The 57,671-nt window shown below is 66.8% G+C and carries 44 protein-coding genes and 2 riboswitches (2 of these 46 cut by a window edge); of the genes, 27 read left to right on the top strand and 17 right to left on the bottom strand.

What is annotated here, in order from left to right; translation table 11 throughout:
* A protein-coding gene (locus EQZ23_RS01225; protein ID WP_128452665.1) for a hybrid sensor histidine kinase/response regulator crosses the window boundary here: on the top strand, positions 1-659 show its end. Its footprint begins 1,318 nt before the window's first position; only the last 659 of its 1,977 coding nucleotides appear in the window; the start codon falls outside the window, past its left edge; the stop codon is at positions 657-659.
* A gap of 14 nt (positions 660-673) precedes the next feature.
* Here the strand turns inward: EQZ23_RS01225 and EQZ23_RS01230 are convergent, their stop codons facing one another.
* The 6 genes from EQZ23_RS01230 to EQZ23_RS01255 form a co-directional block, all read right to left on the bottom strand.
* Complete coding sequence (locus EQZ23_RS01230) at positions 674-3,073, bottom strand: TonB-dependent receptor (protein WP_128452666.1); 2,400 nt, start codon at positions 3,071-3,073, stop codon at positions 674-676.
* 194 nt (positions 3,074-3,267) lie between these two features.
* Positions 3,268-4,686, bottom strand: coding sequence for a coniferyl aldehyde dehydrogenase (locus tag EQZ23_RS01235; protein ID WP_128452667.1), 1,419 nt, complete (start codon positions 4,684-4,686; stop codon positions 3,268-3,270).
* Between the two features lie 646 nt (positions 4,687-5,332).
* Positions 5,333-6,538, bottom strand: a complete 1,206-nt coding sequence (locus EQZ23_RS01240; RefSeq protein WP_128452668.1) for an acyl-CoA dehydrogenase family protein — start codon at positions 6,536-6,538, stop codon at positions 5,333-5,335.
* Between the two features lie 10 nt (positions 6,539-6,548).
* Positions 6,549-7,646 (bottom strand): acyl-CoA dehydrogenase family protein, encoded by a 1,098-nt coding sequence (locus EQZ23_RS01245; RefSeq protein ID WP_128452669.1) that lies wholly within the window; start codon positions 7,644-7,646, stop codon positions 6,549-6,551.
* Complete coding sequence (locus EQZ23_RS01250; protein ID WP_128452670.1) at positions 7,643-9,181, bottom strand: acyl-CoA synthetase; 1,539 nt, start codon at positions 9,179-9,181, stop codon at positions 7,643-7,645. Before EQZ23_RS01250 ends, EQZ23_RS01245 begins: the two co-directional genes overlap by 4 nt.
* Positions 9,181-10,434, bottom strand: coding sequence for an acetyl-CoA C-acetyltransferase (locus tag EQZ23_RS01255; protein WP_128452671.1), 1,254 nt, complete (start codon positions 10,432-10,434; stop codon positions 9,181-9,183). The genes EQZ23_RS01250 and EQZ23_RS01255 overlap by 1 nt, the downstream gene beginning before the upstream one ends.
* Before the next feature lie 102 nt (positions 10,435-10,536).
* On the opposite strand from EQZ23_RS01255, the gene EQZ23_RS01260 reads away from it, so the two are divergent.
* Positions 10,537-11,109 carry a TetR/AcrR family transcriptional regulator gene (locus EQZ23_RS01260; protein ID WP_164913353.1) on the top strand — a complete coding sequence of 191 codons (573 nt, stop codon included), beginning with the start codon at positions 10,537-10,539 and terminating at the stop codon, positions 11,107-11,109.
* 57 nt (positions 11,110-11,166) lie between these two features.
* Positions 11,167-12,786: a choline dehydrogenase gene (locus EQZ23_RS01265; protein WP_128452673.1), complete on the top strand. Its 1,620-nt coding sequence runs from the start codon at positions 11,167-11,169 to the stop codon at positions 12,784-12,786.
* Positions 12,787-12,978: 192 nt separating this feature from the next.
* On the opposite strand, the gene EQZ23_RS01270 is transcribed toward EQZ23_RS01265, so the two are convergent.
* On the bottom strand, positions 12,979-13,758 hold the full coding sequence (locus EQZ23_RS01270; protein WP_128452674.1) for an SDR family NAD(P)-dependent oxidoreductase: 780 nt from the start codon (positions 13,756-13,758) through the stop codon (positions 12,979-12,981).
* A 105-nt stretch (positions 13,759-13,863) separates the two neighbouring features.
* Here EQZ23_RS01270 and EQZ23_RS01275 point away from each other — a divergent pair, with 105 nt between their 5' ends.
* The 10 genes from EQZ23_RS01275 (at position 13,864) to cobJ (ending at position 28,928) form a co-directional block, all read left to right on the top strand.
* Positions 13,864-15,234 carry a cytochrome P450 gene (locus EQZ23_RS01275; RefSeq protein ID WP_128452675.1) on the top strand — a complete coding sequence of 457 codons (1,371 nt, stop codon included), beginning with the start codon at positions 13,864-13,866 and terminating at the stop codon, positions 15,232-15,234.
* A gap of 42 nt (positions 15,235-15,276) precedes the next feature.
* The gene (locus EQZ23_RS01280) at positions 15,277-17,340 is read left to right on the top strand and encodes a S9 family peptidase (RefSeq protein ID WP_128452676.1); all 2,064 of its coding nucleotides are present in this window, start codon (positions 15,277-15,279) and stop codon (positions 17,338-17,340) included.
* The gene (locus tag EQZ23_RS01285; protein WP_240663103.1) at positions 17,337-19,445 is read left to right on the top strand and encodes a S9 family peptidase; all 2,109 of its coding nucleotides are present in this window, start codon (positions 17,337-17,339) and stop codon (positions 19,443-19,445) included. Before EQZ23_RS01280 ends, EQZ23_RS01285 begins: the two co-directional genes overlap by 4 nt.
* 60 nt (positions 19,446-19,505) lie before the next feature.
* Positions 19,506-19,722: riboswitch (cobalamin riboswitch) on the top strand.
* Between the two features lie 242 nt (positions 19,723-19,964).
* Entirely contained in the window at positions 19,965-20,954 is a 990-nt protein-coding gene (locus EQZ23_RS01290) for a HoxN/HupN/NixA family nickel/cobalt transporter (RefSeq protein ID WP_128453524.1), read from the top strand.
* A gap of 118 nt (positions 20,955-21,072) precedes the next feature.
* A riboswitch (cobalamin riboswitch) is annotated at positions 21,073-21,287 on the top strand.
* A 99-nt stretch (positions 21,288-21,386) separates the two neighbouring features.
* Positions 21,387-22,436 carry a cobalamin biosynthesis protein CobW gene (gene cobW, locus EQZ23_RS01295; protein ID WP_128452677.1) on the top strand — a complete coding sequence of 350 codons (1,050 nt, stop codon included), beginning with the start codon at positions 21,387-21,389 and terminating at the stop codon, positions 22,434-22,436.
* A gap of 6 nt (positions 22,437-22,442) precedes the next feature.
* A complete protein-coding gene (gene cobN / locus EQZ23_RS01300; protein WP_128452678.1) occupies positions 22,443-25,688 on the top strand; it encodes a cobaltochelatase subunit CobN in 3,246 nt (1,081 codons plus the stop codon).
* Positions 25,685-26,830: a cobalamin biosynthesis protein CobG gene (locus EQZ23_RS01305; RefSeq protein ID WP_128452679.1), complete on the top strand. Its 1,146-nt coding sequence runs from the start codon at positions 25,685-25,687 to the stop codon at positions 26,828-26,830. The genes cobN and EQZ23_RS01305 overlap by 4 nt, the downstream gene beginning before the upstream one ends.
* Entirely contained in the window at positions 26,831-27,460 is a 630-nt protein-coding gene (locus EQZ23_RS01310) for a precorrin-8X methylmutase (protein WP_128452680.1), read from the top strand.
* Positions 27,457-28,182, top strand: a complete 726-nt coding sequence (cobI, locus tag EQZ23_RS01315; protein ID WP_128452681.1) for a precorrin-2 C(20)-methyltransferase — start codon at positions 27,457-27,459, stop codon at positions 28,180-28,182. The genes EQZ23_RS01310 and cobI overlap by 4 nt, the downstream gene beginning before the upstream one ends.
* Entirely contained in the window at positions 28,179-28,928 is a 750-nt protein-coding gene (cobJ, locus tag EQZ23_RS01320; RefSeq protein WP_128452682.1) for a precorrin-3B C(17)-methyltransferase, read from the top strand. Before cobI ends, cobJ begins: the two co-directional genes overlap by 4 nt.
* Here the strand turns inward: cobJ and EQZ23_RS01325 are convergent.
* Positions 28,904-29,653: a cobalt-precorrin-6A reductase gene (locus EQZ23_RS01325; RefSeq protein WP_128452683.1), complete on the bottom strand. Its 750-nt coding sequence runs from the start codon at positions 29,651-29,653 to the stop codon at positions 28,904-28,906. The two genes, cobJ and EQZ23_RS01325, sit on opposite strands and share 25 nt — an antisense overlap.
* On the opposite strand from EQZ23_RS01325, the gene cbiE reads away from it, so the two are divergent.
* The 7 genes from cbiE to EQZ23_RS20445 all read left to right on the top strand — a co-directional run bounded on the left by cbiE (position 29,652) and on the right by EQZ23_RS20445 (position 35,044).
* Positions 29,652-30,851 carry a precorrin-6y C5,15-methyltransferase (decarboxylating) subunit CbiE gene (gene cbiE / locus EQZ23_RS01330; RefSeq protein ID WP_128452684.1) on the top strand — a complete coding sequence of 400 codons (1,200 nt, stop codon included), beginning with the start codon at positions 29,652-29,654 and terminating at the stop codon, positions 30,849-30,851. The two genes, EQZ23_RS01325 and cbiE, sit on opposite strands and share 2 nt — an antisense overlap.
* The gene (locus EQZ23_RS01335) at positions 30,833-31,225 is read left to right on the top strand and encodes a cobalamin biosynthesis protein (protein ID WP_240663104.1); all 393 of its coding nucleotides are present in this window, start codon (positions 30,833-30,835) and stop codon (positions 31,223-31,225) included. The genes cbiE and EQZ23_RS01335 overlap by 19 nt, the downstream gene beginning before the upstream one ends.
* Entirely contained in the window at positions 31,222-32,007 is a 786-nt protein-coding gene (gene cobM / locus EQZ23_RS01340; protein ID WP_128452685.1) for a precorrin-4 C(11)-methyltransferase, read from the top strand. The genes EQZ23_RS01335 and cobM overlap by 4 nt, the downstream gene beginning before the upstream one ends.
* Positions 32,004-33,311, top strand: a complete 1,308-nt coding sequence (locus EQZ23_RS01345) for a cobyrinate a,c-diamide synthase (RefSeq protein WP_128452686.1) — start codon at positions 32,004-32,006, stop codon at positions 33,309-33,311. Before cobM ends, EQZ23_RS01345 begins: the two co-directional genes overlap by 4 nt.
* Positions 33,308-34,027, top strand: coding sequence for a uroporphyrinogen-III C-methyltransferase (cobA, locus tag EQZ23_RS01350; protein WP_128452687.1), 720 nt, complete (start codon positions 33,308-33,310; stop codon positions 34,025-34,027). Before EQZ23_RS01345 ends, cobA begins: the two co-directional genes overlap by 4 nt.
* Entirely contained in the window at positions 34,024-34,833 is an 810-nt protein-coding gene (gene cobF, locus EQZ23_RS01355; RefSeq protein ID WP_128452688.1) for a precorrin-6A synthase (deacetylating), read from the top strand. The genes cobA and cobF overlap by 4 nt, the downstream gene beginning before the upstream one ends.
* Before the next feature lie 88 nt (positions 34,834-34,921).
* Positions 34,922-35,044 carry a hypothetical protein gene (locus EQZ23_RS20445; RefSeq protein WP_276318449.1) on the top strand — a complete coding sequence of 41 codons (123 nt, stop codon included), beginning with the start codon at positions 34,922-34,924 and terminating at the stop codon, positions 35,042-35,044.
* A gap of 122 nt (positions 35,045-35,166) precedes the next feature.
* On the opposite strand, the gene EQZ23_RS01360 is transcribed toward EQZ23_RS20445, so the two are convergent.
* A complete protein-coding gene (locus EQZ23_RS01360) occupies positions 35,167-35,436 on the bottom strand; it encodes a DUF1488 family protein (protein WP_128452689.1) in 270 nt (89 codons plus the stop codon).
* A gap of 309 nt (positions 35,437-35,745) precedes the next feature.
* Here EQZ23_RS01360 and EQZ23_RS01365 point away from each other — a divergent pair, with 309 nt between their 5' ends.
* Positions 35,746-38,172, top strand: coding sequence for a TonB-dependent receptor plug domain-containing protein (locus tag EQZ23_RS01365; protein ID WP_240663105.1), 2,427 nt, complete (start codon positions 35,746-35,748; stop codon positions 38,170-38,172).
* Between the two features lie 34 nt (positions 38,173-38,206).
* On the opposite strand, the gene EQZ23_RS01370 is transcribed toward EQZ23_RS01365, so the two are convergent.
* Both EQZ23_RS01370 and EQZ23_RS01375 read right to left on the bottom strand, forming a co-directional pair.
* The gene (locus EQZ23_RS01370) at positions 38,207-38,854 is read right to left on the bottom strand and encodes a glutathione S-transferase (protein WP_128452690.1); all 648 of its coding nucleotides are present in this window, start codon (positions 38,852-38,854) and stop codon (positions 38,207-38,209) included.
* Positions 38,855-38,966: 112 nt separating this feature from the next.
* Positions 38,967-41,120, bottom strand: a complete 2,154-nt coding sequence (locus EQZ23_RS01375) for a TonB-dependent siderophore receptor (protein ID WP_128452691.1) — start codon at positions 41,118-41,120, stop codon at positions 38,967-38,969.
* 147 nt (positions 41,121-41,267) lie between these two features.
* On the opposite strand from EQZ23_RS01375, the gene EQZ23_RS01380 reads away from it, so the two are divergent.
* Positions 41,268-41,657: a hypothetical protein gene (locus tag EQZ23_RS01380; protein ID WP_128452692.1), complete on the top strand. Its 390-nt coding sequence runs from the start codon at positions 41,268-41,270 to the stop codon at positions 41,655-41,657.
* Positions 41,658-41,916: 259 nt separating this feature from the next.
* Here the strand turns inward: EQZ23_RS01380 and EQZ23_RS01385 are convergent, their stop codons facing one another.
* The 6 genes from EQZ23_RS01385 to EQZ23_RS01410 all read right to left on the bottom strand — a co-directional run bounded on the left by EQZ23_RS01385 (position 41,917) and on the right by EQZ23_RS01410 (position 52,842).
* Complete coding sequence (locus EQZ23_RS01385; RefSeq protein ID WP_206364145.1) at positions 41,917-43,569, bottom strand: Na+/H+ antiporter; 1,653 nt, start codon at positions 43,567-43,569, stop codon at positions 41,917-41,919.
* A 72-nt stretch (positions 43,570-43,641) separates the two neighbouring features.
* Positions 43,642-45,234, bottom strand: coding sequence for a family 43 glycosylhydrolase (locus tag EQZ23_RS01390; RefSeq protein ID WP_128452693.1), 1,593 nt, complete (start codon positions 45,232-45,234; stop codon positions 43,642-43,644).
* Positions 45,231-46,709 (bottom strand): DUF885 family protein, encoded by a 1,479-nt coding sequence (locus tag EQZ23_RS01395; protein WP_164913354.1) that lies wholly within the window; start codon positions 46,707-46,709, stop codon positions 45,231-45,233. The genes EQZ23_RS01390 and EQZ23_RS01395 overlap by 4 nt, the downstream gene beginning before the upstream one ends.
* 44 nt (positions 46,710-46,753) lie before the next feature.
* Positions 46,754-50,560, bottom strand: coding sequence for a LamG domain-containing protein (locus tag EQZ23_RS01400; protein WP_240663106.1), 3,807 nt, complete (start codon positions 50,558-50,560; stop codon positions 46,754-46,756).
* Positions 50,561-50,691: 131 nt separating this feature from the next.
* Positions 50,692-52,020, bottom strand: coding sequence for an MFS transporter (locus tag EQZ23_RS01405; protein WP_128452696.1), 1,329 nt, complete (start codon positions 52,018-52,020; stop codon positions 50,692-50,694).
* A gap of 24 nt (positions 52,021-52,044) precedes the next feature.
* Positions 52,045-52,842 (bottom strand): fumarylacetoacetate hydrolase family protein, encoded by a 798-nt coding sequence (locus EQZ23_RS01410; protein WP_128452697.1) that lies wholly within the window; start codon positions 52,840-52,842, stop codon positions 52,045-52,047.
* Between the two features lie 151 nt (positions 52,843-52,993).
* On the opposite strand from EQZ23_RS01410, the gene EQZ23_RS01415 reads away from it, so the two are divergent.
* From EQZ23_RS01415 to EQZ23_RS01435, 5 genes are all read left to right on the top strand, one after another.
* Entirely contained in the window at positions 52,994-54,034 is a 1,041-nt protein-coding gene (locus EQZ23_RS01415; protein ID WP_128452698.1) for a LacI family DNA-binding transcriptional regulator, read from the top strand.
* Positions 54,035-54,400: 366 nt separating this feature from the next.
* Positions 54,401-55,243, top strand: coding sequence for a 5-dehydro-4-deoxy-D-glucuronate isomerase (gene kduI / locus EQZ23_RS01420; protein WP_128452699.1), 843 nt, complete (start codon positions 54,401-54,403; stop codon positions 55,241-55,243).
* 161 nt (positions 55,244-55,404) lie between these two features.
* Positions 55,405-56,160: a 2-dehydro-3-deoxy-D-gluconate 5-dehydrogenase KduD gene (gene kduD, locus EQZ23_RS01425; protein WP_128452700.1), complete on the top strand. Its 756-nt coding sequence runs from the start codon at positions 55,405-55,407 to the stop codon at positions 56,158-56,160.
* A 145-nt stretch (positions 56,161-56,305) separates the two neighbouring features.
* A complete protein-coding gene (locus tag EQZ23_RS01430) occupies positions 56,306-57,313 on the top strand; it encodes a sugar kinase (protein WP_128452701.1) in 1,008 nt (335 codons plus the stop codon).
* Positions 57,300-57,671, top strand: partial view of a carboxylesterase/lipase family protein gene (locus tag EQZ23_RS01435; protein ID WP_128452702.1) — the beginning only. It continues 1,188 nt past the right edge of the window; only the first 372 of its 1,560 coding nucleotides appear in the window; its start codon is at positions 57,300-57,302; its stop codon lies beyond the right edge, outside the window. The genes EQZ23_RS01430 and EQZ23_RS01435 overlap by 14 nt, the downstream gene beginning before the upstream one ends.

Below are 57,671 nucleotides of genomic sequence, written 5' to 3' on the forward strand. Positions count from 1 at the left end.
GTTATGTGCGGATCGCTGCGATCGACACCGGCGTCGGCATGGACAAGGCCACGCTCGCGCGTGCGACGGAGCCGTTCTTCTCGACCAAGGGTATCGGCAAGGGGACGGGGCTAGGCCTGTCGATGGTCCACGGACTCGCCGCGCAATCGGGTGGTACGCTCCGGTTGACGAGCGAACCCGGTGCCGGCACGTCCGTCGAGCTCTGGTTGCCGGCGACCGAGGAGGCCCCGGTCGACATGGTCGAGAATGCCGCCGACCCCGTCACCGCCAGCCGCGCGGCGAAGGTGCTGCTGGTCGACGACGAGGATCTGGTCCGCACCGCGACCGCCGACATGCTCCGCGATATCGGCTACACGGTCGTCGAGGTCGCCTCGGCGAGTCAGGCGCTGTCCGCGATTCGCGGGGGAGTCGATGCCGACGTCCTCGTCAGCGACTACCTCATGCCGGGCATGACCGGCGGGCAGTTGATCAGCGAGTTGCGCGCCGCCGGAAACCGCATCCCGGCGCTGCTCGTCACCGGATATGCGGCGGCGGGCGAGGACGTCCCCGGCGACGTGATCCGCCTCTCGAAACCGTTCCGCCAGACCGACCTCGCCGCCCGCGTCGACGAACTCCTCCGCCAGTCGCCATCCGGCCGCCCGAAACTCCGCGTGGTCTGATCGCGCCGTCGGCGTCAGAAGCCCTTCTTCAACGACACGAACACCTGGCGTGGTGCCCCTGCGAGCAGCGTCTGGTTGTCGCCGCTCGCGGTGAAGCCGTTCGAGCCGATCGTCGCGACGTATTTCTTGTCGGTCAGGTTGGTGACGCTGCCCTCGATCGCGACGCCGTGCAGCGGCCCGTCACCCTCGAAGCGATAGCCGATGCTCGCGTCGACCAACACGCGGCCAGGCACCGACTGGTCGTTGAGATAGGTGAAGTAGCGCTTGCTCATGTAATCTGCGCCGACCCGTCCGGTGAAGCCCGACTGCTCGAGCACGATCTCGCCCTTGATCATGTGCTTGGGCGTGTCGACGACGGTATCGCCCTTGCTGACCTGGAGCTTGCCCGCCGCGTCGGTGACCGTGTCCTGGTATTTCGCGTTGGTGTAGGAATAGCTCGCGAACAGCGACAACGGCCGGAACACGCGGTAATTGGCGGATACCTCCGCTCCGTACGTCCGCACGCTACCCGCGTTGTTGAGCGTCGGCGCGGTGCCGAGGATGCCGACGCCGTTCGCGAACGCCAGCAGGCGGTTCGAGAAGTCGACATAATAGCCGACCGCCGAGGCCTGGAACGGTCCGCTATGCAGGCGCACGCCGCCCTCTGCGGTTTTCGAACGCTCCGGCTTCAGGCGCCCGAGCACGGCATCGAACCCCGCCTGGCTCGCCGCGAACGGCCCCGATGTCGCCGACGACACGAACGCCCGCATGTTCTCGGTATAGTCGGCGAAAACTTCCGCCGCCGGGGTCAGCTTGAACAGGATGCCGGCCTGCGGCTGGAACCAGTCCTTCGCCGAGATCCGCCCGACAGCGAGCGGCGAGGTCGTGCTGGGCAGCATCGTCGCGCGGTTGACGACATACGCGCCCTTCCACCCGGCATTGAGAACCAGCCGATCGTCGACCAGCTTCAGCGTATCCTCGACGTGATACTGGATCGTGTCGGTGCCGTATTTTCCGTCCCACTGCGTCGCATAGGGGTTCTTCTGGAACTCCAGCACGTCGCGGTTCGGCGTCGTGCTGTCGGTCATCCCGTAGAAGCGCCGTGCCTGCGTGAAGGTGTTGGTCTCCAGCCAGCCACCGACCTCGACGGTGTTCGCGCCCGTCTCATACGCGACGTTGCTCAGCGCACCACCGCGCTTGATGCTGTATTCCGTCGTGCGGAAGCTCAGCGGGCTGGTCGCGGTGATCGCGCTGCCGTCCTGGTTTAGCGCGCCGGCCGGGGTCAGCGAATAGGGCGTGATCCACGATCCCTGACCCTTGTTGTCGTGATAATAGCCGGTCGTGACCATCGTCAGTTCGGGCGTCAGGTTCGCGTTCAGCGTGACCCCGCCGAGATAATCGCGCCGCACACCGCCGGCGTCGAAATAGGCGTCGTCGACCGTGCCGAAGCCCGCCGGAAACGTCGTCCCGACACCCGCCCAGGGCTGCGCGACGCCACCCGCCGCGGCCGCCTGGTTCTGGTAGGTCTTCGCGATCTGGAGCGCGAGCGGGTAGTTGCCGGCGATGTTGTCGTTACGCAGGCCACGGCGACGGATGATGTCGTAGCTCAGATCCTGGTAATCCTGCTCGCGCCGATCGGAGAAGTTCAGGAACGCCGACAGGCTGCCGAGGCTGCCCAGATCCTTGACGATTTTGCCGTTCGCCTGATGCTGGCGCTGGACTCCGTCGCCCTTCCATTTGTCGGTGGTGAGATAGCCATAGCTCAGATACCCCTTCAGCCCGCCGCCGAGATCGCCGCTGTCGATCCGCGCATAGCCGCGATAGGTGTTGTCCGAACCATAGGTGCCGCCGCCGGTGACGTTCAGCATGTCTCGGGGCTTGTCGCTGAAGAACTGGATCGTACCGCCCAAATTGCTGGTCGAGGCGGTGCCGAGCGCGCCTGCGCCCTGCGCGACTTCGGTGCGGGCGACGTTCTCGGAGATGATCGCGCGGCTGATGTGCAGGCCGTTGACGTTGCCGTAGCTCATATCGCCAAGCGGCACGCCGTCGAGCGTGAAGCCGAGCTGGTTCTGGTTGAACCCGCGCAAGGAAATACGCACAGCCCATTCATACGCGCCGAACGGATCGGACGCCTGGAAATTGACGCCTGGCAGCTTCTGGATCGCCTTTAACGGGCTTGAGCCTGGCGTGAGGCGGGCGAGGTCCACCGCGCTGACGCTCTGCACCTGACGGCTCTGGCCGAAACCGAGCACGACGATGTCCGCGGGAGTCGAAGCGCCGGGGCTGGCGTCGGTCTCGGTCGTGCTTCCCGTCTCGGTCTGCCCAGCGACGGTTGGCGCTGCAACAGGAATTTCCGGCGCGGCCTGCGCGAATGCGGCGGGCGTGACGAACGCGGCGAGTGCAACGCCGGCGAGAAGCGACGAGATGGTATGCATGGGGATCCCCTGATACGCGGTGGCGTTCAGCGGCCCATTGCCGATCCGCGTGACGCGTCGGCGACAGATCCAAGACGATTGCGAGACGATCGACGAAATTGTTACGGTAGCGACCCAATCTCCCTCTCCCCTTGGGAAGAGAGAAGGGCCCCGCGGCTACTCAGCCTTGGGAAGGGTGAGGGCGCGCGTGAGGATCACCCCCGCACCATCCGCGCAATGGTCTTGGCCGCCGCCGCCCCATAAGGCGGCTTCAACCCGGCGAGCTTGGCGACATCGAGCTTAGACTGCTTGAACACGGCGCGTGCGTGGCTGAACGTCCGGAATCCGTCGATGCCGTGATACGCGCCCATTCCCGACGGGCCGCTGCCGCCGAAGGGAAGGTCCTCCATCGAGACGTGGAACACCACATCGTCGAGCGTCACGCCGCCCGAGATCGTCCGGTCGAGCACGCGGCGGCGTTCGGCGTCGTCGCTGCCGAAATAATACAGCCCGAGCGGCCGGTCGCGGCGGTTCACCTGCGCGATCGCGTCGTCGATCCCGTCATAGCGGCGGATCGGCAGGACGGGTCCGAAGATCTCCTCCTGCATGACGATCATGTCGTCGGTCGCGTCGCGGACGATGTGGAGCGGCATCTTTCGCGAATTGGCGCTGGCGAAGTCCTCGTTGGCGGGGTTCACGACCTCGACCGTCGCGCCCTTCGCGCGCGCGTCGGCGATCCAGTCGGTGAGGCGCTGGTGATGGCGATCGTTGATCACCGAGGTGTAGTCGGCGTTGGCGAGCAATGTCGGGTACATCGCGCTCGCCGCCGCCTTGATGCCGTCGACAACCTTGGCCTCGTCCGCTGAGGGCACCAGCATGTAATCGGGCGCGAGGCAGATCTGCCCCGCGTTCATCATCTTGCCTAGCGCCACGCGTTCGGTCGCGCGCGTGATATCCGCCGATGCGCCGAGGATCACGGGTGACTTGCCCCCGAGCTCGAGCGTGACCGGCGTCAGATTGTCGGCCGCGGCGTGGAGAATATGCCGGCCGATCGCGGTCGCGCCGGTGAAGAACAGATGGTCGAACGGCAGCGCGGAGAACGCCTTGCCGACCTCCGCATCGCCCGACACGATCGAGAGTTCGTCCTGCGCGAAATAGCGGGCGGCGAGTTCCTCGAACAGCGCGGCGGTAGCGGGGGTGTATTCGCTCGTCTTCGCCATCGCGCGATTGCCCGCGGCGAACACGCCCGCGAGCGGCGCGATCAGCAGGTTCACGGGGAAATTCCACGGTGCGATGATGCCGATCACGCCCTTGGGCTGATATTCGATCCACGCCTTCGCGCCCAGTAGCCCCAGGGGAAACTGGACCGCGCGGCGGTCGCGCTTCATCCAGCGATCAAGATGCTTGGCGGCATGCGCGATCGGCGCGAGCGATGCGCCGATATCGGTCATCATCGTCTGCTCGCGGCTCCGGTGCCCGAAATCCTCCGACACCGCATCGCAGAACCGCGCCGCGTTATCCTTCACCATCGCCGCGGTGCGCATGAGGCGGTCGAGGCGCACCGCTTTGGTGACCGGCATCTCGGCCATGAACGCGTCGCGCTGGGCGGCGAGAATGGTGTGCATGTCGGTCATTGGGGTGTCCTTAGCGGAGGGATTTTCGGAGGGCAGAAAACGCAGGAAACTTTTCGACACGATGGCAGGGGCGGAACGTGAATCGCGATGATCGGGTGGAAAGCGGGCTCAAGTTTGCGTTTTACAGACACCCCCTCTGATCCACCTGCAAGCTATGTGCGCGACGAACGAGGGTTATGCTTGCTCCAACTGAGCAAGTACGGAGAAGCTCCGGCGTGGATCGCATCTCCTGCTCATTGCCGTCTCGCAACCGCACGATTACCGTAGGATGGTTTCCGATCTCGTCTGCATAGCTACCAAACCGAAGAACACTTGCGGCCTCGAATGAAGCAGGTCCTGAATACCGAGAAACCGCCACGATGATCGCCGCCGAAACTATCAAGGCAAGCGTCGCGGCGACTTTCCACTCGCCAATCGTCGAGCGCCAAAGACTGTCCATGCAGCACTTATACCAGCCTAAGCAGTGTCTGGAAGTGGGCGTTCTTATGGTGGACTATCGACATACAATTCGTACCAATGGATGTGGCACTCCCTCCGTCATGCCGGACTCGTTCCGGCATCCACCGTGCCGCAAAATCGAGGGGATTTGGTTTGCGGAACCGTGGACCCCGGAACCAGTCCGGGGTGACGGAGCGATTTCGGACACTCAAGCCCCCACCGGCAAATCGCGAAACGCCTGATCCTTGTCCACGCGGATTTCGCCGGGAAGACCAAGCACGCGTTCGGCGATGATGTTCTTGAGGATCTCGTCGGTGCCGCCGGCGATGCGCAGGCCGGGCGCCCACATCGTCGCGGCGTGGAACGCGCCCTTCAGCGGGGTCAGCGCGGGGTCGGCGATGATGCCGTATTGATCGCCCGCCTCGACCGCGGTGTTGCCGATGTCCTGCAACTGGTTGGCGGCGACGATCTTGCCGATCGAGCTTTCGGGGCCGGGCACCTGACCCTTCGATAACGCCGTGATCGTCCGCATCCGCGTGTTGCGCAGGCCCTCTGCTTGCACCCACCAGTCGGCGAGCCGCTGGCGGAACGCGGCGTCCTTGAGCAGCGGCCCGTCGGCGCCATCGGCCTGGGCTGCAAAGGCGAGGATGTCCTCCGGGCCGACCCCGCCGCTCGTGCCGATCGCGAGGCGTTCGTTCATCAGCGTGAACAGCGCGACCTTCCAGCCGCCATCGACCGGGCCAAGCCGCTGCGCGTCGGATATCCGGACGTCCTCGAACCAGACCTCGTTGAAGCTCGACCCGCCCGACATCTGGTGGATCGGCCGAATCTCGATGCCGGGCGCCTTCAGGTCGAGCCAGAACATCGTCAGGCCCTGGTGCTTGGGCACGTCGGGATTGGTGCGGACCAGGACGATGCCGTAATCGCTGTAATGCGCGCCCGAGGTCCAGACCTTCTGGCCGTTGATCACCCAGTCGTCGCCGTCTCGCACCGCCCGCGTGCGGATCGCCGCGACGTCGGAGCCGCCGGCGGGTTCGGAGAAGAGCTGCGACCAGATCTCGTCGCCGCGTACCGCCGGCCCAACGAAGCGCCGTTTGGTCGCGTCGTCGGCATAGGCCATCACGGTTGGCACGCACATGCCGAGCCCGATCGTGAAATAGCTGCCGTCGACCGCGTGGCGCGCCTCTTCCTGCCCGAAGATGACGCTCTCGATCGGGGAGCCGCCGCCGCCGCCCCATTCCTGCGGCCAGGTGATACAGGCGTATCCGCCGGCGGCCTTGCGCGCCTGCCATGCCTTCGCCTTGGCCATGTCGTCGGGGTAATGGCCGGCGTTGTGCTCGGCGATGTTCGTGTCGAGCCACGCGCGGGCCTTGGCGCGATAGGTGGCTTCGGCGTCGCTGTCCTTGAAATCCATGATCGTCCTTTCAGGCGGCGTTGCGCATTTCGAGTTGGCCGACGAGGCGTTCGCGCCACGCCGCGGGGCTGCCGGCGACGAGCGCGAGCTGGCGCGAGCGGCGGTAATAGAGGTGGCAGTCCGACTCCCAGGTGAAGCCCATTCCGCCATGCGTCTGGATATTCTCCTTCGACGCGAACCAGTATGCGTCGGACGCGGCGACGCGCGCGGTGGCGGCGGCAAGTAGCAGTTCGGCCGCGCCGACGTTCAGCGCCCACGCGCCATAATAGGCGTTCGAGCGTGCGAGTTCGTTCTTCACATACATGTCGGCGAGCTTGTGCTTGATCGCTTGGTAGCCGCCGATCTGGCGTCCAAACGCATAGCGATCGAGCGCATAGCCCTTTGCCATCTCGAGACAGCGATCCGCGCCGCCAAGTTGCTCGAACGCGAGCAGCACCGCCGCGCGGTCGAACACCGCCTGCATCGCGGCGATTCCGTTTTCGGTGCCGAGCTTCTCGCAGGGCGCGTCGGTGAAGGTGAGGCGGGCGGCGCTGCGCGTCGGGTCGAGCGTTTCGAGCACTTCGGCGGTGACGCCCGCGCCTTTCTCGACAAGGTAGAGGCCTTCGCGGGCTAGGACGACGATCAGGTCGGCGACGTCGCCGTCGGTGACCGGAATCTTCTCGCCGGTCAGTTTGCCCGCGGTGACAGTGGTTCGAACCGAGCGCGCGGTGACGGGGCCGGCACCTTCGGACGTGGCGAACGCGCCGATGACGTCGCCCGCTGCGATCCGGGGGAGCCACCGGATCTTCTGCGCGTCGCTGCCGTAGAGCATCAAGGCTTCGGCGACGAAATACACGGTCGAAGCGAACGGGATCGGCGCGCAGGCCCGCCCCAGTTCCTCGGCGATCGCGCAGAGTTCGATGTGGCCGAGACCGAGCCCGCCAAACTCCTCGGGGATCGCTGCGCCGAGCCAGCCTTGCGTGGCGACGGCCTTCCACAGGCGCGCGTTGTACGCGGTGGCGGCATCGTCGAGCACCGTGCGAACTTGGTCGCTGCCACAGTGAGCCCCGAGAAACTTGCGCGCCTCGTCCTTCAGGAATTTCTGGTCGTCGGAATAGTCGAAGTTCATGCGGGGTCCTTCGAATGCGCCCAATATTCGTCGCGGAGCAGGCGTTTGTAGAGTTTCCCCGTCTCGTGCCGGGGCAGCGTGTCACGGAAGTCGATCCGGCGCGGCGCCTTGACGTGGCTGAGGTTGGCGCGGGCGAACGCGCTGAGTTCGGCGGCGAGGTGCGCGCGGTCTTCGGACGGATCGGCCGGGCAGATTATCGCCACGACCTGCTCGCCCATCTCGTCGTCGGGCGCACCGATCACCGCGACGTCGGCGACCTTGGGATGCGTCACGAGCAAATTCTCGATCTCGGCGGGGTAGATGTTCACGCCGCCCGAGATGATCATGAAGCTCTTGCGGTCGGTGAGGTAGAGATAGCCATCCTCGTCGAGCCAGCCGACATCACCGAGCGTCGTCCAGCCCTGCGCGTTGGCGGCCTCCGCGGTCTTGGCGGGATCGTTGTGATATTCGAACGCGCCGCCGCCCGCGAAATACACGTCGCCTTCAGCGCGCGCGGGGAGTGCGTTGCCGTCCTCGTCGCAGATCATCGTCTTCGCGGTCAGGTTGCGCCCGACCGAGCCCGGATGCGCGAGCCATTCCGCACTGGAGATCGCGCAGAACCCATTGCCCTCTGTGCCGGCATAATATTCGCCGATGATCGGGCCCCACCAGTCGATCATCGCCTGCTTGACCGGGATAGGGCAGGGGGCTGCGGCATGCCACACCGCCTTCAGCGACGACATGTCGTAGCGCGCGCGAACCTCGGGCGGGAGTTTGAGCAGCCGGATGAAGTGAGTCGGCACCCATTGCGCGTGCGTGACGTGGAACCGTTCGATCGCGGCGAGCGCAGCCTCGGGATCGAAATGCTCCATCACGACGACGGTGCCGCCGACCTGCTGCACCGCCATCGACCAGCGCAACGGCGCGGCGTGATAGAGCGGCGCGGGCGACAGATAGACCATGTCGGGCGTGAACCCGTACAACCCCTTGCCGAGCATCACGAGCGGCGAGACGTTGGTGCCGAACGGCTCGTCCGACAGCGCGTGCTTGACGCCCTTGGGCTTGCCGGTGGTGCCCGAGGAGTAGAGCAGGATGCCGCCGGGCGAAGGGTCGGCGATCGGCGTGGCCGGCTTCGCGTCGCGCGCGGCTTCGTACGCCGCGTACCCGTCGATCGCGCCGTCGACGACGTAGCGCCTTACGTCGTCGAGCATCGGCACCAGCGCGGCGGCAACCTCCGCGCATCCCTTGCTCGCGATCAGCACGCGGCAATCGCCGTCGCGGATGATGTATGCCGCCTCGCCCGCGGTCAGTTTCGACGACAGGCAGGTGCAATAGACGCCAGTGCGCTCGGCCGCCCAGATCACCTCGAGATAGCGCGCCGAATTGTCCATCAGCACCGCGATGCCGTCGCCGCGCTTCAGCCCGAGCGAGCGGAGCAGATGCGCGCCCTGGTTCGCCCGCGCATCCAGGTCGCGATACGTCACCGTCTCGCCCGTCGCCGCCATGATATAAGCGGGCTTGTCGGGCGTGGTGAGCGCATGCGCGACGGGGTGCATCAGACGCGCTCGATGATGATCGCGGGGGCCATCCCGCCGCCCGCGCACATCGTCACGAGCCCGCGCTTGAGGTCGCGGCGTTCGAGTTCGTCCAATATGGTGCCGATCAGGATCGCGCCGGTCGCGCCGATCGGATGGCCCAGTGCGATCGAGCCGCCATTGACGTTCACCTTGTCGCGGTCGAGCTTGAGGTCGCGGATGAACTTCTCGGCGACCACTGCGAACGCCTCGTTGATCTCCCACAGGTCGATGTCGTCGACCGTCAGCCCGGCCTTCGCCAGCACCTTGCGCGCGGCGGGGACGGGGGCGTTGAGCATCAGCGTCGGGTCGTCGCCCATGTTCGCCATCGCGACGATCCGCGCGCGCGGTTTCAGCCCGTGCTTGGCGGCATAGTCGGCGCTGGCGAGCAACACGGCCGCCGCGCCGTCAACCACGCCCGACGAATTGCCGGCGTGATGGACATGCGCAATCTCCAGGTCGGGATAACGCCGGTTGATCTGTTTGCGGAACGTCGTGCCCTTCTCGTCGAGCGGGATGTCGGCGATCCCCGCGAATGAGGGGCGCAGCGCGGCGAGGCCCTCGGCGGTCGTGTCGGGGCGGGGATATTCGTCCTTCTCCAGCACCAGTGCGCCGGTGGCGTCGGTGACGGGGACGATGCTGCGATCGAACCGCCCTTCGGCGATCGCCACCGCGGCGCGGCGCTGGCTTTCGAGCCCGAGCGCCTCGAGCGTTTCGCGGTCGATTCCCTCGATGCTGGCGATCGCGTCGGCGCAGATGCCCTGGTTCGATTGCGGATGGCGCTCGTCGAGCCGCGCATTGCCAGACCCGATGCCGAGCGGTCGCTTGCCTGCCGCCATGTCGTCCTGCATCATGGTGGCTGCCAGCGACATCATCTCGGTCCCGCCGGCGATCACGAGGTCTTCCATCCCGCTCATGATCTGCGCCGCGGCGAAGTTCACCGCCGTGATCCCGCCGCCGCAGAACCGGTCGAGCGTGATCCCGCTCGCCTTGACGTCATAGCCCGCATCGAGCGCCGCCATCCGGCCGAGATCGCCGCTCTGCTCGCCGCGCTGCGTCGAGGTCGACCAGATGATGTCGTCGACGTCGCCGGTCTCGAGATGATTGCGCTCGGCGATCGCCTTCAGGACGGTCGCGGCGAGATGTTGCGGGTGCATGTGCGCGAGCGCGCCCTTGCCGGTCTTGCCGATCCCGCGCGGGGTACGGACGGCGTCGATGATCAATGCCTCGGCCAAAATCTCTCTCCTGTTACACCCGCCGCTTTGGTGCGGTCGTGGTGCCTGATGCCGGATTGCGTCCGGCCTCGTTCCGACGTAACATTCGTTATGGAGAGTGGCTTGTCAAGCACGGTATCGGTTGAAGACGACGTTGCACCTCGCGCGGATCTGGCGCCGCGCGATTGGCTCGAGATCGGGCAGGCGCTGCTCAAGAGCGGCGGTTTGCGCGCGCTGAAACTGCGTAGTCTGGCGCAGGCGGCGGGCGCATCGACCGGCAGTTTCTATCATCATTTCAAGGATTTCGACGGCTATCATGCCGCGCTCGCGCAGTATTTCGCGGAGGCGCAGATCGATCCGCTGCTCGCGTCGCTGACCACGTCGGACCTCGCGCCGGTCGAGCGGATCCGCGCTTTCGCCGAGCATGTCCGCGATCACGACATGTCGCAGCTCGCACTGGCGATGCGCGCCTGGGCGAAGAGCGACGCGCGGGCGGCGGCGGCGATCCGCGAGCATGACGACAAGGTGATGGCGTTCCTGGTCGAGCAGCTGACCGCGCACGGGTTCGATTCCGTCGAGGCGGGGATTCGCGGCTATGCGCTGCTGGCGGTGGGCCTGAGCGAGGTGCATCCGGTCGAGGGGCTCGATCGCGGCGTGCTGCGCAACGGGTTGCTTACGCTGCTGTGCGAGCGCTAGCGTATCGAGGTGAGGCGACTCCGTAAAAAAGCGGAGCGTTATGAGGAGGATGCGGGCATGCAGACGTATGACTATGTGATCGTTGGCGCAGGCTCGGCGGGTTGCGTGCTGGCCGCGCGACTGACCGAGGACCCCGCGGTAACGGTGCTGCTGCTCGAGGCGGGCGGCCGCAACGACGGCGTGCTGGTCCGGATGCCTGCGGGGGTCGGCGAACTCATCAAGAGCAAGAACGCCAGCAATTGGGGGTTCTGGACCGAGACCGAGCCGAACCTCGGCAACCGCCCACTATGGTGGCCGCGGGGGAAAGGACTCGGCGGCAGTTCGTCGATCAACGGCATGGTCTACACGCGGGGACATCCGCAGGATTATGACGAGTGGCGCCAGATGGGGTTGCCTGGCTGGTCGTTCGACGACGTGCTGCCCTATTTCAAGCGGCTCGAAGGCCATCATCGCGGCGAGTGCGACCTGCACGGCGGCGGCGGTCCGCTGACGATCTCGGGCGGCGAATCCGACAGTCCGTTCTACGACGCGCTGATCGAGGCGGGGCGGCAGGCGGGTTATCCCGTCACCGACGATTTCAACGGCGCGAGCCAGGAGGGCTTCGGGCGCTACGACCTGACGGTTGCCGACGGGAAACGCTGGAGCACCGCCGCGGCGTATCTGCGGCCGATCCTGTCGCGGCGAAATCTGACGTGCGTGACCGGTGCGCGGACGACGCGGATCCGGATCGACCAGCGGCGCGCGACGGGCGTGGACTATGTGCTCGACAAGGGCGCGAAGCCGGAATCGGTAACGGCTACCTGCGAAGTGCTGTTATGCGCGGGTGCGGTGCAGTCGCCGCATATCCTCCAGCTGTCGGGGATCGGTGATCCCGATCGGCTGACCGCGGCGGGGGTCGGCGTGGTCCATGCGCTGCCCGGCGTGGGCGAGAATCTGCAGGATCATCTCGACGTCGTGATGAACTGGAAATCGCGCGGGCTGCGGACCGGCTACACGATGACCAAGGGCATCGGCATGCTCGGCATCGGGCTCAATTACTTGCTCCGCGGCAAGGGGGCGGGGCGGCAGCAGTTTCTAGAGGCGGGTGCGTTCGTGTCGTCGCGCGAGGGTCTGTCGCGGCCCGACGTCCAGATCCACGCCGTACTCGCGCTGATGCAGGATCACGGCAAGGTCAAGGCGGCCGAAGACGGCTTCACGCTGCATCTGTGCCAGTTGCGGCCCGAGAGCCGGGGGCGGATCGGGCTCCGTTCGGCCGATCCGTTCGCCGATCCGACGATCGTCGCGAACTATCTCGCCACCGCGGAGGACCGCCGCGTGATGCGCGCGTGCGTCGGCATCGGCCGCGACGTCGCGCGGCAGGCGGCGCTCGATCCGTATCGCGCGGGGGAGTTGTCGCCGGGCGACGATGTGCGGACCGACGACGAGATCGACGCCTGGGTCCGGCGGACCGCGGAGACGATCTACCACCCGGTCGGCACCTGCAAGATGGGCACCGCTGACGACACGATGGCGGTGGTCGACGCGACGCTTGCGGTTCGCGGGCTCGACGGACTGCGGGTAGTGGACGCGTCGGTGATGCCGACGCTGATCGGCTCGAACACCAACGCCCCGACGATCATGATCGCGGAGAAGGCGGCGGACATGATCAAGGGTAAGCAGTTGGCGCGGGCGGCTTAGGGGGAGATTTCGATTCGGCATCACCGCGGAGGGAGGCGCCACCCCGGCGAAGGCCGGGGCCCAATTGGGGGACGGTGATAACTGAGGCCTGCGCTCTGTTTCGTTGACCGTTCCAGCTGGGCCCCGGCCTTCGCCGGGGTGATGCTTTTGGGGAACAAGCCCTTGTGCACATGTTCCCCTCTCGCCGTCAGCTCACCGCGGCGCCATCCGGATCGCGCCGTCCAGCCGCACGTCCTCGCCGTTGAAATACCCGCATTCGATCATCGTCAGCGCGAGCGCCGCGAACTCCTCCGGCCGCCCGAGCCGCTTGGGAAACGGCACCGACGCCGCCAGCGCATCCCGCACCGGCTGCGGCGCCGCGGCCAGCAGCGGCGTGTCGAAGATCCCCGGCAGGATCGTGTTCACGCGGATCCCCTCGCTCATCAGGTCGCGCGCGATCGGCAGGGTCATGCCGACCACGCCCGCCTTCGACGCGGAGTAAGCGGCCTGGCCCATCTGGCCATCCTCCGCCGCAGCACTCGCGGTATTGACGATCGCACCGCGCTCGCCGTCCGCGCCGGGCTCGAGCGTCAGCATCCCCGCCGCCGACTTGGCGATGCAGCGGAACGTGCCGACCAGGTTGATCTGGATTATCCGGTCGAACGCATCGAGCGGGAAATGCTTGATCGATCCGTCCTGCTTCGATCGCCCCGCGGTCTTGGCGGCGTTCCCGGTTCCCGCGCAGTTGACGAGAATGCGTTCCTGGCCATGCGCGGCACGAGCGGCGGCAAACCCTGCATCGACGCTGTCGTCCGACGTCACGTCGACCTTACAGAACACCCCGCCGATCTCGGCCGCGAGCGCTTCCCCCTTGTCGGCCTGCAGATCGAAGAGCGCCACCTTCACGCCCTTTGCCGCCAACGCGCGCGCGGTCGCCGCGCCGAGGCCCGATGCGCCGCCGGTCACGACGGCGGCGCTGTTCTCGAGGTCCATGCATCTCTCCTGTCAAAGCCCCGAGATCCGCGTCCCGGTTGCAGAACATTAGTTATGCTCGTAATCCGGCGTTGCCAAGCCGGCATGTCGCACAGGGATCCGACGATGACTGAAGCGCTGTTGCAGAACGCCAGCCCGCATTGGCTGCCACGCCAGCCCAAGGGTGCGCTCGATCATATTCCGGGCGACGACGGCCTGCCAATCTTCGGCAACACGTTCCGCATGCTCGCCGATCCGATCGGGTTCGCGCGGGGCATGGTCGCGCGTTTTGGCCCGGTCTACCGCAACACCGCGCTCGGCGGGACGGGCCTGATGCTGCTCGGCCCCGACGCGAACGAGCTGATCCTGTTCGACCGCGACAAGATCTTCTCATCCGAACAGGGGTGGGGACCGATCCTCAACCTGCTGTTCCCGCGCGGCCTCATGCTGATGGATTTCGACAAGCACCGCGCCGATCGCAAAGCCTTGTCGGTGGCGTTCAAGCCCGAGCCGATGCGGCATTATGCAACCGAACTCGACGCCGGAATTGCCGAAGCGATCGGCGGCTGGGCCGGTCAGACGCTGCGTTTCTACGACGCGGTCAAGAAACTGACGCTCGATCTCGCCGCGACCAGCTTCCTCGGCGTGCCGCTCGGTGCGGAGGCGGACCGGATCAACCAGGCGTTCGTCGACGAGGTGCAGGCGAGCGTCGCGCCGATCCGCCGCCCGCTGCCCGGCACGCAGATGCGCAAGGGCGTCAAGGCTCGCGCCTATCTGGTCGACTTCTTCGAGCGCGAAATTCCTGCGAGACGCACCGGCGACGGCCAGGATTTCTTCTCGCAATTCTGCCGCGCGACCGATGACGACGGCGCGCCGCTGACTGCGCTGGCGATCGCCGACCATATGAACTTCCTGATGATGGCCGCGCACGACACGATTACTTCGTCCGCGACGAGCCTGGTGATGCTGCTCGCCCGCAACCCGGACTGGCAGGAGCGGTTGCGCGAGGAGATCGCCGCGCTCGATCCCGATGTACCGCTGACCGACCAGCTCGATCGTCTCGTCCTCACCGAATACGCCTTCAAGGAATCGCTGCGGATGATGCCGCCGGTCCCGTCGATCCCGCGGCGTGCCCTGAAGCCGTTCAGTTTCGGCGGGTTCGACATTCCGGCAGGGACGAGCGTCGGCGTCGGCATCACCTACACGCACCAGATGGCCGAATACTGGCCCGATCCCGAGCGTTTCGACCCGATGCGCTTCAGCCCCGAAGCATCGAAAGGCCGCCACCGGTTCGCCTGGGTACCGTTTGGCGGTGGCGCGCATATGTGCATCGGCTTGCACTTCGCGACGATGCAGATGCGACTGCTGATCGCGCATCTGCTCACGCGCTACCGGATCGAGGCGGGGGCGGGCAGCGGCGACGCGTGGCAGGTCTTCCCGATTCCACGCCCGAAGGACGGTTTGCCGGTTACGTTCGTGCCGCTTGCCTCCACGTAATATTGTGTCATCGTGCCGCGGTTCATTCGAAGGAGCCGTTCGTTGCGCTTGACCCTAGCTCTCCTCCTGCTCGCGGCGACGCCGGCCTTTGCCCAGCAACAGCCCGCCGCGCGGGCGCCTGATGGCCCGACGCGCAGCTTCACCGGCAGCGACCTGTTCGGCCTGACGATCGCGGCGGACCCGCAGATCAGCCCGGACGGCAAGACGATCGTCTATGTCCGCCGCACCGGCGATGTGATGACCGACAAGATGCAGTCGTCTTTGTGGGTGATCGACGTCGCCAGCGGCCGGCAGACTCCGTTCGCCGCGCAGGGCAGCAGCCCGCGCTGGTCGCCCGACGGTGCGCGGATCGCCTATGTCGCGCCGGACGGCGAAGGCTCGCAGCTGTTCGTCCGCTGGCTGACCGGCGCGTCGAGCGCACGCATCACCAGTTTTCCGGGCGATCCGCAGGCGCTCGCCTGGTCGCCGGATGGCACGAAGCTCGCCTATATCGCGACGGTGGCGGGCGAGGGGGCCAAGCTCGGCTCCCAGCCGCCCAAGCCCGAAGGCGCGAAATGGGCCGAGCCGCTGACGATCATCGACCGCGTCAACTACCGCAACGACGGGCCGGGCTATGTGAAGCCGGGCTATGACCATCTGTTCGTGGTCGGCGCGGACGGGGGCGCGGCGCGGCAGCTCACCTACGGCGAATTTGACGATGGCGGTCCGCTGTCATGGACACCCGACGGCCGCAGCATCGTCTTCGCCGCGATCCGCGGACCCGCCGCCGACAGACAGGTGATGAACTCCGACGTGATCGCGGTCGATGCGAGCAGCGGCGCGATCCGGACGCTGACCACGCGCGACGGCCCCGATGCCCAGCCGCGCGTGTCGCCCGACGGTTCGAAGGTCGCGTGGCTCGGCTTCGACGACAAACGCCGCAGCTACGAGAACACGCAGCTCTATGTCGGCGACCGTGACGCAGCCTCGCCACGCTCGCTGACCGCCACGCTCGACCGCGGGATCGAGGACGCGGTGTGGGCCGCCGACGGCCGCAGCCTGTATGCGAGCTATGACGATCACGGCCAGCGCAAGGTCGCACGTATCGGCGTGGATGGCCGAGTCACGCAGCTGGTCGACAACGTCGCGGGCGGCGGGCTCGACCGACCCTATACCGGCGGCGACTTCTCGGTCTCGAAGGGCGGCACGATCGCCTATACCGGCGGCGACGCGTCCGCGCCCGCCGACGTCTGGGTGCTGGCGGGCGGCAACCCGCGCCGCCTGACGACGCTCAACGCGGTGCTGACCGGATCGAAGGCGCTTGCGCAGGTGCGCAAGATCGCCGTGACCGCGCCCGATGGCCGGCCAATCGACGCCTGGCTCGCCACCCCGCCAAGCCGCGTCGCGGGCCAGCGCGTGCCGCTGATCCTGGAGATCCATGGCGGCCCGAACGCCGCCTATGGACCCGGTTTCGCGACCGACATGCAGCTCTACGCCGCCGCGGGCTATGCGGTGCTGTGGACCAACCCGCGCGGCTCGACCTCCTACGGCGCCGAGTTCGCCAATTTGATCGACAAGACCTATCCCGCTGCCGATTATGACGACCTGATCGCCTCGGTCGACGCGGCGATCGCCGACGGCACCGCCGATCCGGACAATCTGTTCGTGACGGGCGGCTCGGGCGGCGGGTTGCTGACCGCGTGGATCGTCGGCAAGACCGACCGGTTCAAGGCGGCCGCGACGCAGAAGCCGGTGATCAACTGGATCAGCGAGGCGCTGACGATGGACAACACGCTGTTCACCTCGCGCTACTGGTTCACCAAGCTGCCCTGGGAGGATCCGATGAGCTATTGGAACCGCTCGCCACTGAGCATCGTCGGCAACGTCAAGACGCCGACCCTGGTGGTCGTTGGTGGCGACGATTACCGGACGCCGGTCAGCGAATCCGAGCAATATTACGCGGCCTTGCAGATTCGCGGCGTGCCGACCGCGCTGGTCAAGGTGCCGGGCGCTAGCCACGGTGGCATCACCGCACGCCCGTCGCAATCGGCGGCCAAGGCCTCCGCGATCATCGCCTGGTTCGATCGCTATCGGAAGCCGGCAGCAGTGACGGGAGCAGCACAATGACGATGCGATACATGATGCTGGCGGGCGTGGCCGTGATCTCCACCGCGGCGGCGGCGCAGGTTCAACCGCCGCACGTCGCCAAGAAGCCGTTTCAGGTGACGTCACCCAACGGCGCGCGCGAGGACGATTATTACTGGCTGCGCGACGACACGCGGAAGAACCCGGAAATGCTCGCCTATCTCGCCGCGGAGAACGCCTATGCCGATGCGCAGCTCGCGTCGCTGAAACCGCTCGAGGCCAAGCTGTACGAAGAGACCGTCTCGCATATCAAGCAGGACGACAGCTCGGTGCCCTATGCGAAGAACGGCTATTATTACGGGTCGCGGTTCGAGACGGGGGCCAATTATCCGATCCTCGAACGCCGCAAGGGCAGCCCGACCGCGCCTGTCGAGACGCTCTTCGACCAGCCGGCGATGGCGAAGGGTCACAGCTTCTTCTCGCTCAGCGACTGGGCGGTCAGCCCCGACAACCGTCGCGTCGCCTGGGCCGAAGATACCGTCGGCCGCCGTCAATATGTGTTGAAGCTCAAGGACATCGCAACCGGCGCGATGATCGCGGATACGATCGCGAACATCGAGCCCAACGTCGTCTGGGCGGACGACAACAAGACGATCCTCTACATCGAGAAGGACCCCGTCACGCTCCGCGGCTACCGCGTGAAGGCGCATGTCCTCGGCACACCCGTCGCCTCCGACCGGCTGCTGTATGAGGAGAAGGACGACACCTATTCGATGGAGGTCGCACGCACCGCCGACGACAAGTTCGTCTGCATCGGCGTCGGCAGCACGGTCAGCGACGAGCAACGCTGCGCCCCCGCCGCGGCACCCACCGCGTTCACCGTGATCGCCCCCCGCGCGCGAGAGTTCCGTTACGGCGCGGATCATCTCGGAAATCGTTGGATCATTCGGACCAACAAGGATGCGAAGAACTACAAACTCGTCACCGTCGCCGACGCCGATCTCGCCAAAGGCACGCCCGCATGGCGCGACCTGACGCCCGCCAGCGACGCGGTCTTTATCGAGGGGTTCAAGCCGTTCGACGGGTTCGTCGCAATCGACCAGCGCCAAGGCGGCAACCGGATGATCCGCGTGCTCAGCGATGCCGGCAAGTCGACCGCGGTCACCGCCGACGAGCCTGCCTACCGCATGTCGCTCGACGTCAACGAGGAGACGGCGACGCCGTGGGTTCGCTACACCTATGGTTCGCTCGTCACGCCAACGACCACCTACGAGGTCAACGCAAAGACCGGCGAGCGCCGTGTGCTGAAGGTCGCGCCGGTGCCGGGCTATGACCCTGCCAAATACGTCACCGAGCGCGTCTGGGCGCCCGCGCGGGATGGTACGCGGATCCCGGTTTCGGTGGTCTATGCGAAGGGTGTGAAGCGCGACGGCACCGCGCCGTTGTTCCAATATGCGTATGGCAGCTACGGCATCTCGAGCGATCCGGGTGTCGATCCGGGCCGCATCGGGCTGCTCGATCGCGGAATGGTGTATGCGATCGCGCATATCCGCGGCGGGCAGGAGATGGGCCGCGGCTGGTATGACGACGGCCATCTGCTCAACAAGAAGAACAGCTTCACCGACTTCATCGACGTCACCCGCTATCTGGTCGCGCAGAAATACGCCGCTAGGACCCGCGTCGCGGCGATGGGTGGCAGCGCGGGCGGGCTGCTGATGGGCGGCGTCGCGAACATGGCGCCGGCGGACTACAAACTCATCATCGCGCAGGTGCCGTTCGTCGATGTCGTCACGACGATGCTCGACGCGTCGATCCCGTTGACGACGTTCGAATATGACGAATGGGGCAACCCCGCGCAGAAGGCGTCGTACGATTACATGCTGAGCTATTCGCCGTACGACAACGTCACGGCGAAGGCGTATCCCGCGCTCTATGTCGGCACCGGCCTATGGGACAGCCAGGTGCAATATTACGAGCCGACCAAGTGGGTCGCCAAGCTCCGCGAGATGAAGACCGATACCAACCCGCTGCTGTTCCGGGTGAATATGGAGGCGGGGCACGGCGGCAAGTCCGGCCGGTTCGAGCGCTATCGCCAGAATGCCGAATGGCAGGCGTTCATGCTGCAACAGCTCGGCGTGGCGAAATAGCGCGGCCGTTGGCATGCGGTCGAAAGCAGGGTACCGATCGCGCGGGACGCGGCTTCCAGCCTGTCCCGTGATCGCGTCGGTGCCCGGAAGGGCTTGATTGGGAATGCGGTGCGGACGGTTCGCCGTCCTATGCCGCGGCTGTCCCTGCAACTGTAAGCGGCGAGCGAGACGCACGAGCCCTTTTCGCGAGGGCAGCCACTGGGTCGACGACCTGGGAAGGCGTGCATCGAGCGACGACCCGCGAGCCAGGAGACCTGCCGGCGTCTGGTCGCTCTTGTCCCGGTCCAGGGGGTGGCCGAGGCACGGTGAACGCCGCCTGCGCGACACCGCCTGAGCGACGACCATGTGGCGGGGGCCGCATTGGCGTCGTGCGTCGGCCGCTCATGGCGTCCGGTCGTCGCGCGGCCCGGCCGTTCGCGGTATGCCCCCGTCCTCGTCGGACGCTGCGGGGCTTTGTGCATGACGACTTTTACGATCGAGAGACCGGCGCGGGGTTCGACCCGCAAGCGCATCGGCTGGATGTTCGCAGGCCTCGTCGCGGCCAACATTGCCGCATGGTGCTGGGCGTTCTCGCTGTTCCACGCGCAACCGCTGATGCTCGGCACCGCGCTGCTGGCATGGGGCCTTGGCCTTCGCCACGCGGTCGACGCGGACCACATCGCCGCGATCGACAACGTGACGCGCAAGCTCATGCAGGACGGCCAGCGCCCGATCGCGGTCGGCTTCTGGTTCGCGATCGGCCATTCCGGCATCGTGCTGATCGCCGCCGTCGCGATCGCGCTGACCGCCAGCGCGCTGTCGCAGTTCGAGGCGTTCAAGCAGGTCGGCGGCGTGGTCGCGACGATGATCTCCGCGCTGTTCCTCTTCACGATCGCCGCGATGAACCTGATCATCCTCCGCTCGGTCTGGCGCACCTTCGGCCATGTCCGCGGTGGCGGCACCTATGTCGAGGAGGATCTCGACCTGCTGCTCGGCAACCGCGGCCTGCTCGCGCGACTGTTCCGGCCGATGTTCCGGCTGGTCACGCGGAGCTGGCACATGGCGCCGCTCGGTTTCCTGTTCGGCCTCGGCTTCGACACCGCCACGGAGGTCGCGATCCTCGGCCTTTCCGCCAGCCAGGCCGCGGACGGTCTCTCGATCGGCACCGTGCTCGTCCTCCCGGTGTTGTTCGCGACCGGTATGGCGCTGGTCGACACGGCGGACGGCGTCGTCATGCTCGGCGCCTATGAATGGGCGTTCGTGAAGCCGATCCGCAAGCTCTATTACAACATCACCATCACGCTGATCTCCGCCATCGTCGCGATCGCGATCGGCGGGATCGAGACTATGGCGTTGATCGGGGCGAAACTCGGCCTGTCGGGCGGCATCTGGGATCTGGCAGCCGCACTCGGCGAGAACTTCAACGGCCTGGGCTTTGCGATCATCGGCCTGTTCGTCCTCTGCTGGGTCCTGAGCTTCGCGATCTACCGCTGGAAACGCTTCGACGAGATCGAGGTCGTCCACGGGTAAGCGCGCGCCGTCGCGCTCGATCCTCCCCCTGGGGGGGGGAGGATCGAAAACTACTGATATGCGAATTGGCACACCCGCCATATTCCTCTAACCCCACCCTTGAGGATCGGTTTCACCGAACCTCACAGATCGCGCCGGTGCCCTTCGGGGCTTGAATGGGAATGCGGTGCGGGAGGGTGTCCTCCCAATGCCGCGGCTGTCCCTGCAACTGTAAGCGGTGAGCGAGACGCACACGCCCTTCGCGAGGGGGGCAGCCACTGGGGAAACCTGGGAAGGCGTACGTCGAGCCTCGACCCGCGAGCCAGGAGACCTGCCAGCGCAACGGTCGCTCTTGCCATGATCCAGGGGATGGTCGCGGCACGGTACTCCGTTTGAGCGACGAACGCGTGCGGCCGTCTGGTCGTGCGTGCGTGTGCTCGAAGGAGAAATACTATGTCCGACCGTTCGCCCGATCTGGCCAAGGTCCCCGTCACCATCGTCACCGGCTTCCTGGGCGCCGGCAAGACCACGCTGATCAGCCACCTGATCCGCAATGCAGGCGGACGCCGTCTCGCGGTGGTCGTCAACGAATTCGGCACGCTCGGCATCGACGGCGACATCCTCAAGGGCTGCGCGATCCCCGATTGCCCCGCCGAGAACGTCGTCGAGCTGGCCAATGGCTGCATCTGCTGCACCGTCGCCGACGATTTCATCCCGACCGTCGAGACCTTGCTCGCGCTCGACCCGCGCCCCGATCACATCCTGATCGAGACCTCCGGCCTGGCGCTACCCAAGCCGCTGCTGAAGGCGTTCGACTGGCCCGCGATCCGCTCGCGCGTCACCGTCGACGGCGTCATCGCGCTCGCCGATGCCGAGGCGGTCGCCGCCGGTCGCTTCGCCCCCGACGTGGCCGCGCTCGACGCCCAGCGCGCCGCCGACCCGAGCGTCGATCACGAGACGCCGCTCTCGGAGGTGTTCGAGGACCAGCTCGCCTGCGCCGATCTCGTGCTCCTGACCAAGGTCGATCTCGCCGGCCCCGCGGGTGTCGCCAAGGCCCGCGCCGTCATCGCCACCGAGTCCGCACGGCCATTGCCGGTCATCGACCTCACCGACGGGGTGATCGATCCCCGCGTGATCCTCGGCCTCAACGCCGCCGCCGAGGACGACATCGCCGCACGCCCCTCGCACCACGACGGCGAGGACGATCACGAGCATGACGATTTCGACAGCGTGGTCGTCGAACTGGGCGAGATCGCCGACCCCGCCGACCTGACTGCGAAGATCGAGGCGCTCGCCCGCAGCGCCGACATCCTTCGCGTCAAGGGCTACGCCGCCGTCGCCGGCAAGCCGATGCGACTGCTGGTGCAAGCCGTCGGCGCGCGCGTCCGCACGCAATACGACCGACCATGGCGCGCCGGCGAACCGCGCCGCACGCAACTGGTGGTCATCGCCGAGCACGACCGCATCGACGAGGCCCGCATCAAGGCCGCGCTGGACGCCTGACCCACGATGCACGTCGTCTTTCGCGAGACCCGCGGGCTGGAGGAAAGCGCGGTCCCGCAGGATCTCGCCCAAACGCCTGCGGATCTCGTCGTCCTGTCCTTCTCCGACGGCGACCTCGGCGCGTTCGCCGCGGGCTGGAGGCGTGCGGACGCGGCCGGAAGCCGACTACCCTCGCTGCGGCTCGCGAACCTGTCCGCGCTCCAGCATCCGCTGTCGGTCGACACCTATGTCGAGCAGACGCTGGTCGGCGCGAAGGGCATCCTGATCCGGCTGATCGGCGGGCGCTCCTATTGGAGCTACGGCCTGCAACAGGTCGAAAATCTCGCGCGGGAGCACGGCATGGCGCTGGCGGTGCTCGCCGCAGACGGGCGGATAGACCCGCGTCTCGACGCCGCCTCGACGATCCCGCTCTCGACGCTGCGCCGCCTCGCGCACCTCTGCGACACCGGCGGCGCAGTCGCAGCGCAGGCGGCGCTCGCCCAGTTCGCGCTCGCGGCGGGGTGCTACGCCGGCCCTGTCGCGGGCGTCCGCGCGATCGCCGACGTCGGCGGCTGGCAGCCACATGACGGCGTGACCTGTCCCGCCGCGTTCGCGCTGAACGCCAAACGCCCCCGCATCCTGATCGTCTTCTACCGGTCCTACCTGACCGCCGCGGACCTCCACCCGATCGAAGCGCTCCACGCCGAACTGAGTGCGCGCGGCTTCGACGTCATCGGCCTGTTCGCGCCCTCGCTGAAGGCGCCGGACGCAGCGGGCTGGCTAACGCGCTGGGTCGACGCGCTGAAACCCGCCGCGATCGTCAACGCCACCGCCTTCTCCGCGCGCGGCGCCACCGACACCACGCCGCTCGACGCCGCCGACGTTCCCGTCTTCCAGATCGCACTCGCCACATCCGACCGCGCAGCCTGGGCCGGCGCTACCCGAGGCCTGTCGCCCGCAGACCTCGCCATGCACGTCGTCCTCCCCGAAGTGGACGGCCGCCTCTTCGCCGGCGTCGCCAGCTTCAAGGAAGCCGCGGCTCGGGACGGCGACCTCGAATACACCCGCCGCGAACACCGCGCCGACCCCGCGCGCATCGCCGCCATCGCCGCGCGGATCGAGGCCTGGACGACCCTCGCCGGTAAACCCGTCGCCGACCACCGCATCGCGATCATCCTCTCGACCTACCCCGGCAAGGCCTATCAGATGGCGCACGCCGTCGGCCTCGACGCGCTCGCATCGACGCACGCGATCCTCGCCGATCTCTCCGAAGCCGGCTACGCGATCACCGCCGATGCCGGCGATCTCGCCACGTCCCGCTTCCACTGGCCGCTCGCCGAGTATCGCAAAGCGCTCGCACTTCTCCCCGAAGCGCTTCACAAGGATCTCCAGGCTAGCTGGGGCGATCCCACCGAAGACTTCACCTTCATCGCCATCGACCAAGGCGGCGCGCTCGTCGCCCTCCAGCCCGATCGCGGCCGATCCGAGCACCGCACGGAAGAGTATCACGACCTCTCCCGCTGCCCCTGCCACGCCTATGTCGCCTTCTACCTCTGGCTCCGCGCGCGCGGCACAGATGCGCTCGTCCATGTCGGCGCGCACGGCACGCTCGAATGGCTGCCCGGCAAGTCGGTCGCATTGTCCGACGCCTGCTGGCCGGAAGCGCTCACTGGCGCGATGCCCGTCATATATCCGTTTATCGTCAACGACCCCGGCGAAGCAGCCCAGGCGAAGCGCCGGATCGGCGCGGTCACGCTCGGCCACGTCCCGCCGCCGCTCGAACGCACCCGCACCGGCGCCGGTCTCGGCCGCCTCGAAGCACTGCTGGACGAATTCTCCAACGCCGACGGGCTCGATCCGGCGCGGCGAGACCGCCTGCAACGCGACATTCGCGACGAAGCCACCGCCACCGGCCTTGCCGCCACGCTGGGCCTCGACGACGCGCAGTCGCAGGCCGACGCGATCACGCGCATCGACACGTTCGTCTGCGATGTGAAGGAGAGCCAATATGGCGACGGCCTCCACATCTACGGCCGCGGCGAACAGGGCGAAGCGGAACGTGCCGGCCTCCTCTCGGCGCTTCGAGGCAAGCGCGTCGCATCGGGCCCGTCCGGCTCGCCGTGGCGAGGCCGCGCCGACGTGCTCCCGACTGGCCGCAACCTCTACACGACCGATCCCCGCGCAGTCCCGTCCCGCGCCGCCCATACCCAGGGCATCACGCTCGCCGACGAGCTTGTCCGCCGCCACCTGCAGGACCACGGCGATTATCCCCGCAACCTCGTGATCGATCTCTGGGCCTCCGCGACGATGCGCACCGCAGGCGAGGAGTTCGCGATGGCGCTCCACCTGCTCGGCGCGGAACCTGTCTGGGACATGCAATCCGACCGCGTCACGGGCGTCGAAATCCTCCCGCTCGCCAATTTCGACCGCCCCCGCATCGACGTCACCCTGCGCGTGTCGGGCCTGTTCCGCGACGCCTTCCCGACGCTCTGCACGATGTTCGGCCAGGCCGTTCGCGCCCTCGGCGCGCGCGACGAACCGCAGGACTGGAACCCGTTCGTCGGCAAGCCAGCCACCCCTCGCGTCTACGGCCCCGAACCCGGCCGCTACGGGCTGAGCATGGGCGACGCCGCCGAGACCTACACGCCCGAAGCACGCCTGACCGCCGGCCAGGCCTGGCTGACCGCTTCCAGCCATGCCCTCGATGCCAATCGGGAAGGGGGCACCGACAGTTTCGACCCTGCTGGCATTCGTGACCGTGTCGCCGCGGCCGACGCCTTCGTCCACGTTCAGGATCTGCCGGAAACCGACATCCTCCTCGCCGCCGATTACGCCGCGCACGAAGCCGGCTTTGCCGCCGCGCAGTCGGTCGCCGGGGGAAGTGCCACCCTCTACCATCTCGACGCGCGAGACCCGGGTCACGCCAGGGCCCGCCCGCTCGCGGAAGAAATTGCCCGCGTCGTCCACGCTCGCGCCGCCAATCCGGCATGGGTCGACGGCATGATGCGCCACGGCTTCCGCGGCGGCGCGGAAATCGCCGCGACGCTCGATCACCTCGGCGCCTTCGCCCACCTCGCGAGCGCAGTCCGCCCCGAACTGATCGACCTCTATTACGACGCCACATTGGGTCGCGACGAGGTCCAGGCCTTCCTGGCGCAAGCCAACCCCGGCGCGCTCGCGGCGATGCAGGCGCGGTTCGCCGCTCTCCACGCCGCCGATCTCTGGCCGACCCGCCGCAACTCGATCCTCGCGCAATTGGACCTGCCGGCATGAGCGCGTTCGCCATCAAAGGCTGGTGCCCAACCGCATGGCGCCCGATGATGGCCGGCGACGGGCTGCTCGTCCGCGTCCGCCCCCCGCTAGGTCGCCTGACGCGCGTTCAGCTGCTCGGCCTGTGCGAGGCAGCGACCGAGCACGGCAACTCCCAGATCGACATGACCAGCCGCGCGAACCTCCAGATCCGCGGCGTCCGCGAGAACAGCTGGCGTCCGCTAATCGATACGCTTCTCGAGCTCGGCCTGATCGACCCGGATCCGATCCGAGAGGCGCGCGCCAACATCCTGGTCGTGCCCGATTGGCGAGCACAGGACGACACCCACCGCATTGCCGAGGAGTTACGCGCGCGCCTGGCCGAACTGCCCGATCTCCCCGGCAAAGTCGGGTTCGCGATAGACGCGGGCGTCGCACCGATGCTGGGGAGCGCGCCGGCAGACTTCCGCATCGAACGCGCCGCGTCGGGCCGGTTGATCCTCCGCGCAGACGGCCACAACCTCGGCACGCCGTTGCGGCCCGGCACCGAAGTCGACCACCTGGCCGCGCTGGCCCGCTGGTTCGTCGAGACCGGCGGCGCTCAGGCGGGTCGCATGGCACGACACGATGCACCGCTCCCCGATTGGGCCGCCTCGACGACATCGCCCGCGGCATCCGCACCGCGCCCCGAACCCGGCCTGCACCCATTCGGCATCGCGCTCGGTCTGCCGTTCGGTCGGATCTCCGCGGCGACGCTGCTCCGCTTTATCGGAGCCGAAACAGCGGTCGACGCGGTCCGCCTGACACCCTGGCACATCGTGATCTGCGAAACGGATGCGACGCTCCGGGTGCAGCCGGACCCAGGCGACTTCGTCACCGATCCATCCGCGCCGATGCTCCGCACCGATGCCTGCGTAGGCGCGCCGACTTGCCCGCAAGGTACCGTCGAGACCCGCGCCCTCGCACTCGGCCTCGCGCCGCACGTCGCCGGCCGGCTTCACGTGTCCGGATGCGCGAAGGGGTGCGCGCGCGCCGCTTGCGCCGACGTGGTCGTGACCGGGCGCGATGGCCGCTACGACCTAGCGTTCGCCGCACGCGCCGGCGCGCCACCTTCCCGCGCAGGCCTCGACGCCGCGCAGATCCTCGCCCATTTCGGAGCCGCCTGAATGCCGTACGCCTATGAAACCGACGGCGCGGCGATCTACCGCCAGTCCTTCGCCATGATCCGCGCCGAAGCCGATCTCGCCCGCTTCTCGCCCGAGGAAGAGCCGGTCGCCGTCCGCATGATCCACGCCGCAGGGCTCGTCGGCCTCGCCCAGCACTTGCGTTTCTCGCCGAGTTTCGCCGTCGAAGCCCGCCGCGCGCTGCAAGCCGGTGCCCCGATCCTCTGCGATGCGCGCATGGTCACCGAAGGCATCACGCGCGCCCGGTTGCCCGCCGACAACCGCATCGTCTGCACGCTCCACGCGCCCGAAACGCCCGAGCTCGCCCGCACGATGGGCAACACGCGGTCAGCCGCCGCACTCGAATTCTGGCGTCCCCATCTCGCGGGCGCCGTCGTCGCGATCAGCAACGCACCCACCGCCTTGTTCCACCTGCTCAACATGCTCGAAGACCCCGATTGTCCGCGCCCGGCGGCGATCATCGGCTGCCCCGTCGGCTTCGTCGGCGCGGTCGAATCGAAGGCGGCGCTCTGGACCGACCAGCCGGTCCCCTGCGTCGTCGTCGAGGGCCGGATGGGCGGCAGCGCGATCACGGTCGCCGCGATCAACGCGCTGGCGAGCGGCACCGAATGACCCTTGGCACGATCCACGGCGTAGGCTTGGGGCCGGGCGCTCAGGACCTGATGAGCGTCCGCTCGGACCGCCTCGTCCGCGGCGCGCGTCACGTCGCCTATTTCCGCAAGGCGGGCCGGGCCGGGCAGGCGCGGAAGATCGTCGATGGCATGCTTCGGGCTGACGTCATCGAATTCCCGATGGAATACCCCGTCACCACCGAGATCCCGGTCTCCGACCCCCGCTACAACGACCAGCTCGCCGCATTCTACGCCACCTGCATCGATCACCTCGCAACGCTTGTCCGGACCGGCGAGGACGTCGTCGTGCTCTGCGAAGGCGACCCGTTCTTCTACGGCTCGTTCATGCACCTCTACACCCGGCTCCAGACGATCGCGCCGGTGCAGGTCGTCCCCGGCATCACCGGCATGTCGGGCGCCTGGACCGCGAGCGGCGCGCCGATCACCTGGGGCGACGACGTGCTGACGGTGCTGATGGGCACGCTCCCCGAGGAGGATCTGGTCCGCCGGATCCGCGATACCGACGCGCTGGTGGTGATGAAGATCGGCCGCCACCTCGACAAGCTCCGCCGCGCGGTCGCCGCCACCGGTCGCGAGCACGAAGCGTGGCTGGTGGAACACGCGGCAATGGCCGATCAGCGTGTCACGCGGCTCTGCGAGGCGAGCGTGGTGACGCCGTATTTCTCGATCCTGCTGATCCATGGCCAAGGGCGACGACCATGACCGGCTGGCTCGCGATCGCAGGTCTCGGCCCGGGCGATCCAAATCTCGTCACGCCGGACGTCACCGCCGCGCTCGCCGAAGCGACCGACGTCATCGGCTACATACCCTATGTCGCGCGCGTTGCGCCACGCGAGGGCCTGACGCTCCACCCGACCGACAACCGCGTCGAACTCGACCGCGCCACGCATGCCCTCCAGCTCGCAGCCCAAGGCCAACGGGTGGTCGTCGTGTCTTCGGGCGATCCCGGCGTGTTCGCGATGGCGGCGGCCGTCTTCGAAGCACTCGAAGCCGGCCCGCAGGAATGGCGCGATCTCGACATCCGCGTGCTCCCCGGCATCACCGCGATGCTCGCCGCGAGCGCGCGGGCCGGCGCCCCGCTCGGCCATGATTTCTGCGCGATCAACCTGTCGGACAATCTGAAGCCCTGGTCGCTGATCGAACGCCGCGTGCGCCTCGCCGCCGAAGCCGACTTCGCGATCGCCTTCTACAACCCGCGGTCGAAGGCGCGCCCCGACGCCTTGATCCGCGTCTTCGAGATCCTGCGCGAAACATGCGGCGACGACCGTCCCGTCCTGTTCGCCCGCGCCGTGTCCACGCCCGAGGAAATTCTCCGCATCGTGCCCTTGCCGGAGGCCCGCGCCGACATGGCCGACATGCGGACGATGATCATCATCGGCTCCAGCCTGACCCGGATCATCGACCGCCCGGCAGGCCCGATCCTCTACACGCCCAGGTCGGCGCCATGATCGATCCAGCGGAGCACGTCCGCCGCCGCCTGCACCTCCAGCCGGGCAGGCAGGACCGGCCGATCGATCATGATCACGCGCAGCCCCAGCGCACGCGCCGCGCCCAGCTTGGCCTGCGCGCCCGAACCGCCCGCGTTCTTGCAGACCACGAGTTCGATCCCGTGCGCCGCCATCAACCGCCGGTCGCCCTCGACATCGAACGGCCCGCGATCGACGACCAGATGATGGCGCGGCAACCCCGGCGCACGATCGGGCGCATCGACGAACCGCAACAGATAGTCATGCTGAGGCTGCACCGCGAACGCATCGACGTGCATCCGCCCGAGCGCCAGCATCACGCGCCGCGAAGGCCCGCCCAAGGCCGCAACCGCCGCCTCGATATCGGTCACGCGCGTCCAGCGATCGCCCTCACCGGATACCCAGGCGGGGCGCGTCAAGGCGATATGCGCCACACCCGCCCGCTCGGCCGCCACGACGGCATTCGCACTCATCCGCGCCGCGAACGGATGCGTCGCATCGACCAGATGCGTCACGTCGTGCGCTTGCAGATACGCGACCAGCCCGTCGACGCCGTCAAAGCCGCCCACCCGCACCGGGATCGGCTGGACCTTGGGGTTCGCCACGCGCCCGGCGTAGCTCAGCACCGCGGGATCGCCCCGCGCAGCCAGCAACGCGGCGAGCGCGCTGGCTTCGGTCGTGCCGCCCAGCACCAGGATGTTCGACATGGCTGACACTCCCTGGCTGACGATCATCGGACTGGGCGAAGACGGCGCGGCTGGCCTCTCGGACCCTGCGAAAGCAGCGCTCGCCGAGGCCGAACTGGTGACCGGCGCGGCCCGCCACCTCGCCCTCCTTCCAGACCTTAGGAACGAGGTCATGTCCTGGCCAGTCCCGTTCGACGCGGGCATTCCCCGCCTGCTGGACTATCGCGGCCGGCGGGTGGCGATGCTCGTCTCCGGCGATCCCTTCTGGTTCGGCGCAGGCACCGCCGTGACCCGTCACCTCGCACCGACCGAGTGGATCGCTTACCCCGCACCCTCCACGTTCGGCTTTGCCGCCGCACGGCTCGGCTGGCCGCTCGACAATACCGCCTGTCTCGGTCTCCACGCCGCGCCCCTGTCACGCCTCCGCCGGCACATCTCACCAGACCGCCGCGCCCTCGTCCTGCTTCGCGATGGCGAGGCCGTGGCGAAACTCGCTAGCTATCTGAACGATCTCGGCTTCGGCGCATCGTATCTCCACATCCTCGAAGCCCTTGGCGGCCCCCGCGAACGCATTCGCGAAGCGACCGCCGCCACGCTGGCTTTTGACGACATCGCGCATCCCGTCGCGATCGGCATCGCGTTTGCAGGCGGCGGCACGGTGCTACCGCGAACCTCCGGCCTGCCCGACGCGTGGTTCGAACATGACGGCCAGATCACCAAGCGCCCGGTCCGCGCGCTGACGCTCTCCGCGCTCGCGCCGAAACCGGGCGAGACGCTGTGGGACATCGGCGCAGGCTCAGGCTCGATCGGGATCGAATGGCTGCTCTCGCACCCATCCACCAAAGCCATCGCATTCGAAGCCGACCCAGTCCGAGCCGACCGGATCCGCACCAACGCCGCCGCCTTGGGCGTCGACCGGCTCCACATTGTCCAAGGCCGCGCACCCGACGCCCTGCAGGACCAAGCGCAGCCTGACGCCGTCTTCATCGGCGGCGGTCTATCGGAAGCGATGCTGGACGCGCTCTGGACCGCGCTCCCTACCGGCACTCGCCTCGTCGCCAATGCGGTCACGCTCGAATCCGAGGCGCTATTGGCGAACTGGCACGCAGCAAAAGGCGGCACGCTCATGCGGATCGAACTGTCCGACGCCGCCCCGCTCGGTACACGCCGCGGCTGGCGAGCGAGCTATCCCGTCGTCCAGTGGAGCGTCGTGCTGTGATCGTCGCCGGCTTCGGATTTCGCACCGGCGCGAACGTCGCTTCGCTTCGCACCGCGCTCGCCGCAGTGCAGCACGGGCACGCTTCCGTCACGACCCTTGCAGCTCCGCACGACAAGCTGGCGCTCGTATCGGAACTGGCGAAGACGCTAGGCCTACCCGTGATCGCCGTTACGCCCGACGCGTTGCAGATCCCGAATACGCCGACGCAGTCGATCGCCAGCCTCGAAGCCCGCGAAACCGGCAGCGTCGCCGAAGCCGCGGCGCTCGCCGCCGCCGGCGCCGGCGCGCAACTTCTCGCCACCCGCCACATCTCGCCCGACCGGATGGCCACCTGCGCCATCGCTCGATCGGGCGTCGAAGGACCCGCTGCATGACCGTCCACTTCATCGGCGCAGGCCCCGGCGCGCCGGATCTGCTCACCTTGCGCGGCCGCGACCGGATCGCCGGGTCGCCCGTCTGCCTCTATGCCGGCTCGCTGATCCCGATGGCGATGCTCGATCACTGTCCCCCCGGCGCGCGGATCGTCAACACCGCGCCGCTGTCGCTCGACCAGATCATCGCCGAAATCCAGACCGCACACGACGCGGGGCAGAACGTCGCGCGCCTTCATTCCGGCGACCTGTCGATCTGGTCGGCGATGGGCGAGCAACTGCGCCGCCTGCGCGCGCTCGATATCCCGTTCACGATCACCCCCGGCGTCCCCGCCTTCGCCGCCGCCGCCGCCGCGCTGGAGGTCGAACTGACGCTCCCCGAACTCGCGCAGTCGGTGGTGCTGACCCGGACGCCCGGCCGCGCCAGCACGATGCCCCCAGCCGAGACGCTGACCGCGTTCGCGGCAACCGGCGCGACGCTGGCGATCCATCTCTCGGTCCACAATCTGGCGCAGGTCGTCGCGGACCTCACGCCCACCTGTGGCCCGGAATGCCCGGTGGCGATCGTCTGGCGCGCGAGCTGGCCCGACCAGCAGATCGAGCGTGCCACGCTCGCGACGATCGCGCAGGCTATCGAAGGCAAACCCGATCGCACCGCGCTGATCCTCGTCGGAAAAGCCCTGGCCGCGGAGAATTTCGCCGAGAGCAGCCTCTATGCAACGGGCTACGACCGCCGCTTCCGTCCCCAGTCCGCCGACTCGAAGTTCGCAGGAGACACCGCATGACCCCCGGCCTGCTCATCGCCGCGCCCGCCTCGGGCACCGGCAAGACCACCGTCATGCTCGGCCTCCTTCGCGCGCTCCGGGACGACGGCCTCTCGGTGCAGCCGTTCAAGAGCGGCCCAGACTATATCGACCCGGCCTTCCACCGTGCCGCCAGCGGCCGCGCATCGTTCAATCTCGACAGCTGGTCGATGCCCGCCACGATGCTCGACACGCTCGCCGCCAATGCCGACGACGCGGACTTTGCGCTTGCGGAAGGGTCGATGGGGCTTTTCGACGGTGTCGCGAAGCCGGGCGCAACCGGCAACGGCGCCAGTGCCGACATCGCCCGCAGGATGGGCTGGCCGGTCGTGCTGGTGATCGACGTGTCGGGCCAGGCACAGTCCGCCGCCGCGACCGCGCTGGGTTTCAGCCGCTACGATCCCAGCGTTCCGATCGCCGGCGTCATCCTCAACCGTGTCGCCAGTCCCCGTCACGAGCGACTGGCGCGCAGCGGGATGGACGCAGTCGGCATCCGCGTGTTCGGATCGCTGCCGAGACGCGGCGACCTGAAGCTGCCCGAGCGGCACCTCGGGTTGGTGCAGGCCGCCGAGCACCCCGATCTCGACGCGCGCATCGACGACTATGCGACGTTCCTGCGCGCGCACGTCGATATCCCCGCACTCCGCGCCGCGGCTTCAGGTGGCGCGCGATCGGCAAGCGCGCAAAACTGGATTCGGCCACCCGCCCAGCGCGTCGCGCTCGCCCAGGACGCCGCCTTCTCGTTCACCTACGCGCACGTGCTCGAAGGCTGGCGGCGGGCGGGTGCCGAGATCATGCCGTTCTCGCCGCTCGCCGACGAAGCCCCAGCCGCGCACGCCGACCTCGTCTGGCTCCCTGGCGGCTATCCCGAACTCCACGCCGGCAAGCTTGCGGAAGCGCGCAACTTCCACGCAGTCCTCGGCGAACACGCACGCACGCGCCCTGTCCACGGCGAGTGCGGCGGCTATATGGCGCTCGGCGAAGGCCTGATCGACGCCGACGGCACGCGGCACCGGATGGCCGGACTGCTCGGTCTCGTCACCAGTTACGCGCAGCGCAAGATGCATCTCGGGTATCGCAACGCGACGCTCCAGGCGCCGATGGGTGGCTTTGCAGCGGGCGCGGCGCTCACCGGCCACGAGTTCCATTATTCGACGATCATCGACCAGCCGGACGCGCCGCTCGCGCACGTCACCGATGCCGAGGGCAATCCGGTCCCCGAAACCGGCTCGCATCGCGGCCACGTGACGGGTAGCTTCTTCCACATGATCGCGAGCCCGTCATGACCGGTTTTGTCTCGTTCGTTGGCTCGGGCCCCGGCGATCCCGAACTGCTGACGTTGAAGGCGGTATCGCGCATGCAGTCCGCCGACGCTGTGCTGTTCGACGACCTGTCGTCTGCGGTTCTGGGTCACGCACGCCCCGGTGCGGACCTCGTCGCGGTCGGCAAGCGCGCCGGTCGCCCGTCGCCGACCCAGGCGCACGTCTCGCAACTGCTGGTCGAGTACGCCCGGACCGGCATCCGCGTCGTCCGCCTGAAGTCGGGCGACGCAGGCATGTTCGGTCGCCTCGAGGAAGAGATCGTCGCACTGAGAATGGCCGGCATCCCGTTCGAGATCATCCCCGGGATCAGTGCAGCCAGCGCCGCTGCCGCCGCCGCGCAGATCCCGCTCACCCGCCGGCTCAGTGCCCGCCGCGTCCAGTTCGTCACCGGCCACGACGTCACCGGCGATCTCCCCGAACAGCGCAACATGGCCGCGCTGGCCGATCCCGAGGCGACGACGGTCGTCTTCATGCCCAAGCGCACTTTCCCGGCGCTGGCCGCCTCGTTGATCGAGCACGGCCTGTCGCCGGACACGCCCGCGCTGATCGCCGAGAATATCGGACACCCCGACCAGTCCCTGACCCGCTCTACGATCGCAAGACTAGCCGAACAGTTGCAGGCGGGCTTTTCCGGCAAGCCCGCGCTGATCCTCTACGGTCCGCTCATGGACGCCGAATGATCGACCTTCACCTGATCGGTATCGGCACCGGCAACCCCGATCACCTGACGCGCGCCGCGATCGCCGCGATGAACGCCGCCGACCTGATCCTCCTGCCACGCAAGGGCGATGCGAAGTCCGACCTGATCGACCTGCGCCGCACGATCTGCACCGACGTCCTGACCGCGCCGACCCGCGTCGTCGAATTCGACCTTCCCGCCCGTGATCTCGCCGCGCCGTATCTGGACGCCGTCGACGACTGGCACGACGCGATCGCCGCGGCCTGGGCCACCCAGATCGCTGCGCATCTTCCGGACGGGGGGCGCCTCGCGCTGCTCGTCTGGGGCGACCCCTCGCTGTACGACAGCACATTGCGGATCGCCGACCGGCTGCGCGCCGACGGGATCGCGCTGCGCGTTCATGTCGAGCCGGGCATCACCAGCCTCCAGGTGCTGACCGCGGCGCACGGCATGCCCCTGAACACCGTTGGGGCACCGGTCCTGATCACGACCGGACGGCGTCTGAGGGAAGGGGGGTGGCCGACCGGCGTCGATACCGTCGCGGTGATGCTGGACGGCGGCGGCGCATTCGAAGCCCTGGTCCCGGAAGGGATCGACATCTGGTGGGGCGCCTATCTCGGCATGCCGCATCAAGCGTTGCTGGCAGGGCCGCTCGATCGCATCGGACCGCAGATCATCCGCACGCGCGCCGCGCTGCGTGTGCGGCACGGCTGGATCATGGACATTTACGTTCTGCGGCGGGGCCAGACGGCAAACCTAGCCGAGCGCGACGATCTGAACCGGGTGCGACGCGGAAGCTCGGTTTAACCTGAACCTCCGATTGCTACCCCGTTCAGCCGGTGTCCGGCTTGGCGCAGCTAAGCGCCCGCCATCGAAACAACGTCGGAGTCCGACTATGGTGAAATTCGTCATCATCGCCATCGTGGCGATATGGGGCGCATCGATGCTGTTCGGCGTGACCTTGCTCGTCGGTAGCCGCTACTCGACCCGGATCAGACGGTTCGTGACCGGAGACTGAACGCTGCAGGGCATTCCGCCTGCCTTTCGAACAGCACGTAAACGGGGAGCCACGGGCGGCAAAAATCGCTCCGTGGCTCCCCCCGTTCCTTATTCCAGCCCGTCTTGCTTATTCCAGCCCGCTTATTCCAAATCGTCTTCGTCGACGACGATGGTCGTAGCATTCGGCTTGCGCTCGATCGCGGCGAGGCAGGCGTCGACGATATCGTCGTTGAAGCGATTGAACAGCTCGATCCCGTCATCCTCGGGCTCGTCGCCGCTAAGCTCCTTCAGAACCGCGTATTTGACCGCGAACTCATACTCGTCGCCATCGAACTCGCCGGAAAATTCGATCTGCTTCTGGATGTCGTTGTCGACGACGCTCGCCTGGTCGATTTCGAGGGTATTTGCCATGTTCGAACTCCTGGGGTTTAGCCGCCTACTGCCCGCGCAGGGGCGACAGCGCAAGCGCTCAACCCGGTGGTTTGCATACGGATTATACCGGGCAATGGGTCAAGGCGCCGAGAGGGGCATCACTCCTGCCATTGTAAGCCCCCGATGCCGCGTTTCGACCAACCCACCCACGCCGATTACCCGAGTCTTTCGACCGCCGCACCGCACCATAATAAATCTGTAGCGTAACGGTCATGCGACTGTCTCGCCGGCCTCATAGGCGCAGCCCCGGGAGTGACGATCGAACGGTCTCACTAGGGGTTTTCAAGAATGTCGATGTTTTCTCGTACCGCCGCACGCCTGTTGTGCGGCGCTGTCGGTTTGGCCGCGGTCGGCGTGCCAATGGCCTCGTCCGCACAGTCGCTGGTCGCCAAGAATACCGATCCGGGCTCGCCCGCAACCGCAGTCGATCCCGCCGATCCGGCCCCGGCTCCCGCCCCGGCCCCCACTGCCCAGGACGATGCGATCGTCGTCACCGGCACCGCCACCCGCTCGGTCGCGCAGATCAGCGGCGTCGACATGCAGAAGATCCTTCCCGGCGTCAGCCCGCTCAAGGCGCTGCAGACGTTGCCGGGCGTGACGTTCCTGACCGCCGATCCATGGGGCAACAACGAACAGAACATCTCGCTGTTCGTCCACGGCTTCAACGCGCAGCAGCTCGGCTACACGCTCGACGGCCTGCCGCTGGGCGACCAGAATTACGGCAATTACAACGGCCTGTCCCCGCAACGTGCGATCATCTCGGAGAACGTCTCGCGGGTCACGCTGGCCAGCGGCGCCGGCGATCTCGGCACCGCATCGACCAGCAACCTCGGCGGCACGATCGACACCTTCTCGAGCGATCCGCGCAAGGACATGGGGGTCCAGATCGACCAGACGCTCGGCAGCAACTCCACGTCGCGGCTGTTCGCGCGGATCGACAGCGGCAATTTCGGCAACGGCAACAGCTTCTACATCTCGGGCTCGCGCCAGAAGGCGAAGGCGTGGGATTTCAACGGTATCCAGGGCGGGTATCAGGCCAACGCGAAGTTCGTCCACGATGACTCGAACGGCAAGCTGACGCTCTACGGCGCCTATTCGGACAAGACCGAGCCGAACGAGGATTCGACCGTCGTCACCACCGCGACGCAAGCGACCGCGCCGTACGTCCGCCCCTTCGTCTATCCCAATTTCAACGAGATGCTGACCTATCTGAACTCGGGCGCGTACAAGGCCGACGGGGCGAACTACCGCAACTACTACGGCGTCGCGGCGCGCACCGATTATCTCGGTTACGCCAAATACGACTGGAACGTCAGCGACACCGTCACCTTTTCGAACCAGGCCTATTACCATCACAATGACGGCGTCGGCGTCATCGGCGGCCCGATCGACGTCGCCGGGCTGCCCAAGCTGTTCTCGTTCTATTATCCCGGCCAGAACCTGACCCAGGTGTTCGGCGGCTCAGGCCTCGCCACGCGCACCACCGAATACCGGATCGATCGCGGCGGCCTCGTCTCCAGCGTCGGCATCGATCTCGGTGCGCATCACATCGAGTTCGGCGCCTGGTACGAGCATCAGAGCTCGTCCGCCTATCGCCGCTGGTATCCGTTCCCGGTCAACAACCCGACCACGCCCTACCAGCGCCCGAACGACGATCTGACCCCGCTGATCACGCAATATCACAGCGAAGTCCGCGTCGATGAGTACCAGGCGCATATCCAGGACAGCTGGAAGCTGCTGCCGACGCTGACGATCCAGGGCGGGGTCAAGAGCACGTTCCAGAACGCGTCGCAGCGCGTGCCCGTGCAGCCGATCCCGGGCTCGTTCACCGGCTCGACAGAGCTGCCGGTCGGCAAGATCGACACGCATAAATACTTCCTGCCACAGCTCGGCGCGCTGTGGGATGCGACCGCTACAGAGCAGGTGTTCGTCAACGTCCAGAAGAACATCCGCCAGTTCCAGACGAGCGCCGCCGCCGGCCTGTCGCCGTTAGCGCTCGGCAGCCAGGCCGCGTTCGACCTGTTCAAGCAGGACGTAGAGCCCGAGACGAGTTGGACCTACGAGGCGGGCTTGCGCTCGCATCACACGCTGGATCTCGGCCCGATCACCGGGTTCGAGGGCCAGATCAGCGTCTATCACGTCGATTTCAGCAACCGCCTGCTCGGCATCAGCCCGACGCCGGTCGTCACCGCGGTCGTCAGCGGCGCGGCGATCCTGCAGAATGTCGGCGCGGTGAAGACCGATGGCTTCGACGTCGCCGGCACGATCCGGTTCGGCCAGCACTTCTCGTTCTACGACGCGCTGTCGTACAACAACTCGCGCTACGAGGAGGATTACATCAGCGGCACCAGCACGGTCGCGACCGCCGGCAAGAAGGTGCCCGGCAGCCCCGACTGGCTCAACAAGTTCGTCGCCTCGGCCAATTACGGAATCTTCGACGCACAGCTGGTCGGCGACTATATCGGCAAGCGGTTCGCGACCTACACCAACGACCTGTCGGTGCCGGCCTATTTCACGCTGTCAGGCCGCATCGCCGCGCGCGTGCCGCTGTCGGAAGGGGAGATCGTCAAGACCGCGACGGTCAGCCTCAACCTCACCAACATCACCAACAAGCGCGCCGCCTCGACGCTCAGCATCGGTGCGGCGAGCGGCACGTTCAACCAGTTCCCGGTCGCGCCACGCCAGGTGTTCGGGACGATCAGCATAGGCTTCTGAACGATGAGGAGGCTGCGGTTCGGCCGTAGCCTCCTCACGCCTCCGCTGGCGGAACGTCCTCGCACAGGGGAAACAGGGTCGCTGCATCGCGGGGGTGCCACGGCGCAGGCCTGATCATGATCCGGGCGAAGAGCGCCGAGCCGAGATGGCGCGCGAGCCACGTATGGAGCCGGTCGAAGGGCAGGACATCGAAATAGCCGCGATCGGTGGCTGCGAACTGGCGGACGAACGGCATGATCGCGAGATCGGTCATCGCTTGTGGACCCTGACCGAGGCAGCCGGTAGCGAGCAGTCGGTCGTTGAGGTCCCCGAGCAGGACCGTCGCGGCATCGCGGTGCTCCACCGGATCCACGCCGTAGCGATCGGCATATTTGTAGCGGTCGAGATGGTGTTTGAACGGCCCGTCATTGGCGGCGATCAGCGCCATGTCGGTGGCGGTCGGCCAGCCATCGCACGCATTCCCCGCGGCCCAGCGCATGATATCGAGGCTTTCGTCGATCACCGAACCGTCGGGCAGGACGAGCACAGGCACCGTCCCCTTGGGCGACGCCTCGATCATCGCCGTCGGCTTGTCGCGCAGGACGATCTCACGCAACTCCACGCGCCTTTCCTGGATGGCGATCGCAAGACGCGCGCGCATTGCATAGGGGCAGCGGCGGAAGCTGTAGAGGATAGGCAACATCAGGCGGGGTATATCGCAGCGCTGCGCCCGGGTCGCCTGATCCCGGCGAGCATTATCAACGGTCCCGATCGACGTCGCGGCGCGCCGTCGATCGGGAAACCCGTGCTTTGCGTTAGAAGCGATAGCCGATCGTCGCCTGCACCGTCCGACGGTTGCCGTACCAGCACCAGTTATAGTTGGCGAAGCACGACGTCAGATACTTCTTGTCGAAGATATTGGCGCCGTTGACTGCCAGGCTCAGGCCCCGCAGCGAAGGCGCGAACTTTTCCAGGTCGTAGCGGATCAGTGCATCATACACGGTGTAGGACGGGCTGTTGCGCCCCTCCGTCTCGCCCGGCGTGACGCCTGCGTAGACCTGGTCGACATGGCGTAGCGCGCCGCCGATCGTCAGCCCGGCCAGACCACCCTCAGGCGGCGTCCAGTTCAGGCCGAGCGTCGTGCCGCCACGACCGACCGTCTCGAGCCCGCGACCGACGCGCGACGGATCGTTCGCGTCCTGCGTGACCTTCACACGCTGACGGCTATACGCGACGCGCGCGTCGAAGCCGTAGGGCAGGGGAGCGGTGCCCTCGAACTCGATACCCTGCGAGCGAACTTTGCCGGTCTGCGTTGATATCGAGAAATTGGGGGTCGAAGTTCGTACGTTGGTCTGATCGATCCGGAACCACGCTCCCGACAGTAGAATCTGCGTGCCCGGGACTGTGAACTTGGCGCCAGCTTCGAGTTGCTTGCCGAGCGACGGCTCGGCCGTTCCTAAACTTCCGTCGGGACGCAGCACGGTGCCGGCCTGTTGCTCGAAGGATGTCGAATAGCTGACATACGGCGCCAGACCGAATGGCAGCGTGTAGAGCGCGGCAGCACGGTAGGTGAATTTCTCGTCGTGCTTCGCCTGCTGGTCGTCCTGCACGGCACGCGCCCAATCCTGCCGTCCACTGACTACGACGCGGAGATTACCGATCGCCATCTGGTCCTGCGCATAGACGCCCTGCTGGCGTTGCTGCACGTTGATCGGATATTGGCCGCCGATCTGCTCCGGCGTGGTCGGTACGGTCGTCAAACCATACACCGGGGCAAAACCGTTGAGCGACGGCGCCGTGCCGAACGCTACCACTTCGGTCGAATGCGCAACCTGGCGATCGGCACCGAAGAGCAATGTGTGCTTGATCGGTCCCGTCTGCACCGTCCCGGTCAACTGGTTGTCGAACGTCCAGTTGTTGAGCTGTTCGCGGGTAGCATAGGAGGCGCGGAGGAACGTCTGCCCGGTCGGATCGCTCGAATCGAGACCGCCCGCGGTGTAGATCAGCCCGAGGTTCGCCTTCACATATTGATACCGGCCCGACGAGCGGAACGCCCAGCCGCCGCCGAAATCATGACGGAAGATATAGGTCAGCGCCGCCTGTTCGCGGCTGAACCGATTGCCGGCCTCGCCCCCGTCGAAGCTGGTCGGGAGCTTGCCGTTGGGGTTCGTCAGCAACGTGCCGCTGGCAGGGAATACGCCGTACGTGCCGTTGTGCGGATCATGCGAATAGGCGCCGAGCAGCGTGAAGCTGGTCGTGCTGCCTGCGCCGGCGGTCACCGCACCCGAAATCGTCTGGCGCTCGCGTTTGCCGAACTTCTGCTGCGTGTCGGCACCGTTCGTGCTGCCGTTGATCCGCCACAGGACGCCTTCGCCCGCACGGCCGCCGATATCGGCATCGACGCGGTAGAGGTCGTAATTGCCATATGTCCCGCTGATCGCGCCATACAGCGCCTGATCGAGCGGCAGCTTGCTCGATTCCGCGACGAGGCCGCCGGGGCTCGACTGGCCGTACAATACCGATGCCGGACCCTTGATGACCTCGATCCGATCCAGCCGCGAGACGTCGACCTGTGGCACGGCATAGCCGGACGGGCTGCCGAACTGCTTCAGGCCGTCGAGATAGACCGGCGCATCGAAGCCGCGAAGCTTGAACTGGTCGTAGACTTCGGCGCTCGCACCGCGGGTCTCGGGGGTGACGCCGGCGACGAAGCGGAGCGCCTGGTTGAGGTTCTGCAGGCTACGGCCAGCGATGTCGTCGCTGGTGATGACGGTGATCGACTGTGGGGTTTCGGCAAGCGGCGTATCGGTTTTCGTGCCGGACGAGGCTTGGGTCCGCGCGTGCTGACCCGTCACCACGATGATACCCGAATCAGTGTCGGCGCTGGTTTGCGCGGTCTGTGCACGGCCTGGCGTTGCGACGAAGGCGGCAGAGCCGAGGAGGACGGCGATGCCGAGACGATATGTCATGTGATACCCTTTGCGTTATGCCGCTCCGCTAATGTTTATGATAACTATTATCAATAGTGAGTTTGCTGTCCGCTATGCGAAGGCTTGCGTCTGCGGCAATCCGGCAACAGGTGTCGTTCTCCAGGAAGTGGCAGGGATTTTGTACGCGTGAAGAACCACAAGGCGCTGGCCGTCGAGATCGCAACCGCCGGAGACATGGCGTGGTTCGAGACGCACCTCGACCGCAGGTTGCGGATCCGGAACATGGTCCCGGGCGAATTCGACGATGTGGTCGGCCCGCCGCCGGTCGGCATGACGTGGCGAACGATCGTATTGGAAGCGCAGCCGGGCGCGCGGAGCCGCCAGGCGATCGCGTTGCCGCTCGGCACCGACACGGACGTGCTGACCGACCGGGATCTTTTCGACCTGTTCCTGCAGGTCGCGCCATCCGGTGCACGCGCGATGATCGCCTCGCTCCGGAAGATCAAGCTGCCGGCCGATCGCGCCACCACGGGCCGGTCGGTGAGCAATATCCGACAGACCGAGCCGAACACGTGATGAACGGCACTTTTCACGTCGCGACCACCTGCTAGCTTGTCCTCAGCGATGCGCGGCCCGACGGTCGCAGCGTCCTCGGCGCCCCGCCCGGATACGAGAGTGTCGCACGGACGGGCGGGGTGCCTCGTTAACACGAAATTCACTTGGCACCGGCATAGCCCGCTGGAGGCGTCGCCATAGTATCGCGTAACCTTCAGCGCCCCGCCCGTTTCAGTCACACGGACAGGCGGGGCGCTAAACCCTCCACCCCCTGGCGAATTTAAGCGAGCCCCTGGCGTGACAACCGCGCATCAACCAGATCGAGCTCGCGCCCCAGGTGTTCGGCCAGTTCGACACTGACCTCCCGACGCCGTGCCAGATCGAAAATCGCGTTGCGCTCGGCGCGGACCGCGGCCAGCCGCATGTCACGCTCGATCACCACGTCGCCTTGTCGGGCACGATCCTCCGGCTCCGACGACAGGCTGTCGATCCGTTCGCGATACTGGTCCATCAGCCGCGCTGCGATATCGGTAAAGCGGTCCGGATTGTCGCGCCCTTCAGCCATCCGGTGCTGGACTCGGTCGAGTTCCGCGATCGCCGCGTTCGCCGCGACCAACTTGGCCTGATCGCGCGCCGCGCCGACACCGGTTTCGGGTGGCAAACTGAGGCCTCGCAACAAAAGCGGCAACGCGACGGCGGCGATGATCAGCGAACACAGGATTACGCCGGAGGCGAGAAAGATCACGAGGTCGCGGGCCGGGAACGGCGTACCGTCGCTCAGACTCAGCGGCAGGGTCAGCGCACCTGCCAGCGTGATCGCGCCGCGCGCACCGGCACACGACATCGCTGCAATGATCCGACGCGGGGGGCTCGCACTGCCGGCCAGATCGTTGCGCCGCCGCGCCCGGAACAGCGTGAACTGCAGCGATACCCATACCCAGCCATATCGAAGCGCGGCCAGACCGATGACGATCGTGACGACATAGATCCCCAGCCACCAGGGGCTGACATGCCCCGCGGAGGTCACCGTGTCGCGCGCACGGACGAACACCTCGGGCAGTTGTTCGCCGAGCAGAACGAAGATGACGCCGTTGAGCGTGAACTGCAGCATATCCCACACCGCACGACGGCGGATACGCGTACCTGCGGCGACCGCGGTCGTTGCGTCGGTGAAGGTCATCGCGATTCCCGCGGCGGCAGCGGCAAGCACGCCGGATGCGTGGACGTGTTCCGCCAGCAGATAGGCGGCGAATGGGATCAGCAGGCTGACAAGGATGTTGGAGCCGGCTTCGTCACCGAACCGGCGCGAGAACGCACTCTTGGTCGCGACGATGCCGAGAGCGACACCGACGCCGATCGCGACGCCGGCGATCGCCATCCATGCAAACGTTGCCGCGGCATCGGCGAACGAGAAGGTGCCGGTCAGCACCGCGGCAATGGCGAACCGCACGCAGACCAGCCCGGAGGCGTCGTTCAGCAATGCCTCGCCTTCGAGGATATGCATCATCCGCTTTGGAATTGGCGCGTTTTGCGCGACCGCGGATACCGCGATCGGATCGGTCGGCGATACAACGGCCGCGAGCGCGAACGCGACGCCCAGCGGCATCGACGGAATGAGCCAGTGAATGAAAAGGCCCATGCCCAGGACGGTCAGGAAGACCAGGCCCAGCGCTAGGCCAAGGACTGCGCCGCGATCCCGGAACAGTTCATCCTTGGGAATCCGCCATCCGTCGAGGAACAGGAGCGGCGGCACGAGTAGCAGGAAGAAGAGTTCGGGATCGAGTTCGACCCGGACATGCGCGACCATCCCGATCAGGGCACCCAGCGCGATCTGCACCAAAGGCCGCGGCAGCGCGGAGGGCAGCATGCGCGAGATTATGCCGCTGACGACGACAGCAAGCAACAGAATCAGGCACAAGGTCACAATCTGCAAACCGGACTCCCCGAATATTTGGATGCGCGGCGAGCACGCAGGTGCGGTCGAGAGGACCGGCAGGTATTCCGGTCAGATAGCAGAGAACCCGAAATTCCGGAAGCGCGCATGGCCCTTTCCCGCCGCGTACAGCCCCGGCCGCAACATCAGAAATCCGCCGCGAACATTGTGGTGATACCCCGACACCTCCATCCCGCGATCGAAGCGGTGCCAGGTCCGTCCGCCATCGCCGCTGGTGTCGTACGTCACGATGTGGCGATCGTTGGTCACGCGGATGCGCATCGAACGGCCAAGCGGGTTGGCGGGGCGACCGCGCTCGGCGCCATATTGATGCGTGACGAACCGGTCGCCGTCGAAACCGAGACCGCAATAGAGCCTGTCATCGTAGAACAGCAGCAAGCCGGCAGTGGTGCCGGGATCGATCGCGACGTCGCACTCAAAGCGGTAGCGCGTGTCGCCTGCGATCAGCAGGAGCGGGGAGGAGTCGGCGGGCGCCGTGCCGCTCGCGGTCAACATCAGCGTGTTACCGGAGACGGACACGCGCTTCGCCTCGTCAGAGCGGGGGCGGATAAAACTCCATTTCGTGCCGAGTGCGAGCGTGTCGAACTGATCCGACAGCGCCTGACCATGCGGTACGGCGGTGCCACCCTTCGGTTTTTCAAGCGGCTTCGACAGGTCGTCGCCCTTCATCCGGAACCAGCCGTCCGCAGTCCACTCGACCGGATCGAGCAAGGTCTGGCGACCGAGCGTCCAATAGCCGTTTTCATAGCCATGATAGAGCGCCCACCAGTCGCCCGCCGGCCCCTCGACCAACGAGGCGTGGCCGCGCGACCACCAGCGTTCGGCGATGTCGGTGGTACGGACGATCGGGTTGGCGGGGCAATCCTTCCAGGGGCCGTGAATCGATCGCGAGCGTGCGGCAATCACCATGTGCCCGGTCGGGGGGCCGGCGGTGCCGCCGACCGCGGTGATGAGATAAAACCAGTCGCCGTGGCGGACGATCTTGGGCCCCTCCGGCGAGAAGCCCTCCACGATCCAGTCCGCAGGGTAGCGCCACGGATCATAGACGTGCTCGACCGCGCCGACCGTCGACAGGCCGTCGGCGGCTAGGCGGATCCGGTCGCCGCCGGATAGGAAGAGCCAGCGACTGCCATCCTCGCCGACGATATGGCACGGGTCGATATGCTTGTGCAGGCCGAGATCGACGGGGTCGCTCCACGGGCCTTCGATGTGGTCGGCGTGAATTACCCAGATCGAGTTCGGCTCGGCCTTGACCGGGATGTAGAGGAAATAGCGGCCCTCATGCTTTTCGAGGCTGACCGCCCAGACCGATCCGATGTTGCGGGTCAGCGCCGGCCCGATCGGCTGCCAGTTCACCAGATCGCGCGAATGCCAGATGACGAGCCCAGGGTAGGAATCGAAGCTGGAGAAAGTCATGTAATAGTCCGATCCGTCCTTCAGGATCGCCGGGTCGGGCCGGTCGCCGGCCATCACCGGGTTCAGGAAGCGGCCGTCGCCGAGATCGGCGATGCGCTGGTTATCCAGGCCCCGGCGCCAGTCGGGCGTGCGCGTCCTTGCTTCGATCTTGGCGGGCGCTTGGCCGGGGACGAATAGCGCGCCGGCTGCGCCAAGCGTGGTGAAGGCATCGCGGCGGGTGAAGGTCATAGGGTGATCTTTCGGATGTCGTCGATGCGTTTGCGTCCGCCCGCGAGCAACGCGGTGTGATAGGCGATCGGGGGTTTGCCGGGCGCGGTATCGGCGATCGCGAGCCACGCCATCGCTTCGGCGACGCGCGCGGCGGGTTCGAGCGGGAGGCGGGCGAGTTCGATTTCGAAGGGTGCGAAATAGGCGGGTTCGCCTTGCCATTCGATCAGGCGTTCGCGGGCCTGCTCGATCGACCAGCCGTGCAGGTGGATGCCGAGGTCGACGAGTGCGCGGGCGACGCGGAACAGGAGCCAGTGGATGTGGCCGAGTGCGACATGCGGATCGGCATAGGCGCCGGACTGTTCGGCGAGTTGCTCGGCGTAGATGCCCCAGCCTTCGACGAACGCGGAGGCGTAGTCGATGCGGAGCGGGTGAGGCGGGTTCGCGCTCTCCAGGCCAAGCTGGATCATGTGGCCGGGGAGGAGCTCGTGCGCGACGACGCCGGGGAGAGTCCAGCAGGGGCGGCGGCGGATATCCTTGAGGTCGATGATGTAGGCGCCGGGGCGGGTCGGGGTAGGGATTTCACGGTAGCCGCCGCGGCCACTGGCGATCTCTGGTGCGTAAAGGGGGCGGGCGGCGGCGTTCAGGCACCATGCTGGCAATTCGCCGAATGCCGCCGGGATATGGGTTTGGGCGGAGGCGAGCATGCGGTTCATGTCCGCGATGGCGTCGGTGCGACCAGCGTCGCTGTCGGGATAGAGGAAGCGGTCGTCGCGCCAGAGCCTGGCGTAGCGGTCCGCAATCGACCCCTTCGGTGCGCCGATCTTGTCGAACAGGGGTGTCGCACGGGCGTGGAGGCGGTTTAGTTCGGCGAACAACCGGCGTTCGGCATACGCCGGTGTGACGGTGCCGAGCGAGCGCTGGAGTTGCAGCGCGTACCAGTCGGCGCCATCGCGGAATTGGCCGACACCGGGGAGGGAGGGGGCGCTGTCTCGCAGGCTTCCCAATGCGGCGATCTGGCGATCGATGGTGGGGTTTGCGGGGGCGCTGCGAAGGGCCTCAACCGTGCGATCCAGCGACAGGCGCGGGAGGATTATACCGGCTTCTGCGTCGGCAAGGATGAGGGCGGTGTCCGCGTCGATCTTCGCGTGATCGGGACGGGCGGCCTTCCACGCCCCGATCGTCGGGGTGACACGGTAGGGGCTGCGTCCGGGGTGGCCGAACGTAGACCGTGCGATCGCGGCATCTATCGCGAGACCCGCGCGGGCCGTTGTCAGGTCGAGGCGGTCGCTGGGTTGCAGTTTGGCGGCATCGAATGAGGCCAGCAGGCGGAGTCCTTCGTCTGGATCTGTCGCGGCGGCGGCGTCGAGCGCTTGGCGTATGGAGTAGGTGGATCGGGCACGGACGGTCGCAGGGACGAACGCTGTTGAAGCCAGCCCGGCCAGTACGCTCCGACGGGTCGGCGTCCCGCTCCAAACTCCCCGTTCGCCCAGCACGAACGGTTGGGAGAGGGAGTGTGGAATGGCGCAGGGCCTCCGGTTCATCGTGGCAGCGGGATGCGGTTATTGGCTTGGGTGATCTCCGGTTCGTCCTCCGACAGCGCGACGTGGACGGTCAGCGTTGCGGGATCGAGGCGGGCGGGGATCGCGAGCTTCACGGTCGCGGTTCGTGGATGAAGGTCGAGCGGCGCGGCTAGCGGTGGGATATTCGCCGACGCGACCGCTTTGCCGGCCGCGTCGACCAGATCCGCACGACCGCCCTTCGTATCCCTGGCGCCGAGGCTGTGGACGGTAACCGCAACGGTGCGGTCTCTCACGACGATGTCATCTGTGCCGATTCCGAGGTCCGCACGCTCGTCAACCGGCGTGCCGGCCTCGACCAAGGCGAAGTCGAACACCGTCGCGCCCGGCGCGAACGAGACGTCGGTGCCGGCGCTGCGTTCGAGCGTGACGGCCTGCGCGCTACCGATCGGCGAGAGCGTCTTGCCGCCGTCGGTGCTGCTCGACGCCTGCATCGACCAGCGCCCCGCGGCGACGGTCCAGGTTGACATCGTCGCGCGCTGGACATGATCGCTGGTGTTGTAGGCGATCACGCGGAACTTCGTGGGCGTCGCGCCCGGCAGGAGGATCGCGACGCGTTCGGCCGCGCCAGACTCGGCAAAGCGCCAGCTCACCGTGTTGCCGGGCCAGCTCTGGTTACGACGCAGCGCGATGCCACCGAGGCGTTCGCGTTGCAGGATCTCGCTGGGCTGATCGACGCGATCGCTCCACCAATGGCCCTCGGTGTACATGTCCATATGTTGCGACTTGTCGGCGATCGCGTCGGCGTGGAGCGCTTCCAGAGGCCCGGTGTCGCCGGTCGCGGCCCAAGCGGTGTAGCGCGCGAACGGGTCTCCGGATGGGCTCGCCGCCAGCTTGGTGCGGGCCGCAGCGCCGCCCGGCAGAGCGTCGAAGGCATTCTCGTTGAACTCGGCCAGCGCGCCCGGCCCGGCCTTGGCAAGCCGCGCCTCGATCGGCCGTAGATATCTGGCATCGCCGGTGTAGCGCCACGCCGCCCACGTCGCCTGCAACGAGGTGGTGACACCGCCGCCATCGCCGACCCGTTCGGCATCGGTCCGCCAGTTGATCTCGTTGGGATAACTCCAGCTACCATCCGCCGCCTGCTTGCCATGCGCCATCCAGCCGTCGATCACGCCGGTGACGAGCCCTCGCGCGAGCGGGTTGGCGTTGTAGAGGCCGACCAGCATCGGGCCGTGCATGACCGTGAAGGCATAGGGTTTCTGCCATTCCCACGCCCCTTCGCGGTACATTTTTCGCCCGCCATACCAGTTGCTGGCGAAGTGCATGTGTCCGGCCGGGTTCCTCAGGATCACACGGTGCAAGGCGCGCGTATTCTCCATCAGCCGCTCGACAGCCCTGGGTTCGCCCCAGTTGAGATACAGGCGTTCGGCGTTGCTGTTCAGGCCCTCCTCGTACGCATGGAGTTCGTCCGCGGTGATGGCGCCGAGCCCGTTCACGATCATGCCGTTCTTGTAGACCGCGTCGGACAGCCCGCGGAGCGACGCGTTGATCTTGTCAGGCTCGACACCCATCAGCGCAAGGCCGGGCCATTGCTGGGTGAGATCGGTATCGTCGGAAATGCCGCCGCCGAAATCGCCATAAGGGGCTTGCCGCTCGTCGATCCACCACATGACGAACTGGCGGACGCGCTTGAGGTCTTCGAGTTGGCGGAAGGCCCATAACGGTACGCCCGCGGGCGCGACCGGCTGGACGAACGCGGGTAGGTTTTCTGGGCGATAGTTGATGTCGGCCCAATAGGCGCGGGCGCGTACGTTGTCGGGGTCGACGCGGAGCAGGTCGGAGATGTCCGCGAACAGGCGCCGGTAGAGCCCGGCGCGCTTGGATGCGGTGTGTTCCTCGACGAGGAAGCCCCAATTGTCCTTCACCTGCGCCATGCGATCGGCGATGTGCTCGGGCAGGGCTTGCGCGCGGGGTTTGAAGACGAGACGGATCTTGGCGCCGTTGAGCGCGGTGGCGTCGAAATCCGGGGCGGCGCTGGCGATCGTCAGATAGAGGCTGTCGTTGGGCAGGATGCGGTCGCGCAGGTCGAGCCATAGCGTACGTGCCTCGCCCGGGCGGACCGAGACTGAAAGGTCGATCATGTCGCGCCCCGGCCAGATCGGATCCTTTACGCGGATGTTGAGCGCGATCAGGCCGCCAGCGTCGGTCTTTGCCTTGAGCGCAGGGATGTCGAGCGCGATACCGTCCAGGCCGTCGTTCAGATTCTGCCAGCCGTAATCGAACGCGCGGGCCAGCGGGCGATCGGGCAGCGCATCGCCGAAGCTCGCGGGGATCAGGATGTGGACGATCGGGGCGGCGTCGGCGCGGCGCACGGGCGCGCCGGTCGCACCGCCCGAGCCTGCGCCGACGGCGGCTTTCAGGCCGGCGGAGGGCATCGCGACGACGGCGCTGCGCTCGTCCGGCCCGAACCGACCCGCGATATAGGTATTGAGAGGTGCCAGTGCTGCTAGGTCTGGCGAGGCGGCGGTGTCGACGGTGTAGGACAGCTTGAAGCTGCCCGCGGGTTCGGCCCCCGCGCCGATGTCATAAGCCCAGAGTTCCTGGATCGGCTGTTCCTGCATCGTGTTGGTGAAGCTCAGCATGCCGCCGGAGCGGGCCGCGAACTGGTCGACGCTGCGCACGATTCCCTGGGCTCGGGTGGCGATCGGGCTGGTCCTGCTTCCGTCGCTCCAGTCGAGCCGACCATAGGCCGCGCCGCGGATCTCGACGCGGTTGACGCGTTCGCGCGGCGGGATCGTAAGGTCGTAGCGCTTGCCGCCTTCGACATAGGTGTTCCAATCGGGCAGCTCGAAATAATCGTCGCGGCCGGGCAGGCGGGAGCGATTGTAGACGCCGGGCCAGGTCGTCTCGGCGATGCCGTCGACACCTTTCCACATCCATTCCTTCAGGTCCTTCGCATCGGCGAACTCGACCTTCCGGACGCGCGTGACCGCGGCGTCGAGGACGGGTGGCGCGGCCTTGTCCCAGCCGTAGCGGTGGAGCCACGCGGTGCGTCGGGCGGCGGCATCGAGCGCGGGGGCGGGGGCGGGGGCGGGTTCACGCTTGGCCGCGAGCGCCGCGACGTCGCTGGTGGGCAGCATCCGGTCGTAGACGCGGATCTCGTCCAGGTCCGACCCGCGCATGAAATTGTAGCGGCTCTGGACTTGATGGGGCGACATAACCCTCCCCGCGAGGCCGAACTGATCCAGGCCGCTGTCGAGGTCGGCTTTCTGGTCCTTTCGCGCGACCAGCTTGCCATCGACATAGAGTTGCACGCCGACCGTCTCGCCCCAGGCAAAGGCGATATGCGACCAGGCGGTCGCGGCGGGCGATTGCGGAATCGTCCAGGACACCCGGACACGAGAGAGGTTGGCGTCGGTGACGAAGGCGTCGAAACCGTGGCCGTTCCAGTCGATCCGCAGGAACGCCATGTCCCAGCTCGAATGGTCCGCGAACCCGGTGCGGAAGATCACAAACGGGGCTTCCCCGACCGGCGTCCTCGATCGCCAGAAGAAGGCGAGCGTGCCGCGGTCCGCACGGATGTTGCCCGGCGCCTTCCACGCGACATACCCATCGTCCGCCCAGCGCGCCGCGCCACCGATCGCGCCATCCGCGACGACGTCTACGCCGCTGCGGAAATTGGGGACCGGGTCTCCGGCTGCATAGTCGGCGGTGAGGCTCTTGTCGGCGGAGGCGCGGAACAGGAGCCCGGTCGCATCCTGCGCGACGGCGGGCGCGATGCTGGCAACTGCCAATGCGAGGACGGACGCCGTGGTCGAACGCTTCAAGGCTCTCTCCCTAGGGCCGATCTGCATTGAGCGATTTGGCCAGATATTTCGTCATCTGAAGATTGCTCTCCCGCGAAGGCGGGAGCCCAGACTGGATTCCTGCCTTCGCGAGAGAACAAGGGGGCGGAGGATCAGCCCGCGTCCACTCTCGCCAAGCGCGGCGAAAGCAGGTGCACGACGGTGATCGCGATCAGGTACGTGCTGCCCGCGACGGCGAAGATCAGCGTGTAGCTCCCCGTGGTCTGCAGGATGTAGCCGGTGAACTTGGCCATCATCATGCCCCCGATCGCGCCGACCGTGCCGCCGATGCCGACGACCGACCCGACCGCCCCCCGCGGGAACATGTCCGACGGGATCGTGTATAGGTTCGCCGAGAACGCCTGGTGCGCTGCGGTAGCCAGCCCGACGATGCCGACCGCGAGCCAGAGATTGTCGACATATTGCGCGAAGAAGATCGGCATCACCAGGAACGCGCAGGCCAGCATCGTGATCTTTCGCGCGAAATTGGCGGAGTGGCCGCGCTTCATCAGCTTAGACGACGACCAGCCGCCGGCAACGCTGCCGACATCGGATAGCAGATAGATCGCGACCAGCGGAGGGCCGAAGCTCTTCAAGTCGAGATGATAGGTCTTGGCGAGGAAGTCCGGCGTCCAGAACAAGAAGAGCCACCAGATTGGATCGATCAGGAATTTGCCCAGCGCATACGCCCAAGTCTCGCGGTAGCCGAGCAGCTTGAGCCAGCCGATCTTCTTCGCCGGATCCGCCGGATCGCTCTCGATATGCGCGAGTTCGGCAGCCGACAGCTTGGCCACTTCGCGCGGGCGGCGATAGATCGCGATCCACGCGACGAGCCAAATCAGGCTGATCGCGCCCGTTATGATGAACGCCATCCGCCAGCCGAACGCGATCGTGATGATGGGGACGATCAGCGGCGTGATGACCGCGCCGATGTTGGCGCCTGCGTTGAACACGCCAGTCGCGAACGCGCGCTCCTTGGCGGGAAACCATTCGGAGACCGCCTTGATGCCTGCGGGAAAATTGCCCGCCTCGCCGAGGCCGAGCACGACGCGCGCCGCGGAGAACTGGAACGCGTTTCCCGCGAACCCGCAGAGCGTATGGCCGAGCGTCCAGATGACGAAGGCGACCGAATAGCCGATCCGCGCCCCGAGCACGTCGACGATCCGGCCGAAGCTCAGATAGCCGATCGCATAGGCGGCCTGGAACCAGAAGATGACGTCGGCATAGGTCGTCTCGTTCCAGCCGAGTTCGGCGGAAATGGTCGGCTTCAGCACGCCGATCATCTGGCGATCGACATAGTTGATCGCGGTAGCGGCGAACAACAGGCTGCAGATCAGCCAGCGATAGCGGCCGATATTGCCGCCTATTCCTGCATCGCCGCCCCCTCTTACGTCGGCTTTTACGTCGGTCGCGCCTACCTCCGGCATGTTCGCGCTCGCCATTGGCTTCTCTCCTGAAAGCAGCCTCTAACGGGCCTTGATGGTGCAGGTGACGGCGAACCGTCTGTCGAAACGCGCTTCGACCCGGTCGCCGATCGCAACCGGATGAACGCCGGTGACCGCGCCGGTCGAAACCCATTGTCCCGGCGACAACGCGATCCCGCGCGCTGCCAGATGTTCGAGCAGATAGCGGACCGCCCCGAACGGGCCATCGAGCATGGTCGTACTCGTGGCCGCACCGATCAAGGCGCCATTGATCCACAGTTCGACCGGCCAGTCGTTGATATCGCCAGTCCGCCATCCGTCAGCATCGGCACCGACGACCAGCCCGTTATTATTGCCGAAATCGGACACGGTCACCGTTGCGCCGAGATCGTTGATACCGGGGAAGGGCGAGCTCGCAATCTCGATACCGACATGCACCGCATCGACCATCGCACGCGCCTCGTCGATCGTGTAGCGGGACTTGGCCGGATCGGGCACGACGCCGATCCGCAGCAGGAATTCGGCTTCCGCGGCGGCAAACCCCTTGGCAAATACGGGCATCGCGACGGAATCCGCGTCGGCCGTCACGACCTGATCCGCAAAGATCGGCCCTGTCAGGCGGTCGATACCCTCCAGCGGCGGGTTGATCCGGCCGACCTTCCAGCCGGCAATCTTCCCGTTCACAAGGCGCAATGCTGCATCCTGCACGGCATAGCCTTCGTCCAGCGTGACGGGCACGGTCCCGGGGAACTCGGGCACAAGCCCACCATCCCGTCGTGCATCGACGAAGACCCGGGCGATGTGCCCGATATTGTCGGTCGTGTCCGGCTGTGCCGTCAAGAACCCCTCCTGTACGTAGCGTTGATCTACTTGGCCCCCGATCTATGGGAAACCGGTGTCATTGACAAGCGGCATGGCCTTTTATCGATGCGAATGCCTTTGAACCTGCACGAGACTGGTCGTTGCCAAGTTCGCGAGCTATGCCAGTGCGATGCAGAAGACCGGTCAGCCGACGATCAACGACGTGGCCCGGATCGCGGGCGTCTCCAAGAAGACGGTCAGTCGCGTGATCAACCGGTCGCCGCTACTCAACGACGACACGCGAAAGCGCGTCGAGGACGTGATCGGCGAACTTGGCTATATTCCCAATCCGCAAGCGCGCGCGCTGGCGCTTCGCCGTAATTTCCTGATCGGCCTGGTCCACGACAACCCCAATGCGCAGACCGTGCTGAACGTCCAGCAGGGCATGCTGGAGGCGTTGCATGGCACCGAATTCGAGATGGTGGTGCGGCCGCTCGATCGCGGATCGGCGACGATGCTCGACGATCTGCGGCATTTCCTCGAACGGCAGCGGCTGTTCGGCGTACTGCTGATGCCGCCCGTCAGCGAGAATGATTCGGTCGCCAAGCTGTGCGATTCGATCGGCTGTCGCTATGTCCGGATGGGCTCGGCGGTGATCGACGATACCGAGCATATGGTCGCGTCGAATGACCGAGAGGCCGTGAGGATTGCGACCGAATACCTGATCGAACAAGGGCATCGCCGGATCGGGCTGGTCGCAGGGCCACACGGGTTCCGGTCGGCGCGCGAGCGTCGCCTCGGGTTCGAGGATGCGCTGGCCGCCGCAGGAATTGCGCTTCCCCGCAGCATGATCGCGGACGGCAACTACACGTTCGAGTCGGGGCTGATCGCAGCGGAGCGACTGCTCGACGTGATGCCGCGGCCGACTGCGATCTTTTCGTCGAACGACGAGATGGCCGCGGGAATCATCCACGCGGCGCGGCAACGCGGACTCGATATCCCGCGCGATCTGTCGATCATCGGCTTCGACGATACACCGATCGCCGCGCATGTCTGGCCGCCGCTGACGACGGTCCGCTGGCCGATCGCGTCGATGGCGCGCTCGGCTGCGTTGAAATTGATCGCGGGCGTCGAGGACGGTAGCGATGGTGTGGAGGAGCCGTCCTTGTTTCTGTCCACACTGATCCGGCGGGCTTCAGTCGCGGCGCCGGGTGAACCCGACGTCCGATAATATGTCCAAGCCCGGTTGCGCTGATACCTGACACCGGTTACCAATGAGGTGTCGATCGCTCGGAAGCGACGTCGCACGCCGTGGGACCGGGAGGATGGTATGGCACACGCGCTGATATTGATCCCTGACCGTCCGCGTTTCGCCCTAATCCGTGAAGCGGGAAATCTTTGCCGATCGTCAGCCTGCGCTTCATATCCGAGCGACCTGATCCGACGAGAACGCCGACTGGACCGACGCGCCCACGTCATTGCCGGCGACTTGGCTCACGAATTGACGCGCGGCGAATTGACGCGCGGCCTCGTCTGTCGCGCCTGCCGTATCGACGAACCCCATTTCGCTGCGCAAGCGGCCTAACCGGAGCCCTTTATGTACGATCGCACCTATTACGCCACGCACCCCGCCATGATGGAATGCGTCTCCAACGATGAACTGCGCGACCGCTATCTGATCCAGGACCTGTTCCGCGACGGTGAATGCGTGCTCAACTACACGCACGCCGAGCGCTTCGTGATCGGCGGCGTCGCGGTAGCGAGCGGTAGCGTCAGGCTGCCCGACCAGGCTGAGCCAGCCTCGGCGGCGGGTCACCCGTTCCTCGAACGCCGCGAACTCGCGGTGGTCAATGTCGGCAAGGTGGACGGCACCGTGGCCGTCGATGGCGAGATGTTCACGCTCGGCAACAAGGACTGCCTGTACGTGACGATGGGCGCGAAGGACGTGCAGTTCTCCGGCGACGGTGCGCGCTTCTATCTGGCGTCGTGCCCCGCGCACAAGGCGTTCACGACGCGGGTGATCTCGGTCGGCGATGCCACCACGCTGGAGCGCGGTTCGCTGGAAGAATCGAACGAACGAACGATCTACCAGATGGTCATTCCCGGCATCTGCGACAGCGCACAGCTGGTCATGGGCCTCACCGTGTTGAAGCCCGGCTCGGTGTGGAACACGATGCCGCCGCACATCCATGAGCGTCGAAGCGAGATCTATTTCTACTTCGAACTCGACGATCTCGAGAAGGATCGCGTGTTCCATTACATGGGCGAGGGTGAGGCGACCCGACACATCGTCATGGCGAACGAGGAAGCGGTCATCAGCCCACCCTGGTCGATCCACATGGGCTCGGGCACCAAGGCCTATGCGTTCATCTGGGCGATGGCGGGCGAGAACCAGGATTATACCGACATGAACGTGCTGGATATCTGCCAGCTCGCGTAGACCTTCTCCCCCTCCCGCGTGCGGGAGGGGGCAGGGGGCGCGCGCGCTCGCCTCCACCGATCCGCTTGCTGAAAAGCGCGAGCCCCCCCCCGGCCCCTCCCGCATGGGTTCCCATCAAAGTATTACTTTGATGGGGCCCACCGGGAGGGGAGGAGACAAGCATGACGAACCCCTTCGACCTGACCGGCAAGGTCGCCATCGTCACCGGCGCGAACACCGGTATCGGCCAAGCGATCGCCGTGGCGCTCGCCGCCGCCGGCGCCGACGTGGCGTGCGTCGGTCGCACCGCCGCCGACGACACCGTCGCGCAGATCCGCGCGCTCGGCCGCAGGGCGGAGATCGTCTCTGCCGACCTGTCGACGATCGAGCCCGTGCAGCGCGTCGTCGACGAGACGGTGGCGAAGCTCGGCGGGCTCGACATCCTGATCAACAATGCCGGCATCATCCGCCGTGCCGACGCGGTCGATTTCACGGAGGCGGATTGGGACGCGGTTATCGACACCAACCTGAAGTCGGTATTTTTTCTGTGCCAGGCGACGGGACGGCACATGATCGCGCAAGGCTCGGGCAAGATCGTCAACATCGCCTCGATGCTGACCTTCCAGGGCGGCATCCGCGTGCCGAGCTACACCGCCTCCAAGTCGGGCATCGGCGGCCTGACCAAGTTGCTTGCCAACGAGTGGGCAGGCAAGGGCATCAACGTCAACGCGATCGCGCCGGGCTATATCGCCACGAACAATACCGCGGCGTTGCAGGCGGATGAGGTACGCAACGCATCGATCGTCGATCGCATTCCAGCAGGCAAATGGGGCGATGCGAGCGATCTCGGCGGTGCGGCGGTATTCCTGTCGTCGGCCGCGGCGAACTATGTCCAGGGTCATATCCTGGCGGTCGATGGCGGCTGGCTGGCACGATAAAGGCTGCCCCGCGCGGGGAAAGGGGGGCAGCTTCGCGCTGGTCGAGGGGGCTTTCGCGCACGTATCGGTCGTGGCACTCCCCTCCACCACCGCCAAGGCAGCGGTTCCCTCGCCCGTGCCGGGGAGGATCAGATGAAAGGGCGATATGGCTAAGTTTCTGGCGTTTGGCGAAATCATGCTGCGGCTGTCCCCGCCGGGACGCGAACTGTTGTTGCAGACGCCGAAGCTCGACATCTGGGTTGCCGGCGCGGAGGCCAACGTCGTCACCCAGCTCGCTCGGCTCGGCCACGACGTCGGCATGGCGACGATGGTGCCCGACAATGATCTTGGCCGCGCGGCGATCACGACCTTGCGCGGATATGGGGTGGACATGGCGACGACCTCGCTGGGTGGCGAGCGGATGGGGCTGTATTTCGTCACGTCGGGCGCCGGCCTGCGCGCGACCGAAGTGATCTACGATCGCGCCTGGTCGTCGTTCGCGGAGGCGTCAGTCGACGCCTGGGACTGGGATACGCTGCTCGCAGGTGTTGACCGCTTCCATCTGTCGGGGATCACGCCGGCGCTCGGCCCGGTTCCGGCGGAGAGCGCGCTCGCGGCCGTCCGCGCGGCGACGGATCGCGGCATCCCGGTGTCGTTCGACGGCAATTGGCGCGGCAAGCTGTGGGAGCGTTGGGACTCGGATCCGCGCGAGATCCTGACGGAGCTGGTCGCGCATGCCGATCTGATGTTCGGCAACCACCGCGATATCGCGCTGCTGCTCGGTCGCGACTTCTCGGGCGATGCGGAAGATCGGCGGCGCGAAGCGGCGACGGCGGCGTTCGAGGCGTTTCCGCGGTTGCAGACGATCGCGTCGACCGCGCGGCACGTCGAGCATGTCGATCTCCACCGCCTGTCCGCGCGGATCGACACGCGCGGGACGCATGTCCAGACCGACGAGGTCGTGCTCGCCGGGATCGTCGATCGGATCGGCGGCGGCGACGCGTTTGCGGCGGGTGTGCTGCACGGGCTGCGCTCTGGCGAGGATCTTGCCGACGTCGCGCGCATCGGCCTCGCACTCGCCGCGCTGAAGCACTCGCTGCCCGGCGATGCGAGCCTGTTCCGTCAAGCCGATATCGATGCATATCTGGCGGGCGGGCTCGATGTCCGCCGCTGACGGCTGGACGCGACGTGCCACGATCGGGGGCGCCGCGGCGCTGATGTTAGCGAGTGGGGCGCGGGCGGCAACGTCGGCGACGATCCGCGCGCCGGCCGGCGATTTCGTCGGTTCCTCCGATCGCAATGTCCGCGCATTCAGGGGGATACGCTACGGTCGCGCTGAGCGTTTCCATGCACCGATACGGGTTGCGCTGCCGGGCCAGACGCGCCCCGCGCAGACGTTTGGTCCGGTCTGTCCGCAATCGGGACCCTATGCGCCGCAGTCCGAGGACTGCCTGTTCCTCAATGTCTGGACCGCCGAGACCGATGCGCGCGCGAAGAAGCCGGTGATGGTCTATATCCACGGGGGCGCCTAT

The sequence above is a fragment of the Sphingomonas sp. UV9 genome (assembly GCF_004101245.1).
Taxonomy (GTDB): domain Bacteria; phylum Pseudomonadota; class Alphaproteobacteria; order Sphingomonadales; family Sphingomonadaceae; genus Sphingomonas.

What these genes read in the sequence shown, in the direction of transcription:
- EQZ23_RS01265 (WP_128452673.1), top strand. Translation starts at nt 11,167, where the DNA reads ATGCAGACGTATGACTATGTGATCGTTGGCGCAGGCTCGGCGGGTTGC.
- cobW (WP_128452677.1), top strand. Translation starts at nt 21,387, where the DNA reads ATGTCCGACCGTTCGCCCGATCTGGCCAAGGTCCCCGTCACCATCGTC.
- cobM (WP_128452685.1), top strand. Translation starts at nt 31,222, where the DNA reads ATGACCGTCCACTTCATCGGCGCAGGCCCCGGCGCGCCGGATCTGCTC.
- EQZ23_RS01370 (WP_128452690.1), bottom strand. Translation starts at nt 38,854, where the DNA reads ATGTTGCCTATCCTCTACAGCTTCCGCCGCTGCCCCTATGCAATGCGC.
- EQZ23_RS01365 (WP_240663105.1), top strand. Translation starts at nt 35,746, where the DNA reads ATGTCGATGTTTTCTCGTACCGCCGCACGCCTGTTGTGCGGCGCTGTC.
- EQZ23_RS01285 (WP_240663103.1), top strand. Translation starts at nt 17,337, where the DNA reads ATGACGATGCGATACATGATGCTGGCGGGCGTGGCCGTGATCTCCACC.
- EQZ23_RS01240 (WP_128452668.1), bottom strand. Translation starts at nt 6,538, where the DNA reads ATGGATTTCAAGGACAGCGACGCCGAAGCCACCTATCGCGCCAAGGCC.
- EQZ23_RS01360 (WP_128452689.1), bottom strand. Translation starts at nt 35,436, where the DNA reads ATGGCAAATACCCTCGAAATCGACCAGGCGAGCGTCGTCGACAACGAC.
- EQZ23_RS01235 (WP_128452667.1), bottom strand. Translation starts at nt 4,686, where the DNA reads ATGACCGACATGCACACCATTCTCGCCGCCCAGCGCGACGCGTTCATG.
- cobI (WP_128452681.1), top strand. Translation starts at nt 27,457, where the DNA reads ATGACCCTTGGCACGATCCACGGCGTAGGCTTGGGGCCGGGCGCTCAG.
- EQZ23_RS01270 (WP_128452674.1), bottom strand. Translation starts at nt 13,758, where the DNA reads ATGGACCTCGAGAACAGCGCCGCCGTCGTGACCGGCGGCGCATCGGGC.
- EQZ23_RS01375 (WP_128452691.1), bottom strand. Translation starts at nt 41,120, where the DNA reads ATGACATATCGTCTCGGCATCGCCGTCCTCCTCGGCTCTGCCGCCTTC.
- cobA (WP_128452687.1), top strand. Translation starts at nt 33,308, where the DNA reads ATGACCGGTTTTGTCTCGTTCGTTGGCTCGGGCCCCGGCGATCCCGAA.
- EQZ23_RS01230 (WP_128452666.1), bottom strand. Translation starts at nt 3,073, where the DNA reads ATGCATACCATCTCGTCGCTTCTCGCCGGCGTTGCACTCGCCGCGTTC.
- EQZ23_RS01245 (WP_128452669.1), bottom strand. Translation starts at nt 7,646, where the DNA reads ATGAACTTCGACTATTCCGACGACCAGAAATTCCTGAAGGACGAGGCG.
- EQZ23_RS01390 (WP_128452693.1), bottom strand. Translation starts at nt 45,234, where the DNA reads ATGACCTTCACCCGCCGCGATGCCTTCACCACGCTTGGCGCAGCCGGC.
- EQZ23_RS01275 (WP_128452675.1), top strand. Translation starts at nt 13,864, where the DNA reads ATGACTGAAGCGCTGTTGCAGAACGCCAGCCCGCATTGGCTGCCACGC.
- cobF (WP_128452688.1), top strand. Translation starts at nt 34,024, where the DNA reads ATGATCGACCTTCACCTGATCGGTATCGGCACCGGCAACCCCGATCAC.
- EQZ23_RS01290 (WP_128453524.1), top strand. Translation starts at nt 19,965, where the DNA reads ATGTTCGCAGGCCTCGTCGCGGCCAACATTGCCGCATGGTGCTGGGCG.
- EQZ23_RS01415 (WP_128452698.1), top strand. Translation starts at nt 52,994, where the DNA reads ATGCAGAAGACCGGTCAGCCGACGATCAACGACGTGGCCCGGATCGCG.
- cbiE (WP_128452684.1), top strand. Translation starts at nt 29,652, where the DNA reads ATGGCTGACACTCCCTGGCTGACGATCATCGGACTGGGCGAAGACGGC.
- kduI (WP_128452699.1), top strand. Translation starts at nt 54,401, where the DNA reads ATGTACGATCGCACCTATTACGCCACGCACCCCGCCATGATGGAATGC.
- EQZ23_RS01430 (WP_128452701.1), top strand. Translation starts at nt 56,306, where the DNA reads ATGGCTAAGTTTCTGGCGTTTGGCGAAATCATGCTGCGGCTGTCCCCG.
- kduD (WP_128452700.1), top strand. Translation starts at nt 55,405, where the DNA reads ATGACGAACCCCTTCGACCTGACCGGCAAGGTCGCCATCGTCACCGGC.
- cobN (WP_128452678.1), top strand. Translation starts at nt 22,443, where the DNA reads ATGCACGTCGTCTTTCGCGAGACCCGCGGGCTGGAGGAAAGCGCGGTC.
- EQZ23_RS01250 (WP_128452670.1), bottom strand. Translation starts at nt 9,181, where the DNA reads ATGCACCCCGTCGCGCATGCGCTCACCACGCCCGACAAGCCCGCTTAT.
- EQZ23_RS01305 (WP_128452679.1), top strand. Translation starts at nt 25,685, where the DNA reads ATGAGCGCGTTCGCCATCAAAGGCTGGTGCCCAACCGCATGGCGCCCG.
- EQZ23_RS01325 (WP_128452683.1), bottom strand. Translation starts at nt 29,653, where the DNA reads ATGTCGAACATCCTGGTGCTGGGCGGCACGACCGAAGCCAGCGCGCTC.
- cobJ (WP_128452682.1), top strand. Translation starts at nt 28,179, where the DNA reads ATGACCGGCTGGCTCGCGATCGCAGGTCTCGGCCCGGGCGATCCAAAT.
- EQZ23_RS20445 (WP_276318449.1), top strand. Translation starts at nt 34,922, where the DNA reads ATGGTGAAATTCGTCATCATCGCCATCGTGGCGATATGGGGCGCATCG.
- EQZ23_RS01405 (WP_128452696.1), bottom strand. Translation starts at nt 52,020, where the DNA reads ATGGCGAGCGCGAACATGCCGGAGGTAGGCGCGACCGACGTAAAAGCC.
- EQZ23_RS01345 (WP_128452686.1), top strand. Translation starts at nt 32,004, where the DNA reads ATGACCCCCGGCCTGCTCATCGCCGCGCCCGCCTCGGGCACCGGCAAG.
- EQZ23_RS01310 (WP_128452680.1), top strand. Translation starts at nt 26,831, where the DNA reads ATGCCGTACGCCTATGAAACCGACGGCGCGGCGATCTACCGCCAGTCC.